Source organism: Streptomyces sp. NPDC043996 (assembly GCF_056435225.1).
The window spans coordinates 114157-171073 of the sequence record NZ_JBWKEY010000016.1 but is presented as its reverse complement, the minus strand read 5'-3'; the positions used below and the strand labels follow the sequence as shown (position 1 = coordinate 171073).

General features: G+C 72.7%; 54 protein-coding genes and 1 riboswitch (2 of these 55 running past the window's edge). Of the genes, 34 read left to right on the top strand and 20 right to left on the bottom strand.

Translation table 11 applies throughout. From position 1 onward, the window contains the following. Together AC07A4_RS34635 and AC07A4_RS34630 are read left to right on the top strand one after the other, a co-directional pair. Positions 1–378, top strand: the end of a protein-coding gene (locus AC07A4_RS34635) for an ROK family glucokinase (protein WP_478606603.1). 576 nt of this gene lie to the left of the window's left edge; only the last 378 of its 954 coding nucleotides appear in the window; its start codon lies beyond the left edge, outside the window; it ends in the stop codon at positions 376–378. 120 nt (positions 379–498) lie between these two features. Further along, positions 499–1260: an endonuclease/exonuclease/phosphatase family protein gene (locus AC07A4_RS34630; protein ID WP_478606600.1), complete on the top strand. Its 762-nt coding sequence runs from the start codon at positions 499–501 to the stop codon at positions 1258–1260. Here the strand turns inward: AC07A4_RS34630 and AC07A4_RS34625 are convergent. Both AC07A4_RS34625 and AC07A4_RS34620 read right to left on the bottom strand, forming a co-directional pair. Next, the gene (locus tag AC07A4_RS34625; RefSeq protein WP_478606598.1) at positions 1257–1916 is read right to left on the bottom strand and encodes a hypothetical protein; all 660 of its coding nucleotides are present in this window, start codon (positions 1914–1916) and stop codon (positions 1257–1259) included. The genes AC07A4_RS34630 and AC07A4_RS34625 overlap by 4 nt on opposite strands. Further along, complete coding sequence (locus AC07A4_RS34620; protein ID WP_478606596.1) at positions 1909–2688, bottom strand: alpha/beta hydrolase; 780 nt, start codon at positions 2686–2688, stop codon at positions 1909–1911. The genes AC07A4_RS34625 and AC07A4_RS34620 overlap by 8 nt, the downstream gene beginning before the upstream one ends. 168 nt (positions 2689–2856) lie before the next feature. On the opposite strand from AC07A4_RS34620, the gene AC07A4_RS34615 reads away from it, so the two are divergent. From AC07A4_RS34615 to AC07A4_RS34595, 5 genes are all read left to right on the top strand, one after another. Then, on the top strand, positions 2857–3603 hold the full coding sequence (locus AC07A4_RS34615; protein WP_478606594.1) for a lysophospholipid acyltransferase family protein: 747 nt from the start codon (positions 2857–2859) through the stop codon (positions 3601–3603). A 157-nt stretch (positions 3604–3760) separates the two neighbouring features. Then, positions 3761–4966, top strand: coding sequence for a MacS family sensor histidine kinase (gene macS, locus AC07A4_RS34610; RefSeq protein ID WP_478606591.1), 1206 nt, complete (start codon positions 3761–3763; stop codon positions 4964–4966). Further along, on the top strand, positions 4963–5685 hold the full coding sequence (locus AC07A4_RS34605; protein ID WP_478606590.1) for a response regulator: 723 nt from the start codon (positions 4963–4965) through the stop codon (positions 5683–5685). Before macS ends, AC07A4_RS34605 begins: the two co-directional genes overlap by 4 nt. 170 nt (positions 5686–5855) lie before the next feature. Next, positions 5856–6884, top strand: coding sequence for a 6-phosphofructokinase (locus AC07A4_RS34600; RefSeq protein ID WP_478606587.1), 1029 nt, complete (start codon positions 5856–5858; stop codon positions 6882–6884). Positions 6885–7056: 172 nt separating this feature from the next. Beyond that, the gene (locus AC07A4_RS34595; protein WP_478606584.1) at positions 7057–8061 is read left to right on the top strand and encodes a 2-hydroxyacid dehydrogenase; all 1005 of its coding nucleotides are present in this window, start codon (positions 7057–7059) and stop codon (positions 8059–8061) included. On the opposite strand, the gene AC07A4_RS34590 is transcribed toward AC07A4_RS34595, so the two are convergent. The 3 genes from AC07A4_RS34590 to AC07A4_RS34580 form a co-directional block, all read right to left on the bottom strand. After that, a complete protein-coding gene (locus tag AC07A4_RS34590) occupies positions 8004–9893 on the bottom strand; it encodes an anthranilate synthase family protein (RefSeq protein WP_478606581.1) in 1890 nt (629 codons plus the stop codon). The genes AC07A4_RS34595 and AC07A4_RS34590 overlap by 58 nt on opposite strands. Before the next feature lie 113 nt (positions 9894–10006). After that, on the bottom strand, positions 10007–10063 hold the full coding sequence (locus tag AC07A4_RS34585) for a trp operon leader peptide (protein WP_138966368.1): 57 nt from the start codon (positions 10061–10063) through the stop codon (positions 10007–10009). A gap of 18 nt (positions 10064–10081) precedes the next feature. Then, the gene (locus AC07A4_RS34580) at positions 10082–10672 is read right to left on the bottom strand and encodes a TetR/AcrR family transcriptional regulator (protein ID WP_478606579.1); all 591 of its coding nucleotides are present in this window, start codon (positions 10670–10672) and stop codon (positions 10082–10084) included. A 51-nt stretch (positions 10673–10723) separates the two neighbouring features. Here AC07A4_RS34580 and AC07A4_RS34575 point away from each other — a divergent pair, with 51 nt between their 5' ends. From AC07A4_RS34575 to AC07A4_RS34565, 3 genes are all read left to right on the top strand, one after another. Continuing rightward, positions 10724–11656, top strand: coding sequence for an SRPBCC family protein (locus AC07A4_RS34575; protein ID WP_478606577.1), 933 nt, complete (start codon positions 10724–10726; stop codon positions 11654–11656). An 84-nt stretch (positions 11657–11740) separates the two neighbouring features. Continuing rightward, positions 11741–13096, top strand: a complete 1356-nt coding sequence (locus tag AC07A4_RS34570; protein ID WP_478606575.1) for a class II 3-deoxy-7-phosphoheptulonate synthase — start codon at positions 11741–11743, stop codon at positions 13094–13096. 134 nt (positions 13097–13230) lie between these two features. After that, complete coding sequence (locus AC07A4_RS34565) at positions 13231–13482, top strand: (2Fe-2S)-binding protein (protein WP_478606574.1); 252 nt, start codon at positions 13231–13233, stop codon at positions 13480–13482. Here AC07A4_RS34565 and bfr read toward each other — a convergent pair. Further along, complete coding sequence (gene bfr / locus AC07A4_RS34560) at positions 13479–13958, bottom strand: bacterioferritin (RefSeq protein ID WP_478606571.1); 480 nt, start codon at positions 13956–13958, stop codon at positions 13479–13481. The two genes, AC07A4_RS34565 and bfr, sit on opposite strands and share 4 nt — an antisense overlap. Before the next feature lie 155 nt (positions 13959–14113). Here bfr and AC07A4_RS34555 point away from each other — a divergent pair, with 155 nt between their 5' ends. Beyond that, on the top strand, positions 14114–14746 hold the full coding sequence (locus tag AC07A4_RS34555) for a sulfite oxidase-like oxidoreductase (protein ID WP_478606569.1): 633 nt from the start codon (positions 14114–14116) through the stop codon (positions 14744–14746). 17 nt (positions 14747–14763) lie between these two features. On the opposite strand, the gene AC07A4_RS34550 is transcribed toward AC07A4_RS34555, so the two are convergent. The 5 genes from AC07A4_RS34550 to thiO all read right to left on the bottom strand — a co-directional run bounded on the left by AC07A4_RS34550 (position 14764) and on the right by thiO (position 20355). After that, the gene (locus tag AC07A4_RS34550; protein WP_478606567.1) at positions 14764–15639 is read right to left on the bottom strand and encodes a deoxyribonuclease IV; all 876 of its coding nucleotides are present in this window, start codon (positions 15637–15639) and stop codon (positions 14764–14766) included. 245 nt (positions 15640–15884) lie between these two features. Next, positions 15885–17933: a Stk1 family PASTA domain-containing Ser/Thr kinase gene (pknB, locus tag AC07A4_RS34545; RefSeq protein WP_478606564.1), complete on the bottom strand. Its 2049-nt coding sequence runs from the start codon at positions 17931–17933 to the stop codon at positions 15885–15887. Between the two features lie 90 nt (positions 17934–18023). Continuing rightward, positions 18024–18818 carry a thiazole synthase gene (locus tag AC07A4_RS34540; RefSeq protein ID WP_478606562.1) on the bottom strand — a complete coding sequence of 265 codons (795 nt, stop codon included), beginning with the start codon at positions 18816–18818 and terminating at the stop codon, positions 18024–18026. A gap of 5 nt (positions 18819–18823) precedes the next feature. After that, positions 18824–19045, bottom strand: coding sequence for a sulfur carrier protein ThiS (thiS, locus tag AC07A4_RS34535; protein WP_478606560.1), 222 nt, complete (start codon positions 19043–19045; stop codon positions 18824–18826). Then, positions 19042–20355, bottom strand: a complete 1314-nt coding sequence (thiO, locus tag AC07A4_RS34530) for a glycine oxidase ThiO (protein WP_478606559.1) — start codon at positions 20353–20355, stop codon at positions 19042–19044. The genes thiS and thiO overlap by 4 nt, the downstream gene beginning before the upstream one ends. Continuing rightward, positions 20353–20464, bottom strand: a riboswitch (TPP riboswitch). Its footprint overlaps the gene before it by 3 nt. A gap of 118 nt (positions 20465–20582) precedes the next feature. On the opposite strand from thiO, the gene AC07A4_RS34525 reads away from it, so the two are divergent. The 5 genes from AC07A4_RS34525 (at position 20583) to AC07A4_RS34505 (ending at position 25011) form a co-directional block, all read left to right on the top strand. After that, positions 20583–21749: an NAD(P)/FAD-dependent oxidoreductase gene (locus tag AC07A4_RS34525; protein WP_478606768.1), complete on the top strand. Its 1167-nt coding sequence runs from the start codon at positions 20583–20585 to the stop codon at positions 21747–21749. A 97-nt stretch (positions 21750–21846) separates the two neighbouring features. Continuing rightward, complete coding sequence (locus tag AC07A4_RS34520) at positions 21847–22212, top strand: Rv2175c family DNA-binding protein (protein WP_478606557.1); 366 nt, start codon at positions 21847–21849, stop codon at positions 22210–22212. Between the two features lie 75 nt (positions 22213–22287). After that, the gene (gene thiE / locus AC07A4_RS34515) at positions 22288–22950 is read left to right on the top strand and encodes a thiamine phosphate synthase (RefSeq protein ID WP_478606554.1); all 663 of its coding nucleotides are present in this window, start codon (positions 22288–22290) and stop codon (positions 22948–22950) included. 146 nt (positions 22951–23096) lie between these two features. Further along, the gene (metF, locus tag AC07A4_RS34510; protein ID WP_478606552.1) at positions 23097–24017 is read left to right on the top strand and encodes a methylenetetrahydrofolate reductase [NAD(P)H]; all 921 of its coding nucleotides are present in this window, start codon (positions 23097–23099) and stop codon (positions 24015–24017) included. 46 nt (positions 24018–24063) lie between these two features. Further along, positions 24064–25011 carry a hypothetical protein gene (locus AC07A4_RS34505; RefSeq protein ID WP_478606550.1) on the top strand — a complete coding sequence of 316 codons (948 nt, stop codon included), beginning with the start codon at positions 24064–24066 and terminating at the stop codon, positions 25009–25011. A 29-nt stretch (positions 25012–25040) separates the two neighbouring features. Here AC07A4_RS34505 and AC07A4_RS34500 read toward each other — a convergent pair whose 3' ends face one another. The 5 genes from AC07A4_RS34500 to AC07A4_RS34480 all read right to left on the bottom strand — a co-directional run bounded on the left by AC07A4_RS34500 (position 25041) and on the right by AC07A4_RS34480 (position 31270). Continuing rightward, complete coding sequence (locus AC07A4_RS34500) at positions 25041–26585, bottom strand: phytoene desaturase family protein (RefSeq protein ID WP_478606548.1); 1545 nt, start codon at positions 26583–26585, stop codon at positions 25041–25043. A 99-nt stretch (positions 26586–26684) separates the two neighbouring features. Further along, positions 26685–27299 carry a DUF4126 domain-containing protein gene (locus tag AC07A4_RS34495; RefSeq protein WP_478606546.1) on the bottom strand — a complete coding sequence of 205 codons (615 nt, stop codon included), beginning with the start codon at positions 27297–27299 and terminating at the stop codon, positions 26685–26687. 389 nt (positions 27300–27688) lie between these two features. After that, on the bottom strand, positions 27689–28315 hold the full coding sequence (locus tag AC07A4_RS34490; protein ID WP_478606543.1) for a TetR/AcrR family transcriptional regulator: 627 nt from the start codon (positions 28313–28315) through the stop codon (positions 27689–27691). 29 nt (positions 28316–28344) lie between these two features. Next, a complete protein-coding gene (locus AC07A4_RS34485; RefSeq protein WP_478606541.1) occupies positions 28345–30429 on the bottom strand; it encodes a YhgE/Pip family protein in 2085 nt (694 codons plus the stop codon). Next, positions 30401–31270, bottom strand: a complete 870-nt coding sequence (locus AC07A4_RS34480; protein ID WP_478606539.1) for an ATP-binding cassette domain-containing protein — start codon at positions 31268–31270, stop codon at positions 30401–30403. The genes AC07A4_RS34485 and AC07A4_RS34480 overlap by 29 nt, the downstream gene beginning before the upstream one ends. 223 nt (positions 31271–31493) lie before the next feature. Between AC07A4_RS34480 and AC07A4_RS34475 the strand changes: the two genes are divergently transcribed. The 3 genes from AC07A4_RS34475 (at position 31494) to AC07A4_RS34465 (ending at position 33740) form a co-directional block, all read left to right on the top strand. Continuing rightward, complete coding sequence (locus AC07A4_RS34475; RefSeq protein WP_478606537.1) at positions 31494–32027, top strand: SAV_6107 family HEPN domain-containing protein; 534 nt, start codon at positions 31494–31496, stop codon at positions 32025–32027. Between the two features lie 139 nt (positions 32028–32166). Further along, positions 32167–33012, top strand: coding sequence for a class I SAM-dependent methyltransferase (locus AC07A4_RS34470; protein WP_478606534.1), 846 nt, complete (start codon positions 32167–32169; stop codon positions 33010–33012). A 308-nt stretch (positions 33013–33320) separates the two neighbouring features. After that, positions 33321–33740 carry a DUF3040 domain-containing protein gene (locus AC07A4_RS34465; protein WP_478606532.1) on the top strand — a complete coding sequence of 140 codons (420 nt, stop codon included), beginning with the start codon at positions 33321–33323 and terminating at the stop codon, positions 33738–33740. 429 nt (positions 33741–34169) lie between these two features. Here AC07A4_RS34465 and AC07A4_RS34460 read toward each other — a convergent pair whose 3' ends face one another. From AC07A4_RS34460 to AC07A4_RS34445, 4 genes are all read right to left on the bottom strand, one after another. Next, positions 34170–36581 carry a transglutaminase TgpA family protein gene (locus tag AC07A4_RS34460; protein WP_478606531.1) on the bottom strand — a complete coding sequence of 804 codons (2412 nt, stop codon included), beginning with the start codon at positions 36579–36581 and terminating at the stop codon, positions 34170–34172. Between the two features lie 46 nt (positions 36582–36627). Beyond that, positions 36628–38016, bottom strand: a complete 1389-nt coding sequence (locus AC07A4_RS34455) for a DUF58 domain-containing protein (RefSeq protein WP_478606530.1) — start codon at positions 38014–38016, stop codon at positions 36628–36630. After that, positions 38016–39035 carry an AAA family ATPase gene (locus AC07A4_RS34450; protein WP_478606528.1) on the bottom strand — a complete coding sequence of 340 codons (1020 nt, stop codon included), beginning with the start codon at positions 39033–39035 and terminating at the stop codon, positions 38016–38018. Before AC07A4_RS34450 ends, AC07A4_RS34455 begins: the two co-directional genes overlap by 1 nt. A 364-nt stretch (positions 39036–39399) precedes the next feature. Then, positions 39400–40023: a beta-class carbonic anhydrase gene (locus AC07A4_RS34445; RefSeq protein WP_478606526.1), complete on the bottom strand. Its 624-nt coding sequence runs from the start codon at positions 40021–40023 to the stop codon at positions 39400–39402. Positions 40024–40376: 353 nt separating this feature from the next. Between AC07A4_RS34445 and rsmH the strand changes: the two genes are divergently transcribed. The 15 genes from rsmH to AC07A4_RS34370 form a co-directional block, all read left to right on the top strand. Further along, on the top strand, positions 40377–41333 hold the full coding sequence (rsmH, locus tag AC07A4_RS34440) for a 16S rRNA (cytosine(1402)-N(4))-methyltransferase RsmH (protein WP_478606524.1): 957 nt from the start codon (positions 40377–40379) through the stop codon (positions 41331–41333). 93 nt (positions 41334–41426) lie between these two features. Next, positions 41427–42014, top strand: a complete 588-nt coding sequence (ftsL, locus tag AC07A4_RS34435; RefSeq protein WP_478606521.1) for a cell division protein FtsL — start codon at positions 41427–41429, stop codon at positions 42012–42014. A 4-nt stretch (positions 42015–42018) separates the two neighbouring features. After that, positions 42019–44022 carry a peptidoglycan D,D-transpeptidase FtsI family protein gene (locus AC07A4_RS34430; protein WP_478606518.1) on the top strand — a complete coding sequence of 668 codons (2004 nt, stop codon included), beginning with the start codon at positions 42019–42021 and terminating at the stop codon, positions 44020–44022. A gap of 32 nt (positions 44023–44054) precedes the next feature. Continuing rightward, positions 44055–45731 carry a UDP-N-acetylmuramoyl-L-alanyl-D-glutamate--2,6-diaminopimelate ligase gene (locus tag AC07A4_RS34425; protein WP_478606516.1) on the top strand — a complete coding sequence of 559 codons (1677 nt, stop codon included), beginning with the start codon at positions 44055–44057 and terminating at the stop codon, positions 45729–45731. A gap of 4 nt (positions 45732–45735) precedes the next feature. Next, positions 45736–47163 (top strand): UDP-N-acetylmuramoyl-tripeptide--D-alanyl-D-alanine ligase, encoded by a 1428-nt coding sequence (locus AC07A4_RS34420; RefSeq protein WP_478606514.1) that lies wholly within the window; start codon positions 45736–45738, stop codon positions 47161–47163. Next, positions 47160–48233, top strand: a complete 1074-nt coding sequence (gene mraY / locus AC07A4_RS34415; protein WP_030679360.1) for a phospho-N-acetylmuramoyl-pentapeptide-transferase — start codon at positions 47160–47162, stop codon at positions 48231–48233. The genes AC07A4_RS34420 and mraY overlap by 4 nt, the downstream gene beginning before the upstream one ends. Next, on the top strand, positions 48215–49654 hold the full coding sequence (gene murD / locus AC07A4_RS34410; RefSeq protein ID WP_478606511.1) for a UDP-N-acetylmuramoyl-L-alanine--D-glutamate ligase: 1440 nt from the start codon (positions 48215–48217) through the stop codon (positions 49652–49654). Before mraY ends, murD begins: the two co-directional genes overlap by 19 nt. A gap of 133 nt (positions 49655–49787) precedes the next feature. After that, complete coding sequence (gene ftsW / locus AC07A4_RS34405) at positions 49788–51119, top strand: putative lipid II flippase FtsW (protein WP_478606766.1); 1332 nt, start codon at positions 49788–49790, stop codon at positions 51117–51119. Positions 51120–51125: 6 nt separating this feature from the next. After that, positions 51126–52220 carry an undecaprenyldiphospho-muramoylpentapeptide beta-N-acetylglucosaminyltransferase gene (murG, locus tag AC07A4_RS34400; RefSeq protein WP_478606508.1) on the top strand — a complete coding sequence of 365 codons (1095 nt, stop codon included), beginning with the start codon at positions 51126–51128 and terminating at the stop codon, positions 52218–52220. 14 nt (positions 52221–52234) lie between these two features. After that, a complete protein-coding gene (locus AC07A4_RS34395) occupies positions 52235–53029 on the top strand; it encodes a cell division protein FtsQ/DivIB (RefSeq protein WP_478606505.1) in 795 nt (264 codons plus the stop codon). A gap of 276 nt (positions 53030–53305) precedes the next feature. After that, the gene (gene ftsZ, locus AC07A4_RS34390; RefSeq protein WP_478606503.1) at positions 53306–54535 is read left to right on the top strand and encodes a cell division protein FtsZ; all 1230 of its coding nucleotides are present in this window, start codon (positions 53306–53308) and stop codon (positions 54533–54535) included. A gap of 26 nt (positions 54536–54561) precedes the next feature. Continuing rightward, positions 54562–55272 carry a peptidoglycan editing factor PgeF gene (pgeF, locus tag AC07A4_RS34385; RefSeq protein WP_478606500.1) on the top strand — a complete coding sequence of 237 codons (711 nt, stop codon included), beginning with the start codon at positions 54562–54564 and terminating at the stop codon, positions 55270–55272. 6 nt (positions 55273–55278) lie between these two features. Further along, positions 55279–55998 carry a YggS family pyridoxal phosphate-dependent enzyme gene (locus AC07A4_RS34380; protein WP_478606497.1) on the top strand — a complete coding sequence of 240 codons (720 nt, stop codon included), beginning with the start codon at positions 55279–55281 and terminating at the stop codon, positions 55996–55998. Between the two features lie 126 nt (positions 55999–56124). After that, on the top strand, positions 56125–56778 hold the full coding sequence (locus AC07A4_RS34375; protein ID WP_478606495.1) for a cell division protein SepF: 654 nt from the start codon (positions 56125–56127) through the stop codon (positions 56776–56778). 81 nt (positions 56779–56859) lie between these two features. Continuing rightward, positions 56860–56917: the beginning of a YggT family protein gene (locus AC07A4_RS34370; RefSeq protein WP_478606492.1), read on the top strand. Its footprint extends 227 nt past the window's final position; only the first 58 of its 285 coding nucleotides appear in the window; its start codon is at positions 56860–56862; the stop codon falls past the right edge of the window.

Sequence of the window (56917 nt, the reverse complement as noted above, 5' to 3'; positions counted from 1 at the left end):
AACGCCGCCCCGGAGAACGCGGAGTACCTCCTCTCGCTCGGCGACGGCACCCCCGAAGGCATCGAGGGCAAGCACATCTCCATGGCCGCGCGCCAGGGCGACCCGGTCGCCGTGGACTCCTACCGCGAGCTGGCCCGCTGGGTCGGCGCGGGCCTCGCCGACCTGGCCTCGCTCTTCGACCCGTCGGCGTTCATCATCGGCGGCGGCCTTTCGGACGAGGGCGAGCTGGTGCTCGACCCGATCCGCAAGTCCTTCAAGCGGTGGCTCGTCGGCGCGCAGTGGCGTCCGCAGGCGGAGGTCATCGCGGCGCGGCTCGGCAACAAGGCCGGGCTCGTCGGCGCGGCCGATCTGGCTCGGGAGCCTGATCCGGTCATGTAGGCGGCTTCCGGCGGCTGCGGGCGCCGTCGATCGCGCTGCGCGCTCGTCCTCAAGCGCCGGACAGGCTGTGAACAGCCTGTCCGGCGCTTTGCCGTGTGCCAGTCCCGTATCTTGATCGCCATGCCCACGAGCCCGACGCGTACGCTCCCCAACTCCCGCACCGAACCGGACGGTTCGGCCGTCATCCGGGTGCTCAGCTACAACATCCGCTCGATGCGCGATGACACGGACGCCCTCGCCCGTGTCATCGCCGCCTGCGCACCCGACCTCGTCCTGGTGCAGGAGGCGCCGCGGTTCTTCCGCTGGCGCAAGAAGCTCGCCCGGCTCGCCCGCGCCAGCGACCTGGTGCTGCTCTCCGGCGGCGGCACCGCCGCCGGGCCCGCGCTGCTGTGCTCGCTCAGGGCCACCGTGGAGCGGACCGAGGACGTGCTGCTTCCGCTGACGCCGGGCCTGCACCGGCGCGGCTTCGCCACGGCCGTCGTGCGCTTCGGCGACGTCCGGCTCGGCGTCCTCAGCTGCCACTTGAGCCTGCAGCGCGACGAGCGGTACGACCAGGGCGGGATGCTGCTCGACCGGCTCGCCGCGATGGGCGTGGACCACGCGGTCGCGGGCGGCGACCTCAACGACCGCCCTGAAGGACGCACCTTCCGCAGGCTCGCGGACGGCCTTCAGGACTGCTGGGCGGCCGCGCCCTGGGGCGGCGAGCAGACCTCGACGCCCGCCGACCCGCACCAGCGCATCGACGCGATCTTCGCCACCCCGGGCGTCCAAGTCCTCGGCTGCGGCGTGCCGTTGGGCCACCCCGGCGTGACGGACCGCGACCTCAAGGCGGCCACGGACCATCTGCCGGTGCTCGCGGCCCTCCGGCTGCCCAGGGGCTAGACCACGGCCCCGCGCCCCGGGTCCTCGTCCTCCTCGTCGTCGCCGCCGCGCATGCGCGCCACCAGCGTGGTGAACCCGCCGAGGAAGCCGCCGAGGCCGAGCGTGGTCAGCCACCACGTCATCTGCCAGCCGAGCAGCACGGCGAGCAGGAGCAGCAGCGGGCCGCCCATCACCGCCAGCCAGGCGAACTTGGCGGTGACGTCGGCCTCCGGCAGCGGCGGCGGCTCGGGCGGCACGAAGTGGCCCTCGTCGCCGTCGTCGAAGTCGTCCTCGGAGGGCTCCGGCGCCTCGTAGTCCCGCGGGCCCGCGCCGCCGACGCCGGGGGCGAAGGAGATGGAGCTGCCGAGCGGCCGCTTCGCCTCGCCGTCGCCGCCCTCGCCGCCGCTCTTGTCGCTGTTCTTGTCGCCGGTGTCCTTGGACAGGTCGGGGCGCTCGCCGTCGCCCGCGGGGCCGTTGGACTCAGCCTCAAGGAGCGCCAGGTCCTCGACCGACTTGAACGGCTTCACGCCGGGCGGGTCCACCGGCTCCTCGCCGTACCCGGCGACGATGGCGCGCCAGGCGGCCTCCTCGTCCAGCGGCGCGGGGGGCTCCCCGCCGGGGGGTCCCGTCCGCTCGTCGGGCTCGCGGCTCTCGTCGCGGTCCTGCTGCTCAGCCACCGGTGGCCGTCCCTTCCTTGCCTGCGCTGGGGGCGAGCCGGCCGATGAACCCGTAACTCTCTTCGAAGATCCGGTCCGCGTCGTGGTCCAACGTCGCGACGTGGTAACTCTGTTCCAGCAGGATCTCCGTGACGTCCGTGGACGAGACGCGGCTGAGCACGCGCGCCGAGTCGGCGGGCGGCACCACGTGGTCGTTCGGACTGTGCAGGAGCAGCAGCGGCTGGGTGACCTGGGGCAGTTCGGAGTCCACGAGCTGGAAGAAGCGCCGCAGCGAGTGCGCGGCGTGCAGCGGCACCCGGTCGTACCCGACCTCGTCCGAGCCCTGCTTGGCGATGTCGCTTGCGATGCCCTTGGTGGTGGGCACCAGGAAGCGGGCCACCGGCAGGGCGTGCGCGGCCAGGCCGTGCACCTTGTTCCCCGGGTTGACGACGACCACGCCGCGCACGGCGTCACCGTGCTTCGCCGCGAGGCGCAGCGCCAGGGCGCCGCCCATGGAGAGCCCGAAGACGAACACCTCCGCGCAGCGCTCCGTCAGCTGGCGCAGCTCGCGGTCCACCTCCGCGTACCAGTCCTGCCAGCCCGTGATCTGGAGGTCCTGCCAGCGCGTGCCGTGGCCCGGCAGCAGCGGCAGCGACACCGTCAGGCCGCGCTCGGCCAGATACTCCGCCCAGGGGCGCAGTGACTGCGGGGATCCGGTGAAGCCGTGACAGAGCAGGACGCCGACCTCGCCGCCCTCGTGGCGGTACGGCTCGGCTCCGGGCAGGACCGGCACCTTCGGTCTCCTTCGTGAGGTGAGGCACAAGGGGGGTACTACGCGTGCGGGGAGTACTTCACCGTACGCGACCGGACTGACACCGACCAGGGCCGTCGGTCCGCTCCAGGGAGAGGGACCGGCCCACTCGGGTTATGGTCTGATCCACAGACACAGGAGGCACTCGGTTTGATCTACGGCGCAATGAAGTTTTCCATCGGAGGGCCCCTGAAGCTCGCCTTCAGGCCCTGGGTGGAAGGCCTCGAGCACATTCCCGCCGAGGGCCCCGCCATCCTGGCGAGCAACCACCTGTCGTTCTCGGACTCCTTCTTCCTGCCCGCGGTTCTCGACCGCAAGGTCACGTTCATCGCGAAGGCCGAGTACTTCACCACCCCCGGAGTCAAGGGCCGGATGACGGCCGCCTTCTTCAAGGGCGTCGGCCAGCTGCCCGTGGACCGCTCCGGCGCGCGCGGCGCGGGCGAGGCCGCCATCAAGAGCGGCATCGAGGTCCTGGAGCGCGGCGAGCTGTTCGGTATCTACCCCGAAGGCACCCGCTCGCCCGACGGCCGCCTCTACCGGGGCAAGCCCGGCGGCCTCGCGCGCGTGGCGCTCGCCACCGGCGCGCCCGTCATCCCCGTGGCGATGATCGACACGGAGAAGATCCAGCCGCCGGGAAAGGTGATGCCGAAGCTGATGCGGCCCGGCATCCGCATCGGCGAGCCGCTCGACTTCAGCCGCTACCAGGGCATGGAGCACGACCGCTTCGTGCTGCGCGCGGTGACCGACGAGGTCATGTACGAGATCATGAAGCTCTCCGGCCAGGAGTACGTGGACATCTACGCGACCGCGGCGAAGCGCCAGCTCACGGAGGCGGCCAAGGCCGCGAAGGAAGCCGTGAAGGCGGAGAAGGCGGAACGGGAACGGTCCGGGGCCTAGCGGCGTCGGCGCGAGGGGGGCGGTGCCTGGGGTGGGGTCATTGAGGTGAAGCCGTTTTCTCTGCGAGGGCGACCGCAACCATCGATGGAGAAACCACGACGGTGAGCAACCCGGTCCGCGAAAGCGGCGCCGGTTGAGGCGCAAAGGGTGGGGCGTCATGAGGATGTCGGTCGAGCTGCCGCTGTGGCGCGCGCTCGCCGCGTACCGCGTTCTGACGATGCTGTACGCCATCGCCCTCTTCGTCGCCGCGCACGGCGACTTCGCCCGCCCCTGGGTGGCCGTCGCCTACTTCGCGGTGCTCGCCGTCTGGACCCTCGCCACCCTGCCGAAGGTCGCCGGCGCCGAGACCTGCACCAGGGCGTTCCTCGCCGTGGACCTCGCGGTCGCGCTCACCGGCATCCTGCTGACCCGGGCCGCCGACGCCCCCGAGCGGATCGCCGACGGCGGCCCGACGCTGCCCTCGATATGGGCCGCGGGCGCCGTGCTCGCCTTCGCGATCAAGGGCGGCTGGCGGTGGGCGGCGCTCGCCTCGCTGCTCGTCGGCGTCGCCAACGTCGTCCAGCGCGGCGCCTTCAGCCGCGACACCGTCCACAACGTCCTGCTGGTGTGCATCGCCTCCATCGCCATCGGCTACGTGGTGGAGGTGGCCCGCGCCTCCGAGCGCACCCTGGCCCGCGCCCTGGAGATCGAGGCCGCGACCCGCGAGCGCGAGCGCCTCGCCCGCGACATCCACGACAGCGTGCTCCAGGTGCTCGCGATGGTGCAGCGCAGGGGCAACGCCATCGGCGGCGAGGCGGCCGAGCTCGGCCGCATGGCGGGCGAGCAGGAGGTCGCCCTGCGCACGCTGGTCGCCGGGGGCCTGGTGCCGCCGAGCCAGGTCTCGGAGGACGCCGCCCTGGGAGCCGTCGTCCGTGGCGCGGCGGAGCCGGACGAGGCGGCACCGGCGGCCGACTGCGATCTGCGGGCGCTGCTCGTGCCGTACGCAGGGTCCCGCGTGACGCTGTCGGAACCGGGCGCCCCGGTGCCGCTTCCGCCGCACGCGGCCCGGGAACTCGCCGCGGCCGTCGGCGCGTCCCTGGACAATGTGCGCAAGCACGCGGGGGAGGCCGCGCGCGCCTGGATCCTGGTCGAGGACGAGACGGACGTCGTCATCGTCACCGTCAGGGACGACGGTCCCGGCATCCCGCGGGGGCGGCTCGCGCAGGCCGAGGGCGAGGGGCGGCTCGGCGTCGCCCTGTCGATCCGCGGCAGGCTGCGGGACATCGGCGGCACGGCCGAGCTGATCTCGGTGCCGGGCCAGGGAACGGAAGTGGAACTACGCGTCCCCAGGGACGCACGGGGGAAGGCGGAAGCGATCCGATGAGCGAGCAGCCTGAGCAGCCTGAGCAGCACCAGCCGGACGCCGCGGAACCGGTGAAGGTGATGGTCGTCGACGACCACCCGATGTGGCGCGACGCCGTCGCCCGGGACCTCGCCGAGTCCGGCTTCGACGTGGTGGCGACCGCGGGCGACGGCGAGCAGGCGGTGCGCCGCGCGGGCGCCGTGGCCCCCGACGTCCTCGTCCTCGATCTGAACCTGCCGCTGAAGCCCGGCGTCCAGGTGTGCAAGGAACTCGTCGGCGCCAACCCCGCCCTGCGCGTCCTCGTCCTGTCCGCGAGCGGTGAGCACGCCGACGTCCTGGAGGCGGTCAAGTCCGGTGCCACCGGCTACCTCCTGAAGTCCGCGTCCACCGCCGAGCTGATCGACGCGGTGCGCCGCACCGCCGTCGGCGACGCGGTCTTCACGCCCGGCCTCGCGGGCCTCGTCCTCGGCGAGTACCGCCGCCTGGCCTCCGAGCCCGCGCCCGCCGCGGCCGACGAGCCCGGCGCCCCGCGCCTGACCGACCGCGAGACGGAGGTCCTGCGCCTGGTCGCCAAGGGCCTGAGCTACAAGCAGATCGCCGAGCGCCTGGTCATCTCGCACCGCACGGTGCAGAACCACGTGCAGAACACCCTCGGCAAGCTCCAGCTGCACAACCGGGTGGAGCTCGTGCGGTACGCCATCGAGCGCGGCCTCGACACGGAGGAGCCCGGCGGGGCGTGACCCCGAGGAGCGCCCCCCGGAAGTGACCACCTTCGGGTGAACCCGATCGATCACCTCACTGGCAACTCCCGTACCACGCAACGGAATTCACCGTTCGCCCCATCCCGGAGTGACGCGGATCACCATTAGCGTGGCTCGCGTCAGCGCAACCGCGGCGAAGGGACATTTCCATGCGGGTAGGAGTTCTGACCGGAGGCGGCGACTGCCCCGGGCTCAATGCCGTGATCCGGGGCGTCGTCCGCAAGGGCGTACAGGAGTACGGGCACGACTTCGTCGGCTTCCGCGACGGCTGGCGCGGGCCGCTGGAGGGCGACACCGTTCAGCTCGACATCCCGGCCGTCCGCGGCATCCTGCCCCGGGGCGGCACCATCCTCGGCTCCTCGCGCACCAACCCCCTCAAGGCCGAGAACGGCATCCGCCGCATCAAGGAGAACCTCGCCAAGCTGGAGGTCGAGGCGCTCATCGCGATCGGCGGCGAGGACACCCTCGGCGTCGCGGCCCGCCTCACCGACGAGTACGGCGTCCCCGTCGTCGGCGTACCGAAGACCATCGACAACGACCTGTCCGCCACGGACTACACCTTCGGCTTCGACACGGCCGTCGGCATCGCCACCGAGGCCATCGACCGCCTCCACACCACCGCCGAGTCGCACATGCGCGTGCTCGTCGTCGAGGTCATGGGGCGCCACGCGGGCTGGATCGCGCTGCACTCGGGCCTCGCGGGCGGCGCCAACGTCATCCTCATCCCCGAGCAGCGCTTCGACGTCGACCAGGTCTGCGCCTGGGTCACCTCGCGGTTCAAGGCCTCGTACGCCCCGATCGTGGTCGTCGCGGAGGGTGCGATGCCCAAGGACGGCGACGTCGTCCTCAAGGACGAGTCGCTCGACTCCTTCGGACATGTGCGCCTGTCCGGCGTGGGGGAGTGGCTGGCCAAGCAGATCGAGAAGCGCACCGGCAAGGAGGCCCGTACGACGGTCCTCGGCCACGTCCAGCGCGGGGGCACCCCGAGCGCCTTCGACCGCTGGCTCGCCACCCGCTTCGGGCTGCACGCGATCGACGCCGTCCAGGACGGCGACTTCGGGAAGATGGTCGCGCTGCGGGGCACGGACATCGTCCGCGTCCCCATCGCCGACGCCACCGCCCACTTGAAGACGGTGGACCCGGCTCGGTACGCCGAGGTGGGCGTCTTCTTCGGCTGACGGTGTGCTCGCGGCTGGCTCCCTCTGTGGGCAGCTGGTCCGCCCAGAGGGCGGAACGGGTGGGCACAGCCCACAGCCGCCGGGGCACCGGTAGTAGAGGGGGCGCCCAGCCGCCGGGAACCGTATATTCACCCTGTACGGCACACCTGGTACCCCAAACGGGAGTGACCCCGTGGAGATTCTCGCCTTCGGCGTCCAGGCAGACGAGCGCCCCCTCATCGAGAAGGCCTTCGCCCCGCACCACGACATCCGCTGTCTGGACGTCTTCCTCAACGAGGACACCGCCCCGATCGCCGCCGGCTACGAGGTCATCTCCACCAGCGTGAACGCGAGTCTCGACAACCGCGTCCTGCAGACGCTCGCCGCCGGCGGCACCCAGATGATCGCCCAGCGCTCGACCGGCTTCAACAACATCGACCTCCAGGTCGCCGAGCGCCTCGGCCTCACCGTCGCCCGCGTCTCGTCCTACTCCCCGTACTCCGTCGCGGAGTTCGCCTGGACCCTGGCGATGGCCGTGAACCGCCGCGTCGTCCGCGCCAGCAACCGCACCCGCGACTTCGACTTCCGCCTCGACGGCCTGATGGGCCGCGATCTGCACGGCCGCACCGCCGGCGTCCTCGGCACCGGCAAGATCGGCGAGGCCTTCACCCGGATCGCGTATGGCTTCGGCATGAACCTGCTCGGCTGGGACGTCGCCGAGAACCCCGAATGCGTACGGCTCGGCATGAAGTACGTCGACAAGGAACAGCTCCTCGCCGAGTCCGACCTGATCAGCCTGCACGTGCCGCTGCTGCCCGCGACCCGGCACCTGATCGACGCCGACGCCCTGCGCGCGATGAAGGACGACGCGATCCTGGTGAACTCCAGCCGCGGCGGCCTCATCGACACCGAGGCCCTGGTCGCGGAGTTGCGCGCGGGCCGCTTCACCGGCGTCGGCCTCGACGTGTACGAGGCCGAGGCCGGTCTCTTCTTCCTCGACAGGTCCCTGGAGGTCGTCGACGACGACACCCTGGCCCGCCTCGTCACCTTCCCGAACGTGGTGGTCACCTCGCACCAGGCGTACTACACCGAGGACGCCGTCGGCCAGATCATCGACGTCACGGTCGCCAACGTCCTGGACTACCTCGCGGGCCGCCGCTCCGAGAACGTGCTGGTGCCCGGGCTCCCGGCCAGCTGACCGAGCAGCTCGCGCACCACCGCGGCGCCGCCCAGCGAAAGCACCGACTCCGGGTGGAACTGGAGCGAGGCGAAGCCGGGGCCGCGCAGCGCGTGCACCTCGCCCGTCGCCCGGTCCCGGCTCACGTCGACGCCGTGCGCGGCCAGCTCCAGCTCCGCGTCGTCGTCGCAGCGCGCCACGTGACTGTTGTAGAAGCCGACCGTCTCCCGCCGCCCGAACAGGTCGATCGTCGTCTGCGCGCCCTGGTACGGGACGTCCTTGCGGACGAGGTCGAGGCCCAGCTCGGCCGCGATCAGCTCATGGCCGAGGCAGAGCCCGAGCACCGGCTGCCGCCGCCCTTGGATCAGCTCGGCGGCGAGCCCCCGAAGGAGCCGCATCTTCGGGTCGGCCGCGTCGGCCGGGTCGCCGGGGCCAGGGCCGAGGACGACCGGGCCCGCGTGCCGCTCCACCGCCTCGCGCAGGCCTGGCTCGTCATAGCGCCGCACGGTCACCGCGAGCCCCGACGAGCGCAGCACGTGCGCCAGCATCGCCGTGAACGTGTCCTCGCCGTCCACCACCAGGGCGTGCCCCGACAGCTCGCGCCCCGCCGGCTGCATCCGCAGCCAGAACGGCGCGAGCGAGGCCCGGCGCCCGTCGAGCGCCGCCCGCACCCGCGGGTCGTCGGCGAGCGCGGGCCGCGCGCCCTCGCCGCGGGGCCGCCCAGGCCGCACCCCGAGCGCCGCGAGCACGCCCGCCGCCTTCGCGTGGGTCTCCGCCACCTCCCCGGCCGGGTCCGAGCCGCGCACCAAGGTGGCGCCGACCGGCACCCGAAGGCGGCCGTCCGCGTCGATGTCGGCGGTGCGGATCAGGATCGGCGAGTCGAGGGTCTGCGCCCCGCCCGCGTCCCTGCCGACGAGCGCCAGGGCACCGGCGTAGTAGCCACGGCCTCCGGTCTCGTGCCGCTCGATCACCCGGCAGGCGTTCTGCACCGGCGAGCCGGTGACCGTCGCCGCGAACATCGTCTCGCGCAGCACGTCCCGCACGTCCAGCGAGGAGCGCCCCCGCAGCTCGTACTCGGTGTGCGCGAGGTGGGCCATCTCCTTCAGCCGCGGCCCGACCACCACGCCGCCCATGTCGCCGACGGTGCACATCATCTTGAGCTCCTCGTCGACGACCATCGACAGCTCCTCGGTCTCCTTCGCGTCGTCGAGGAAGCGAAGCAGCCCCTCGACGCTCGGCCCCTCGGCGGGATAGCGGTACGTGCCGCTGATCGGGTTCATGACCACCGTCCCGCCGGACATCCGCACATGCACCTCCGGGCTCGCCCCGACCAGCGTCCGGTCCCCGGTGTGCACGACGAACGTCCAGTACGCGCCCCGCTCGCCCTCCAGGAGCCTGCGGAACAGCGCGAGCGCGTCCGCGCGCCCGAAGCCGGGGATCTCGCCCTCGTACGTCCGCCGGATCACGAAGTTCGCGCCCTCGCCGCTCCCGATCTCCTCGCGAAGGACCCGGCCGACGATCTCCGCGTACCGCTCGTCGCTCACGTCGAAGCCCCGGCCCTCGACCCGCACGTCGTGCGCGGGCAGCTCCGCGAGGGCCTGCTGGAGCGGGATCTCGTACCTCTCGTCGGGCGTGAGCGCGAGGAGCGGGGTGCCGTCGTCGGTGACGTCGAAGCCGCGCTCCCTGATCTGCCGGAACGGCACGAGCGCGAGGCCATCGGGCAGGTCGGCGAGCCGGTCGTACGCGGCCACGGGGCCGGTCAGGACCTCGACCGTGTCGTGGTCGCGGCCGGGGGCGCGGCGGCGAAGCAGCGCGAAGGGACGGTCGTCGGTCAGGAGGTCGGAGAGGTGCATGGGAGCTGTTCCTTCTCTGGGAGGGAGAGGAACGGCCGGTCCCGGAAGCCGTCCGGGAAACACTGAAGGCCGCCCCTCGGGCGGCCTTCGCGATGTCTGCTGCGTACGCGCAGTCAGTGGGCCGCCGGATGAGCGGGCCACCACCAGGAACGGGTCGACTGCGTGAACATGCCCCGCACCCTAGCGCATCACGGGCGCGCCATCAGGACGTCGAGGGCCTCGTCCAGATAGGCGCCGAACTCGTCCTCGGGCGGCAGCACCGACGGCGCCGCGTGCCCGAGCTGCGCGTGGCCCAGGTAGACCGTGTACGCGAGCAGCCCCCGGCGCCGGGCCTCAGGGGCGGGGAAGCCGAGCGCGGAGAACAGGCCCGCCACATACGCGACGCGGCGCTCGGTGACGCGGCGCAGGGCCGCGGCGACCGCGGGGTGCGAGGCCGTCGCGAGCAGCGAGACCTCCAGGGGGTCGCTGGACGCCGAGCTGATCGCCTCGGCGAAGAGCAGCCGGACGCGGCGCCGGACGTCGGGCTCCGCCTCGACCTCGCTGATGATCCCCTCGGTGTTGATCTCCGTCCAGCGCTCGAGGGCGGCCTCGATGAGGGCGTCACGGTTGGCGAAGTGCCAGTAGAAGCTGCCCTTGGTGGTGCCGAGCCGGGCCGCGAGCGGCTCCACCGCGACGGCCGCGACGCCGCCCTCGCCGATCGCGACGAGCGCGGCGTCGGCCCAGTCCCGCGCGCTCAGCCGGGGCTTCGCCGGGGCTTTCCGCTGCTGCCGTTGCGCCATGACCGTACGGTACCGTACGGTTGACCATACGCCAGCGTATGGAGGTGTGCCGTGCTCGTCCCGGATGTCGTACGCAATGTGCACGAGCGGGAGATCCCGCGCCCCGCCGAGGCCGTGGGGCCGCTGATCGACCGGCTCTCCGCCCCGGACGACCCGCTCTTCCCGACCCCCGCCTGGGAGCCGATGGCCTTCGACCGGCCGCTCGCCGTCGGCGCCGTCGGCGGCCACGGCCCGGTGCGCTACCGGGTGGTGGCGTACGAGCCCGGCCGCCGCGTCCGCTTCGACTTCACCGACGCCTCGGGCGGCTTCCACGAGCTGACCGTCGAGCCGCTGGGGGAGCGCCGCTGCCGCGTGCGGCACGTCCTGGAGATCACGCCCCGGGGCCTGGAGCGGCTCCTGTGGCCCACGGTCATCCGGCCGCTGCACGACACGATCGTCGAGGAGCTCCTGGACAACGTCGAGCGCGCCGCGACCGGCACCTGCGCCCGCCCCACCCGCTGGACGCCCCGCGTCCGACTGCTCAACCGCCTTGACTGGCCCCGCGCGGAAACCGTCGACTGGCCCGAGGGTGCCCGCCTGATCCGCGCCGCCGTCGACCGCCCCGGATACCGCGACGCGTACCGCATGCCCCTGCTCCCCGGCCTGCCCCGCGACCCCGAGGCCTGGACCGGCGTGCTGCGCGGCTTCCCGGTCCTCGACCGCGAGGGCCCGGAAGTGCTCCTGGACGTCCAGGTCAAGGGCCTGACCGCGCGGGCGTCGATCCTGGTCGACGACGCGCACGTCACCCTGAGCACGGCCGTGCGGGCCGACACCGCGCGCGGACGCGCCTACTGGAGCGTGGTGCGCCTAGGGCACCCCCTCCTGGCCCGGATGGCGCTGCGGCGCACGCACCGGGCGCTCGCCCTCGCCGCCCCGAGCGCGGGCGAGCGGGCGCGAGGGGCCGCGACCGCCCAGGGCGGCGCTCCCGCTCGTGTGCTCCCCTGACGGGCGGTGAGCGGTGTCCACCGCCCGTCTCATCAGTTGGGCGGCGGGAAAGAGCACCCGACGCGACCCCGTAAGGTTGTCGAGGTGACCGTGAACGCTGATTCCCAAGCCGTCGCCGCCAAGGCGACCTGGCGCGACCTGCCCGCGGCGCAGCAGCCTGAGTACCCCGATGCCGAGGCTCTGCGCGACGTCATCGCCGAGCTCAGCTCCTATCCCCCCCTCGTCTTCGCGGGGGAGTGCGACCAGCTGCGCGCCCGCATGGGAGCCGTCGCCAGGGGCGAGGCGTTCCTCCTCCAGGGCGGCGACTGCGCCGAGTCCTTCGACGCGGTGAGCGCCGAGCACATCCGGGCCAAGCTCAAGACCCTCCTCCAGATGGGCGCCGTCCTCACCTACGCGGCCTCCGTGCCCGTCGTGAAGGTCGGCCGCATCGCGGGCCAGTACTCCAAGCCGCGCTCCAAGCCGACCGAGACCCGCGACGGCGTGACGCTGCCGACCTACCGCGGCGACTCCGTGAACGGCTTCGACTTCACCGAAGCGGCCCGCGTCCCGGACCCCGAGCGCCTGAAGCGGATGTACAACGCCTCCGCGTCCACGCTCAACCTGGTGCGCGCCTTCACCACCGGCGGCTACGCCGACCTGCGCCAGGTGCACGCCTGGAACCAGGACTTCGTGAAGTCCTCGCCCTCCGGCCAGCGCTACGAGCAGCTCGCCCGCGAGATCGACAACGCGCTCAACTTCATGCGGGCCTGCGGCACGGACCCGGAGGAGTTCAAGACGGTCGAGTTCTTCTCGTCCCACGAGGCGCTGCTCCTGGACTACGAGTCGGCGCTGACCCGCGTCGACTCCCGCACCGGCGAGCTGTACGACGTCTCCGGCCACATGGTGTGGATCGGTGAGCGCACCCGTCAGCTGGACGGCGCGCACATCGAGTTCGCCAGCAAGATCCGCAACCCGATCGGGATCAAGCTCGGCCCGACGACCACGGCCGAGGAGGCGCTCCAGTACATCGAGCGCCTCGACCCCGAGCGCGAGCCCGGGCGCCTGACCTTCATCGCCCGCATGGGCGCCGACAAGGTCCGCGACAAGCTCCCCGAGCTGGTCGAGAAGGTCACCGCGTCCGGCGCCACCGTGGCCTGGATCACCGACCCGATGCACGGCAACACCTACGAGGCGGCCTCCGGCCACAAGACCCGCCGCTTCGACGACGTGCTCGACGAGGTCAAGGGCTTCTTCGAGGTCCACAAGGCGCTCGGCACCCACCCCGGCGGCATCCACGTGGAGCTGACCGGCGACGACGTCACGGAGTGCGTGGGCGGCGGCGACGAGATCTTCGTCGACGACCTGCACCAGCGCTACGAGACGGCCTGCGACCCGCGGCTCAACCGCAGCCAGTCCCTTGACCTGGCGTTCCTGGTCGCGGAGATGTACCGGGACCAGTAGCTCTCGCTCTTACGCACGTGTGGGGCACGGATCCGTGTGATCCGTGCCCCACCGGCACATCCGGGGCTTTTGCGCACCCGATGTCGCGGGTAAGGTTAGGTTAGCCTCACCGATCAATCGGGACGGCGCTACCGATGAGTCCTGTCCGGGAGGTGAACCGCGTGTACGTCTGCAACTGTTTCGGGGTCACCGAGGCGCAGGTGAGGAAGCACGCGGCGGACGGCGCCTGCACCCCCCGCCAGATAGCGTCTGCCTGCAAGGCGGGCACGGACTGCGGTTCGTGCGTACGACGCATCCAGGCACTGCTCGGCCGGAGCGCGTGCCCGCGCCGTGAGCTCGTGGACCAGGGAGAGCCGGTGCTCTCCGGCCTGGACGAGGCGGCCTAGCTCTCCGGCTGCTCGATGAGCTGGGCGATGTACAGCGGCTCGCCGAGCTTCTCCACCAGCTCGAGCTGGGTGTCGAGATAGTCGATGTGATGCTCCTCGTCCGCGAGGATCGACTCGAAGATATTCGCGGACGTGATGTCGCCCTTGGCGCGCATCACCTCGATCCCGCGCTTGAGGCGGTCGATCGCCTCCGCCTCGATCTGGCGGTCCGCCTGGAACATCTCGGTGACGGACTGGCCGATGCGCACATGGAACAGCCGCTGGTAGTTGGGCAGGCCGTCGAGGAACAGGATCCGGTCGGTGAGCACCTCGGCGTGCTTCATCTCGTCGATCGACTCGGACCGCGTGAACTTCGCGAGCTTCGTCCAGCCGTTGTTCTCCTGCATCTTCGCGTGCAGGAAGTACTGGTTGATCGCGGTGAGCTCGGCCGTCAGCTGCTCGTTGAGGAATTCAATGACCTCGGGGTCGCCCTGCATCGCAGAGGCTCCTTCCAAGCGGGGGGACTGGCAGGTAGCGCGCATCCTTGCACTGGCGTCCGAGGGGCGTCCAGTAAGTGCAGGCTTAGTAGGAGTTGCCCGAATCCGCGTATACCTGGTCACGTCCACCGCTTCCGGTCTGTCAGGATGGAGTCATGGGTCAGCCGGTGGGTCGCACATCTCGAGACGTGGCGGGGCCGGAGCTTCCGCCGGGGCAGCGACTGCAGCGCGGCTGGCCGGTCACGCACTACGGCCCCGTGCCCAAGTTCCGCCCGGAGCGCTGGGACTTCAGGGTCTTCGGCGCCACCGCCGACGGCGAGAAGCACTCCTGGACGCACGAGGAGTTCTCGGCGCTGCCGTACGCGACGGTGGTGGCCGATCTGCACTGCGTCACGAAGTTCAGCATGGTGGGCGCCGAATGGGGCGGCGTGCTCGCCCGCGAGGTGCTCGCACTCGCCCCGCCCGCGCCGAACGCCACCCATGTGATGGTCTGGGCCGAGTACGGCTTCAGCTCGAACCTGCGGATGGCCGACTTCCGCTCCGAGCGCACGATTTTCGCCACGCACAAGGGCGGTGAACTGCTCACCGCCGAGCACGGTTTCCCGCTGCGGCTCGTGGTGCCCCACCTGTACGCGTGGAAGGGCCCGAAGTGGGTCAGGGGCATCGAGTACATGACCGCCGACCGCCGCGGCTTCTGGGAGGAGCGCGGCTACCACAACCTCGGCGACCCCTGGCGCGAGCAGCGCTACTCCTACCAGGAGGAGCCCGGGGACGGCCCCGAGCTCTGACTCGTCCCGCTGCCCCGCTAGCCCCTGAGCTCCTTCAGGCGCGCCACGTCCGCCGCGTGGCCCTCTTTCCCGCCGGGCGTCTCGATGACCAGGGGCACGCCGTCGAGGGCGGGGTGGGAGATCAGCTCCCGGAACGCCTCCTCGCCGATGTGACCCGCGCCGATGTTCTCGTGCCGGTCCTTGTGGGCGCCGACGACGTCCTTGGAGTCATTGGCGTGCACCAGTTTAAGGCGCCCCTCGCCGACGGTGTCGACCAGCAGGTCAAGGGTCTGCTTGGCGCCGCCGGGCCCGGCCAGGTCGTGCCCGGCCGCGAAGATGTGGCAGGTGTCCAGGCAGACGCCGAGCTTCGGATGGGCGTCCAGGGCCTCGAAGTACGGGCCGAAGTCCCAGGTGCGCGAGCACAGCGAGGAGCCCTGGCCCGCGGTCGACTCCAGGAGCAGATACGGGTCGTCGTCGTGCGTCAGCTCCTCGAGCAGCGGCAGCATGCGCTCGCGGACCTGGCGAAGGGCCACGTCGCGGTGCCTGCCGCCGGTCGCCGAACCGGTGTGCACGACGACGCCGAGGGCCCCGATCTCGCGCCCGCGGCGCAGGGAGTGCCGCAGCGACGCCACCGACTTCTCGACGGTCGCCTCGGTGTGCGAGCCGAAGTTGATCAGGTACGGCGCGTGCACGTACACCGGGATGTCCTCGGCCGCGCAGGCCGCGCGGAACTCCTCGTCCTGCTGGGGGTTGCCCGGCGGGGTCGCCCAGCCGCGGGGGTTGGCGACGAAGACCTGGACGGTTTCCGCGGCGAGGTCGCGGGCGTAGGCGAGGCCGGTACGGGCCAGGCCTCCGGCCACGGGGACGTGGCTGCCGACGGGGTTGCGGGGGGTGCGGGGGGACTGCCTGCTCATGCCCCCATTGTGCGGGCCCTCGCGGGGCGCCCCAGACCCGCCCCTTCCCGAACCATGGGGCTCCGCCCCCTGCCACCCCCGAAAGGCATTGGCGCTTCGCGCCTCGTCCTCAAACGCCGGACGGGCTGGATCTCCCGGCCGTGGCTGCGAAGTTTCAGCCCCTCCGGCGTTTGAGGAGCGGGGTCTGGGGCGGAGCCCCAGTTCGGGAAGGGGCGGGTCTGGGGCGTCCCACGCGGGCGCTGGGCCTAGCGGATCGTGATGGTGATCCGGGACCCCTTGGGGGCCTCGTCGCCCGCGTCCACCGACTGGTCCTTCACCGTGTCACCGAAGAGCCCGAGCAGCCCCCGGTCCACCTTGACCGCGAACCCCGCCCCCTCCAGAGCCTCCCGCGCCTCGTCGACGCTCATGCCCTCGACATCGGGGACCTCGACCATCGGCGGCCCCTTGGACAGCACCAGCGTCACCGTGTCCCCCACGGCGATCCGCTCCTCCGCCTTCGGCGACTGCCGGGCGACCGTGCCCTTGTCCTCGTCGGAGGTGACCCGCTCGGGCGCGATCTTCACCTTCAGGCCCTCGTCCTCGAGCGCCTCGCGCGCGTCGCTCTCCGAGTCACTGACGACGTCCGGGACGTCGACGGGCGTGCCCTTGCTCACGACGAGCGCCACGGCCGTGCCCGTCCTGCGGACCGTCCCGGCCTTCGGGTCGCTGCTGATGACGGCGCCCTTCGGGACGTCCTCGCTGAAGGCCTTGGTGACCATGCCCGCGCCGAGCCCCGCGTCGTCCAGCCGCTTCTTGGCCTTGGCCAGCGGCGTGCCCTCCAGGTCCGGGACCTTCACGGTCTCGGGGCCCAGCGAGACGGTCAGCGTGACCTTGCCGTTCTGGCGGATGCGCTCGCCCACGCCGGGGTCGGTGGCCATGACCGTGCCGCGCTTGTCGGTGTCGCTGTGGGCGCTCTTGACCTTGCGGACGTCGAGCCCGGCGGCGTCCAGGCGCTCGCGGGCCTCCGCCTCCGTCTTGGCGAGCAGCGGCGGCACCTCCGTGAACTGGCCGGAGTTGATGTACCAGACGCCCACGCCGATGCCCAGCGCCAGCAGGACGGCGGCTATGGCCGCCGTCACCCCGCGGCGCCGGGTCAGCCGCTGCCGGATCCGGTCGCGCACGGAGGCGGGCCTGCGGGGCGGCTGCGCGGGCGGCTGGGGCGTGGGCAGCACGCTGGTGCGGTTCAGCGGGTCCCCGCCGACACCCTCCGGCGCGGTGGGCAGCGGCAGTTGCGTCGCGTGCCCTCCGCGCGGGAGGACGCTCGTACGGTCCTCCGCGCTGCTGGCGGCGTCGGAGCCGCCGGAGCCGTTGGCGGCGCGGGTCCTGTGGGCGCCGCCGATGTGCAGGGTGTGGTCGCTGCTGGCCCGCTCGGCCGTGCGGGCCCCGGGCGGCACCGTGTCCAGCTGCTCGGCGGTGAGCGCGAAGCGCGCCTCCCGCAGCTGTGCGAGGAGCGCCACCGCGTCGTGCGGGCGCAGGTCGGGACGGCGTGCCGTGGCGGAGGCGACCAGCGCGTCCAGCTCGTAGGCGAGGCCGGGCACGGCGGCGGACGGCGGCGGCACGTCCTCGTTCAGGTGCTGGTAGAGGACCTGGGCGGGGGAGTCGCCGGAGTGCGGTTTGGCGCCGGTCAGCATCTCGTACAGGACGACCCCCGACGCGTACACGTCCACGCGGGTGTCCGCCGTGCCGTGCTCGATCTGCTCGGGGGCGAGGTACGACACCGTGCCGAGGACGGTGCCCGTGGTGTTCGTGACCGAGTCCACCGCGCGGACGAGGCCGAAGTCGGCGACCTTGACCCGGCCGTCGTCCCCTATCAGGACGTTCTCGGGCTTCATGTCCCGGTGCACGAATCCCGCGCGGTGCGCGGCGCCGAGGGCGGCGAGGACCGGCTCCAGGATGTCGAGGGCGGCCCGGGGCCGCAGCGCGCCGCGCTCGCGCAGCACGTCGCGCAGGGTGCAGCCCGCGATGTACTCCATCGCCAGATACACGTACGGGCCGTCGGTGCCCTGGTCGAAGACCCCGACCACGTTCGGGTGGGCGAGGCGGGCGACCGACTTGGCCTCCCGGATGAAGCGCTCGACGAACGAGGCGTCGGCCGCCAGCGTCGGGTGCATCACCTTCAGCGCGAGCACGCGGTCGAGGCGGGTGTCCACGGCCCGGTAGACCGTGGCCATCCCGCCGACCGCGATCCGCCCGTCCACGCGATACCGCCCGTCGAGCACCTGCCCGACGAGGGGGTCCTTAAGGGTCGTGTCCACGGAGGGAGTCTACGAGCCGCCACTGACGCCGAGGCCGCCCCGGGCCCCGCCCGGGGCAGACTGCAGCGGAGCTGTGACCGAGCCCGGGCTTCAGAAGGCGGGCCGCTCCGGATCCAGCGCCGCCAGGCCGTCCGCGGGGGACGACGCCTCGGCGAAGTGCCGCCGGGGGATGCGCCCGGCCCGGTGCGCGAGGCGGCCCGCCTCCACGCCGTGCCGCATGGCCTCCGCCATGAGCACCGGCTCCCGCGCCCGCGTCACCGCCGAGGCGAGCATCACCCCGGCACACCCCAGCTCCATGGCGAGCGCCACGTCCGACGCGGTCCCCGCGCCCGCGTCCAGGACCACCGGCACGCGCGCGTGCTCCACGATGAGCTGGAAGTTGTGCGGGTTGCGGATGCCGAGCCCGGAGCCGATGGGGGAGCCGAGCGGCATGACGGCCGCACAGCCGACGTCCTCCAGCTTCCGGGCGAGCACGGGGTCGTCGTTGGTGTACGGAAGGACGGTGAAGCCGTCGTCGACGAGGGTCTCCGCGGCGTCGAGCAGTTCCACGGGGTCGGGCAGGAGCGTGCGCTCGTCGGCGATCACCTCCAGCTTCACCAGGTCCGTGCCGAGCGCCTCGCGGGCCAGGCGGGCGGTGAGGACGGCCTCGCCCGCGGTGAAGCAGCCCGCCGTGTTGGGCAGGACGCGGATGCCGAGCCGCTCAAGGACGGAGAGGACCGAGCCGTGCGTGCCCGGGTCGACGCGCCGCATCGCGACGGTGGTGAGCTCCGTCCCCGAGGCCACCAGGGAGCGCTCGAGGACGTCGAGGCTCGGCGCTCCGCCCGTGCCCATGATCAGCCGGGACGACAGGGTGAGGCCGCCGATGACGAGAGGGTCGTCCGCCATGGTCGTCAGCCTCCCTGGACGGCGGTGAGGACTTCGACGCGGTCGCCGTCCCGGAGCGCGGTGGTGGCCCACTGCGCGCGTGGGACGACGGTTTCGTTGAGCGCGGCGGCGACGCCGGACGGCGCGGCGGTCAGCTCGGCGACGACGGCGTCGAGCGTGGTGCCCGCGGCGACGTCACGTGCCGCGCCGTTGACCGAGATGGCGGAGACGGCGGGGGGCGTGGTCATACGGAAAGCTCCGAGAGGTTCCTGGGCGTCGGGTGCGCCGAAGCCGAAGGGGTGGGGTGTGCCGAAGAGGCGGGGTGCGCGGCGAAGCGCAGCGGCGTGAAGGGCCGGGCCTCGGCGGGCAGTTCGCCGGTGGTCAGGGCGTGGGCCATGACGTCGCCCGTGACGGGGGTCAGGAGCACGCCGTTGCGGTAGTGGCCGGTGGCCAGGTGCAGGCCGGGCAGCGCGGTCGGCCCGAGCAGCGGCGCGTTGTCGGGCGAGCCGGGACGCAGCCCGGCCCTGGTCTCGGTGAGCGGCAGCTCCGTGATGCCGGGCACCAGCTCGTGGGCGTCGCGCAGGAGTTCGTACACGCCGCCCGCCGTGACCGTCGTGTCCCAGCCGAGCTCCTCGCTGGTCGCGCCGACGACGAGCTCGCCGTTGACGCGCGGCACCAGGTAGACGTGGCTGCCGCGGACGACGGCCCGCACGGTGCGGCTGAGGAACGGCGCGTACCGCGGGGGCACGGTGAGCCGCAGGACCTGTCCCTTCACGGGCCGCACCGGCGGCACGACGTCCTCGGGGACCCCGGCGAGGCGGCCGCTGACGCTGCCCCCGGCGAGGACGGTCTGCCCGGCGTCGAGCGCGCCGCCGTCGGCGAGGACGACACCGGTGGCCCGGTCCCCTGCGACCGTCAGACGCTCGGCCCACGCGCGCGTGAAGGTCACTCCGGCGCGCTCGCACGCCACCAGGAGCGCCGCCGAGAGCCTGCGCGGGTCCACCTGGTGGTCGCCGTCGACGCGCAGCCCGCCGCGCACTCCAGGGGCGAGCATCGGCTCGAGGCGGCGGCACTCGCGGCCGTTCAGCCACTGCGAATCGAGGCCCGACCGCCGCTGGAGGGCGTGCAGTTCGCGCAGGTGGGCGCGGTCGTCGGCGTCGAGCGCGACGGCGAGCGTGCCGCAGGCGCGATAGCCGATGTCCGCGCCGGAGGCCTCCGTCAGCTCGGCCGCGAACTCCGGATAGCGGCGCGCGGAGGCCAGGTTCAGGCCCAGCAGCGTCTCCTCGCCGTAGTGCAGCTCGGTGACGGCGGCCAGCATGCCCGCCGCGACCTGCGCGGCGCCGCCGCCCGGCGCGGGGTCGACGACGGTGACGGAAAGGCCGCGCCGCGCGGCCCGCCAGGCCGTGACGAGGCCGATGACACCACCGCCGACGACGAGGACGTCGGCGGTGCGGGCAGCTGGTGCCTGGACAGCTGGTGCTTGGACCGCTGGTGTCCCGACGGATGGTGACGGGGTACGAGAATGCGGCGCGTCCGATGGTTTCGTATGGGAACGCATGGGCGTCCAGCCCCTCCCTTCGCCGGCATGACCCGGATCAGGTTCGTACGGTCGGAGGCCGTCCAGCCTCCCTCTCAGCCCGGTCGTCCGGGCTCCCGCGAGTGCTCTGCACCGGCCACCCTAGCCCGTCGTGTCCGGGTGCGGGGGGCCGTCCTACAGTTGACCGGGTGAGCGATCAGCGGAAGCAGGGGCAGGCGGAGCGGCGCGTCGTCATCGTCGGCGCGGGGATGGCCGGGGTGCAGACGGCCGTGGCGCTGCGGGAGCGGGGGTTCACCGGACCGGTGACGCTGATCGGCGCGGAGCCGCACCAGCCGTACGACAGGCCGCCGTTGTCCAAGGCCGTGCTGCTCGGCAAGGCGGAGGGCTCCGCCTTCGACATCGACTTCGAGGCGCTCGGCATCGAGCTCAGGCTGGGCGTCGAGGTCACCGGTGTGCGGCCCGCCGACCACGAACTTGACACGGCGGCGGGCCCGGTCGCGTACGAGAGCCTGGTCCTCGCGACCGGCGCCGAGCCGATGCGCCTGCCCGGCTCCGAGGGCGTTCCCGGGGTGCATCTGCTGCGCACGCTCGACGACGCCGAACGGCTGCGGCCCGTGCTCGCCGAGCAGCGTGACGTGGTCGTCGTCGGCGCGGGCTGGATCGGCGCCGAGTTCGCCACGGCCGCGCGGGACGCGGGCTGTGCCGTGACGGTCGTGGAGGCCGCCGGGGGCCCGCTGGCGGGGGCGCTGCCCGCGGAGGTCGCGGCTCCGATGGCGGCCTGGTACGCGGACGCGGGCGCCGTACTGCGCACCCACGCGCGCGTGGCGCGCGTCGAGCCCGGCGCGGTGTTCCTCGACGACGGCACGCGGCTGCCCGCGGGCGCCGTGGTCGTCGGCATCGGCGCGCGGCCCGCGACGTCCTGGCTCGCGGGCTCCGGCATCGAGCTCGGAGTCCACCGCGAGGTCGTGGCCGACGCGCGTCTGCGCGCCTCGGTGCCCGACGTGTACGCGGTCGGCGACTGCGCCTCCTTCCCGTCCGGGCGGTACGGCGAGCGCCTCCTCGTCCACCACTGGGACAACGCCGTCCAGGGGCCGCGCACGGTGGCCGCCGACATCGTCGGCGACGCGCCGGCCGCGTACGACCCCGTGCCGTACTTCTGGTCGGAGCAGTTCGGCCGCTTCGTCCAGTACGCGGGCCAGCACGCGGCCGCCGACGAGCTGGTCTGGCGCGGCGATCCCGCGACCCCCTCGTGGTCGGTGTGCTGGCTCCGTGACGGCGCCCTGGTCGCCCTGTTGGCGGTAGGCCGCCCCCGCGACCTGGCACAGGCCCGCAAGCTGATCGAATCGGCCACCGCCATGGACGCCGCCCTGCTGGCCGACCCCGCGACCCCGGTCAAGAAGGCGACCCGCGCCTAGGGGCCCGCTGGCGGATCCCCGCGGCGCCCGCCCGGTCCCCAGGCGGAAGCACCACCCCCGGCTACCGGCCCCCGGCCGGAAATGGCACGCTTGATCTGTGACCGAGATTGACGCAAAGACCGATGCTCTCGTCCCCGCCTGGCTGCACCTCCCCGACATCGCAGAGATGCTCGACATCGAGGTGACACGCGTGCGGCAGCTGGTCAAGGAGGGCCAGCTGATCGCCGTGCGCCGAGGCGAGAACAGGACGCTTCAGGTTCCGGCGGCCTTCATCGACGGCGACAAAGTCGTCAAGGGCCTGGCCGGAACGCTGACGCTCCTGCGGGACGACGGTTTCACCGACGAAGAGGCCCTTGAGTGGCTCTTCACCCCCGACCCGAGCCTGCCCGGGACTCCCGCGCAGGCCCTGAGCGAGAATCGCGGCACGGAGGTGAAGCGGCGCGCTCAGGCGCTCGCCGTCTGACCTGACCACCACTTGGCGTACGGGCCCGGGCACCCGCCCGGCCCGTACGCCACCGACACCCGGGGGGAACGTTCCATGGCCACCGAAACGGCGGGCGGCTCCGCACGCGCTCGGCTCGCGGACGCGCGGCTCTATCTGTGCGTGGACGCGCGCAAGCGCCAGGGCGACCTGCCGGAGTTCCTGGACGCCGTCCTCGCGGGCGGCGTCGACATCGTGCAGCTGCGCGACAAGGGCATGGAGGCGGCCGAGGAGCTGGAGCACCTCCAGGTCTTCGCCGACGCCTGCCGCCGCCACGACAAGCTCCTCGCCGTGAACGACCGCGCGGACGTCGCCCACGCCATCGGCTCGGACGTGCTGCACCTGGGCCAGGGCGACCTGCCGGTGCCCGCGGCCCGCGCTGTCCTGGGCCAGGACGTCCTCGTCGGCCGCTCCACCCACTCCGAGGCGGAGGCCGCCGCGGCGGCTGCGCAGGAGGGCGTGGACTACTTCTGCACGGGCCCGTGCTGGCCCACCCCCACCAAGCCGGGCAGGCACGCCCCGGGCCTTGACCTGGTCCGGTACACCGCCGCGCTCGGCACGGACCGCCCCTGGTTCGCCATCGGCGGCATCGACGCGGGCAACCTGGACGAGGTGCTCGCGGCGGGCGCCCGCCGGGTGGTCGTCGTCCGCGCGATCACGGCGGCGGACGACCCCGGCGCCGCCGCGGCGGCCTTCGCGAAGCGGCTGCGCGCGGCCTGAGCACACCCGTCCGTCGCGCCGGGATGTACGTACATCTGTCTGATCAACAGCCCGGAAGTGTCCGAGGGGTGGACAGCGGGCTGACTAAATGGACATATTGCCTACGTCTGGTTGGGCGACCGGCCAGGCCTGGCTAACCTGCCGGTATGGCCCTAGGCACTGCTTCGACCAGGACGGATCGCGCACGCACGGTGCGTGACATGCTCGCGACCGGTAAGACCACGTATTCGTTCGAGTTCTCGGCGCCGAAGACCCCGAAGGGCGAGCGGAGCCTGTGGAAATCGCTCCGCAGGGTCGAGGCCGTCGCCCCGAGCTTCGTCTCCGTGACGTACGGGGCGGGCGGCTCCACGCGCGCGGGCACGGTGAAGGAGACCCAGCAGATCGTCGCCGACTCGACGCTGACGCCGGTCGCCCACCTCACCGCCGTCGACCACTCGGTGGCCCAGCTGCGCAACATCATCGGGCAGTACGCCGACGCCGGGATCCGGAACATGCTCGCGCTGCGCGGCGACCCGCCCGGCGACCCGATGGGTGAGTGGATCAAGCACCCCGAGGGGCTCACGTACGCCGCCGAGCTGGTCCAGCTCATCAAGGAGTCGGGCGACTTCTGCGTGGGCGTCGCCGCCTTCCCCGCGATGCACCCGCGCTCCCGCGACTGGGACACGGACGTACGGCACTTCGTCGACAAGTGCCGCGCGGGCGCCGACTACGCGATCACGCAGATGTTCTTCCACCCCGAGGAATACCTGCGGCTGCGCGACCGGGTCGGCGCCGCGGGCTGCGAGACGCCGATCATCCCCGAGATCATGCCGGTCACCAACGTGCGCCAGCTGGAGCGGCTGCCGCAGCTCAGCAACGCCGACTTCCCGCCCGCCCTCAAAGAGCGGATCCTCGCGGCGCGGGAGGATCCGGCCGCTGTACGCTCCATTGGGATCGAGTTCGCGACGGAGTTCTGCGCGCGGCTCCTCGCCGAGGGCGTGCCGGGGCTGCACTTCATCACGCTGAACAACTCCACGGCGACGCTGGAGATCTACGAGAATCTGGGCCTGCACCACCCGCAGGCCTGACCGGTCGTACCCCGCACGGCTGCGACCGTTGGGGAGAGGGGCGTACATGGGCTTGACGGTCCTCTACTTCGCGTTCGGCGTGGTCGCTCTGTGGCTGCTCGGCGAGGTGCTGCTGCAGTACAAGGCGCGGCTCCGCTGGCGGCTGCTCGCGTTCGGGGGCTTCCTGGGCGTGGTCGTCGGCGTGATGCTTTCGGCGGTGTGGGTGATCGCGGCGGGCGCCATCGCCTTCGCGGTCGGACAGACGTATGTGACGCTGTCGTTCCGCCGCGGCTTCTCCACGGGCTGGTCGATCGGCGGCAAGCCCGGCGCGAGCAAGCGCCGCAAGGCGGGCGCCGCCGCCCCGCGCCCGACGCTCGAGGTCTCTGGCCTGGAGTACGACGATGGGGCCGGGGCCGCGCCGGGCGCGTCCGCGCCCGACGACCTGGACGCCACGGCCATGATGGAGGTCCAGTCCTCCGAGCCGTTCCCGGGCGACCAGGACGCTTCGGAGGGCCGGGGGGTCTACGCACCGGAGCCCATGCCCGACGACACCGGGCAGTACGGCGTGTACGCCGACGCCCCCCAGGCCCCGCCCGCCACGAGCGACGGCTATGCCTTCGACACCTACGCCGCGCAGGCCCCGCAGGGCCAGCAGGACCCCCTGCACTTCGCGTACGGCGAGACGGGCGAGCAGCGGTACGCGGCCTACTCCGACCCGTACATCGGCCCGCAGACGTACGGCGCCCAGCCGAGCTACGACGCCTACGGCGACCAGCCCGCGTACGCCCCCTACGGCACCGACGGCTACGGCGGGGGCTACCAGGACACCCCGCCCGGCGGCGTGTGGGTCCCGCACCAGCGCACCGGCGAGTCCGCGCCCGGCGCCTACGGCGCGGAGCCGCTGCCCGAGCAGCCCCCCTATCCGCCGTTCCCGGACGCCGGGCCCGAGCGGGAGCCGGGGAACGCGTTCGGCTACGAGCCCGGGTACAACGGCGAGCAGCAGTACCGGTACTGATCCCTCGCCTAGAGGCGGCGGGCCGCGGCTCACTGGGAGCCGCGGAACTCCGGCCCCTCGACGATCAGCCCGGCGACCATCGTCCCGGACATGCCCGCGTGCGGCAGGCCGCCGCCCGGGTGCGACCAGCCGCCGACCGCGAACAGGCCGCTGACCGCCGTGCTGTTCGCCGCGTGCAGCCAGCGTCCGGCCGCCGCCGCGAGGGCGGGTGCGGGGACCGCGCCGCCGTCGGCGCCGGTGGCCTCCGCGATGTCGGCGGGCGTGCGGGCCTCGTGCCAGAGGAGGCGGTCGCGCAGACCGGGGAGCACGGCCTCGGCACGGTCGATCAGCCGCCGCACGTCCGCGTCCGTGACGGCGGCGGTGCCTGTGTTGTCTGTGCTGGTCGCGGTGCCCGTGCCGCTGGTCGTCGCCGGGACCGTGGCGGTCAGCGTCACCGCCTCGTGGTCCGCGTCCGGTGTGGCCGTCGGGTCGTCCGGGCGCAGGATCGTGAGCGTCGGGGCGGCGGGCACGCCGGGGTGGGGGCCGAAGACCCGGCCGAGCTCGTCCGCGCGGTCGGGCGTGTGCAGCACCGTGCGGTGCGGTGTGCCCTCCGGGCGGGCGCCGCGCAGGGCGAGCAGCACGGTGAGGCGGCTGGGCATGACGGCCTGGGCGGGGACCTCGCCCGGGGCCCGCACGTCCTCGCCGGGCAGCAGGCGGTCGAGCGCGCCGGGCGCGACCCCCGCCACCACGAAGTCGGCGTCCACCACGGTCCCGTCCGCCAGCTCCACGCCCGCCGCGTGACCGTCCTTGACCACCACGCGCGTGACCGCGGAACCGAAGACGAACTCGACCCGGCGGGCCAGGCACCGTTCGTACACCGCCGTCGCGAGCGCGCGCAGGCCGCCGCGCACGGACCAGGTGCCGAAGGTCTGCTCCAGATACGGCAGGACGGCCGCGCTGGCCGGGGCCGTCCTCGGGTCCAGGCCGTGGGCGAGGGCGTGGTGCTCCAGGAGCGCGCACAGCCGGGGCTCGCCGTCCAGCTCGAAGGCGCCGATCTCGGCGAGCGTGGCCGCGCGCCGCTCCCGGCGCAGCAGGCGGCGCTGGGCGACCGAGGGATAGGGCTCGCGCTCGGCGAGCACCTGCCAGTTGGGCCACAGCGGCTCTTCGAGGAGGGGGCGGCGGGTGCGGTCCCAGGCCTCCCGCGCGCGGTTCATGAACGCCGCCCAGCGTCCGCCCGCACCGGCGCCGAGCGCCTCGTCCAGCGCCTCGCCGACGCCCGCGCGCGAGGCGTTCGGCAGGTCGACGGACGTGCCGTCGGCGAAGACGTGGCGGACGGCGGGCTCGACCTGGGACAGCTCGACGCAGTCCTCCAGGGGCTGCTTGCCGGTCTTCACGAACAGGTCGCGGTAGACCGCGGGCAGGTGCAGCAGGGCCGGGCCCGTGTCGAAGGCGAAGCCGTCGCGCTCCACGCGGCCGAGCGCACCGCCGAACGTCCGCGCGCGCTCGTGCACCACCACCCGGTGGCCCGCCACGGCCAGCCGGGCGGCGGCCGTCATGGCGCCCATCCCGGCGCCGATCACCACAATCCGTGCCATGCCAGGGACTTTATCCGCCGCCACTGACAACGCCGACGGCCACCCTCGGCGCCCGCCGGGCCGGTGGCCTCAGGCGGCCTCAGGCGGCCTCTGGCGGCCTCAGTCCGGTGGCCGCCCGGCCGCCGCGGCGAGGCGCCGCTCCTCGCGGCGCTGCGCCCTGCGCCGCAGGAACCGGCGGATCCGGGACGCGAGGAACAGCAGCAGCACGAGGCCGATCAGCAGCAGCACGCCCGCGATGACGGCCGCGGCCTCCGGGTGGAACATCGCGAAGCTGACCACGCCGCCGACGCCGAGGTCCTCGGCGAGGCTCACGAGGGCGTTGCTGAACGGCTCCGGCGAGGTGTTGACCGCCATCCGCGTCCCGGCCTTGACGGCGTGGCTGGCCAGGGCCGTGGAGCCGCCGATGGCGCCCGCCGCGACATCGGAGAGGGATCCGCTCTGCCCGGCGAGCAGCGCCCCCACCCAGGCCCCGGAGAGGGGCCGTACGACGGTGTGCACGGTGTCCCACAGCGAGTCGACGTACGGGATCTTGTCGGCGACGGCCTCGCAGGCGAAGAGCACCCCGGCGGCGATCAGCACCCCCGGGCTCTGCAGCGACTCGGGCACGTCGTCGGAGACCCCCGTGGCGCCGAACACGCCGAGCAGCAGGACCACCGCGTAGGCGTTGATCCCGCTGGCCCAGCCGCTGGTGAAGACCAGGGGAAGTACGGACACGGACGTGATCGTAACCAGTAGGCCGCGTTCCGGCCCGCGCGTGAGTGCCCTGGTCTGAGTATCCGTACCTAGTGTCGGAGATGAGTACGCGCGCGGATGGGGCCAGGACCGCGTGGACGGGAGAGTGATGACACGGAGAAGGGCGCGGCACCGGCACCGCCGACACGGGGCGGCGGAACGGGCGGCGTCCTTGGCCGCTGCTCCCGCCCCGGCGGGAGTGCACAACGGGGGCGACCGGGGGAAGGACCACGGGGGTCGCACGGGGGAACAGGGAGCGCCGGTCCGGTGCGTCCGTCCAAGCGGGCGCGCCGGACCGGCGCTGTCGCGTCGTGGCGCCGCGGGCGAACGCGAGCCGGGGAAGCGTACGAACGGGTGACGCGCCGGGCTGGTCAGCCTCCTCCGCTCACCCGCCCCTGGAGCAGCCGGGACAGCGCCGAGTGCACGTCGTCCAGGGAGCGCTCCGGCTGGAAGGACTGCCAGTCGAGCGCGGCCACCAGGACCATGCCGACGAGCGCGGCGGCCGTCAGGGGGACGTCGATCTCCTCGCTCAGCTCGCCGTTGTCGACGCCCGCGCGCAGGACGTCCTCGACGACGGCGACGGCCTGCTGCCGGACGACCATCAACGTGGACTGCCAGGCGCGGTTCGTGCGCCACAGCTCGGCGACGTACAACTGGGTGAAGGCCGGATAGCGGTCGATGAACACGAGGCCCGCGCGGATCATCGCGTCCAGCGCGTCCACCTTTCTGCCGCCCTGGAGGGCGGCCTCCTCGGCCGCGGTCTTCAGGGAGGCGGTGAGCAGCCCGACGCCGTGCCGCAGCAGCTCTTCGAAGAGGACGGATTTGCTGGCGAAGTTGTAGTAGACCGTGCCTTTCGCGACTCCCGCCCGTTCGGCGATCTCGTCAACTGTCGTGGCGGAGAAACCCTGTTCCGCGATGAGGGTGACGGCTGCCTCGTAGAGCTTCTGCCGGGTGGCCTCGCGGCGCGTGCTGCTCGCGCTGCTTGCGCTTCGTTCCATGGGAGTGATTTTCACAGGTTTCGATCCGTTCACAGGCTCAGCTCCGGATGCAGCCGGTCCAGAGTCCACACCTGCTTGCGGCGCGCGGAGACAGCGGTCAGCGCGAGGGCGCCCGCGGTGAAGCACGCCAGGACCGCGCACGCCTGCCAGACGGGCCCGAGCCCCCCGCCCGTGATGAGCCTCCTGAGGGCGTCGACGACGTAACTCATCGGCAAGTAGGGGTGGATCGCGCGGAAGAAGCCGGGGCTCGTCTGCACGGGGTACGTGCCGCCCGCCGACGTCAGCTGGAGCATCAGGACGGCGAGGACGAGGATGCGCCCGGCCGCTCCGAAGCGCGCGTTCAGCCACTGCACGATGGCCGCGAAGCAGGCCGTGACCAGGGTCAGGAAGCCGACGGTCCCGGCCGCCCGCGTCATCTGGAGGCCAAGGCCCCAGTGCAGCACGGACATCAGGGCCGCGACTTGCAGCACCCCCAGGGCGGCGACCGGCAGCCAGCCCGCGAGCGCGACGCGCCAGGCGGAGGCGCCCGCGGCGAGCGCGCGCCGGTTGAGCGGCTGGATCAGCATGTACGCCACCATCGCGCCGACCCACAGGGACAGCGGGATGAAGTACGGGGCGAAGCCGGTGCCGTAGTTGGGCGCCTTGTGCAGCGCCTGGGAGGCGAGCTGCACCGGGTCAGCCATGACGTCGGTGCGCTGGTCGCGGTCCTTCTTGCCGTAGTCGGGGATCTTCTTCACGCCGTCGTGCAGTCCGCCCGCCAACTCCTGGGAGCCGTCGGCCAGTGTGAACATGCCGCCGTTGAGGTCGGTGGCGCCCGTCTTCAGCCTGCCGACGCCCGTGTCCAGGTCCGCGGCGCCGGTCTTGGCCGTGCCGAGGCCCGTGCGCAGCTTCTTGGCGCCCTTGGCGACGTCTGAGGCGCCCTTGTCGAGCGCGTTGACGTCCCTGACGGTCTTCTCCAGGTTCTCGTCCAGGCGCGGGGCGCGGTCGGCGAGGCCCTGTGCCTTCTTCTGGAGGGTGGCGAGGCTGGTGTCGAGGCTCTTCAGGTCGCTGTTCTGGTCCTTGACGAGGGTGTCCACGTCCGTGGCGATGGCCGAGACGTCAGCCGCGACCTCCTTGGCCTTCCTCAGCTTCGGGCACCAGGAGGCGGTGTCCGGGAGCCCCTGGCACTGCTCTTCGTAGAGGCCGTTCAGGGCGGCCGACGCCTCCTTGGCGTCCGTGGCCGCCTTGGGGGACTTCTCGACGAGGGTCTTCAGGTTGTGCCGTACGGCCCGCGAGGAGTCGGCGACGAGCTGCGCGCTGTCGCCGAGGACCTTGCCGTTGTCCTTCAGGTACGGCCGCACCTTGGCGGCGTCGCCGTTGACGCGGTCGGCCAGCGTCCGCGTGCCGTTTGCGACGCGGCGCGAGCCGTCCTCCAGGTCGCCCGCGCCGGTGTGCAGCTTCTTGACGCCGGAGGCGAGGTCCCCGCTGCCGTCCTTGGCGCTCTTCAGGCCGTCGAGGAGGTCCTTGGAGCCCTTCTTCGCCTTCCCGATGCCGCCTTCGAGCCGGTCGGCGCCCTTGGCGGCCTTCGCGGTCGCCCCGTGGATGTCGGAGAACGAGATGAAGATCTTGTCGAGGAAGCCGCGCGAGGCCTTCGTGGACGCCGCCGTGCGCACCTCGGAGAAGACCGTGCGCGAGATCTGCCCGACGATGTAGTTGTTCGCGTCGTTCGTGCGGACCTGGAGGGCACCGGTCTCCGGGGAGTCGCCCGAGCTCGACGCGACGCGCTCGCTGAAGTCGGACGGCATCGTCAGCGACAGGTAGTACGTGCCGTCCTCGACGCCCTCGCGGGCCTTCGCTGCGCTCACCTCGCGCCAGTCGAAGGTCTTGCTGTCCCGCAGCTTCTCGACGATGCCGTCACCGGCCGCGAGCTTCTCGCCGCCGACCGTGGCGCCCTTGTCGTCGTTCACGAGGGCCACGGGAATCCGGTCGAGGCGGCCGTAGGGGTCCCAGAACGAGCACAGGTACAGCGCGCCGTACAGCAGCGGCAGCAGCAGGAGCGCGACGAGCGCCGCGCGCGGGAGCCTGCCCCTGCCGAAGCGCTTCAGCTCAAGCGCGGCGAGCTTCGGGGAACGCATCCGCCGTCTCCTTGTCGTTGATGGAGCCCGTGGAGCCCGTGGAGCCTGTGGAGCCCGTGGAGTCGGTTGTGCCGGTGGACCCGGTGGACCCGGTGGACCCGGTGGACCCGGTGGGTCCGGTGGGTCCGGTGGGTCCGGTGGGTCCGGTGGGTCCGGTGGAGACGACGACCGCGCCCTCGGGGGCCTCGCTGCACACGGCCACGACGGTCGTGCCGCTCGCGGCGACGGACCGCAGCAGGTCCCAGACGGCCCCTCGCTCCGCGTCCGAGAGCTTGAGGTCGGTGTCGTCGACGCCGAGCAGCCGCGGCCGCCCGATCAGGGCGAGGGCCACCGAAAGGCGCAGCGCGTCGAGGCGCTCCAGGTCGCGCACGGCGGTCCGCGAGCCCTTGGGCAGCGCGCCGACGTCGAGCCCCGCCGCCCGCAGCGCCACGTCGATCCGCAGCCGGGACGCGGCCGCCCGCTCGGCCCGCGGCCGCAGCAGCGCGCGCAGCGAGCCCTCGAAGCGCCGCTCCAGGAGCGCCCGTTCCCGCAGGTGCTCGGCGACGGTCAGCGCGGGGTCGAGGTCGTTGACGCCGGGCACGGGGCCGAGCGCGCTGATCCGGCGGACCGCGGCGAGCCGCTCGGGCAGCCGGTGGCCGCCCACCGACGCCGTGCCCGCCGTGGGCCGCATGCGCCCGGTGAGCGCGAGCAGCAGGCTGGTGCGGCCGGACCCCGACGGGCCCTCGACGGCGATGAGCGCACCGGGCTCCGCCGTGACGCCGACGCCGCGGAACGCCCAGCCGCGCGGTCCCTTGAGCCCGAAGTCCGCCGCGCTGACGGCGGCGCCGTGCGGACCGTCCACGGTCCCCCTCGCCTTCCACTCGTCCACTCGCCCACTCCGTCCACTCCGGCTCCGTGGCCACGCGTGCCCGTGTCCGAAGTTTTTGAACTGACTGGTCAGTTCAAAAGGTAGCCCGAACCCCTCACCGAGGCAAAGGAGCTGGTCAGGGCCGATTGTCAGTGGCGTACCCCACGATGGGCACATACGGCCACAGTGCCGTCACACAGACGACAGGAGGTTCGTCATGGCCCGTTCTCACGCGGCGGCCGCCGCATCCCGGCGCCGTGCCGCAGGCCCTGCCCCCTCACTGACCGGCCCCGCGAGCGACGTGCACCCCGTCCTGCGCCGGGCCACGGCCCCGCCCGCCGCCCTCGAACTCCTCGCCCAGGCCCGCGCCGGACTCGACGAGGCCGCCCGCCTGGACCCTCCGAACGAGCGCTACGCCACGGCCCACCTGGCCGCCCTGCGCACCGCGGCCGCCGTCCTCGCCGCCCGCGGCCGCCCCGACCCCGCTCCCCGGCGCAGGCAGCGCATCCGCAGCGCCTGGGAGGTCCTGCCCGAGATAGCCCCCGAGCTGACCGAGTGGAGCGCCCTGTTCGCCTCCGGGGCCGCCCGCAGGGCCCGCGCCGAGGCGGGCATCCAGGGCGCGGCCAGCGCCCGTGACGCCGACGACCTGCTGCGTGCCGCGGCCATGTTCCTGCGCCTGGTCGAGCGCATGCTCGCCCTCCAGCCGGTGCTGCCGCAGGCCAGAAGGGAGTCGCCGGACGCGGCGGGCTGACGCGAGCGGCGCCCGGGGCGTCCGGGGCGCCCGCGAGAAGGGGTGCCGGGGCACGGCGCCGGAGGCAATAGGGTGGGGATCGCCCGCACCGAACAGCCCGCCGTCACCCAGGCGGAGCCGCGCCGAGGAGTCAACTGCCGTGTCGGACCCGATGCGCCCGCCCGCCTCCCCCCACCAGCCTCACCCGGCGTCGCTGCGCTCCGACCCCCCGCGCCCGCGCGCTTCGCTGCGTACCGCCGTGGTCTGGGAGGTCCTCAAGGACGCCCTCGACCGCCGGGTCAAGGCCACGGGGCAGGAGCAGGGCGCCGCGCGCACCTCCCTCGACGTGCTCGACACCGGCGGCGGCAGCGGGAACTTCGCGGTCCCCGTGGCCCGCCTCGGCCACCGCGTCACGGTCGTCGACCCCAGCCCGAACGCGCTGTTCGCGCTGGAGCGCCGCGCCGCCGAAGCGGGCGTGGCCGACCGTGTGCACGGCGTCCAGGGCGATGTGCACGGCCTCTTCGACGTCGTCGAGCGCGGCGGCTACGACGCCGTGCTGTGCCACGGCGTCCTGGAGTACGTGGACGACCCAGCCGAAGGCGTCCGCAACGCCGTCGGCGCGCTGCGCCCCTCCGGCGTCCTGAGCGTGCTCGCGGCGGGCCTCGGCGGCGCCGTCCTCGCCAGGGCCCTCGCCGGGCACTTCACCGAGGCCCGCCGGGCGCTCGGCGACCCGGCGGGGCGCTGGGGCGAGGGCGACCCCGTGCCGCGCCGCTTCACCGCGGAGCAGCTCGCCGATCTTGTCCAGGGCGCGGGCCTGAGCGTCGGCGCCGTGCACGGCGTGCGGGTCTTCGCCGACCTCGTCCCCGGCGTCCTGGTCGACACCGAGCCGGGCGCCCTGGAGGCGCTCCTGAAGCTGGAGGCCGCGGCCGCGGAGCTGCCCGCCTTCCACTCGGTCGCCACCCAGCTGCACGTGCTCGGCGAGACGCCCGGGAGCGGCGAGTCCTGAGCGGCCCGAGCGCCCAGCCGTCCTGGGACTCCTGTGACGCCTGGGGCCATGCCGCTGATCAGCGACGCAGCGGCACATGGAGTACGCCACAGGCCCCCCGAACGGGCTACGGGCGCCGTATGATCGAGGGACACCGTCCGGCATGACGGACCGGCCGCTGGGGAATGCAGGCTTCAGCGAGCCGGAGCGACCTGACGGTCCGGTTTGGCGAAGTTGGCGCAGAGGGGCGGGTTTCACGGGGGCGATTCCCTGCCTATCCTGAAGGGGACCCCCGGTCGCCCCGGCGACTGCACGATGAGGAGGACTCCGTGCCGCTCTCGGAGCACGAGCAGCGCATGCTCGAGCAAATGGAGCGAGCGCTGTACGCCGAAGATCCCAAGTTCGCGACAGCGCTTGAGGGAAGCGGGCTGCGTACGTACACCCGGAAGCGGGTCTACCAAGCGGTCGCGGGCTTCCTGGTGGGCATCGCCCTCCTCATGGCCGGAATGGTCGCCCAGCTGATCTGGGTGAGCGTGGTGGGATTCCTCGTCATGCTGGGGTGTGCCGTGCTCGCCGTCACTGGTTGGCGCAAGGCGCCCAAGCCGGGCGAACAGGCCCCCAGCGCGGCCCCCGCACCCGGCGCCCCGCAGGGCCGACGGCATCATCAGCCCAGGCAGCGACGTTCCATGATGGACCGCATCGAGCAGCGCTGGCAGCGCCGCAGGGACGAGCAGCAAGGCGGCCAGTAGCTCCCTTCGGGGACCTCGCGTCACGCCGCTGACTTCTCTCGTCCTGCCCTCTGCCGTGTTCTCAGCGGTCTCAGTTTTCTAGGCTTTCTAGGCGTTACAGGCGTTCTCGGCCCGGCCGCGCACCGCGCGGCCGGGCCGTTGTCATGCCGCCACCGCCACCGCCACCGCCGCACCGGAGCCGGGGCCGGGCTGAAACCGGCAGGTTCTAGCCTGTCCGGCGCTTGAGGACGAGGCGCGAAGCGCCACTATCGGGGGCGGCCGCTCCCGCCAGCCGCCAGCGGCCCCCGTACCACCCACGACGTTTGCTCACTCGTATGCATCCGCACATGATCCAGCGCCAGGGCGAGCCCGGAAACGCCCGGAGGGGTGGCCGCCCACCGGCGGTCACCCCTCCTCACGGCACCCGCGGAACCCGCGGAACGCCGGGCCTCAGCCCTCCTGCCGCGCCGCCGGACGCGTCGGCCAGCGCCTGGCCACCCGCTCCCGCACGCGCGAGCGCAGCGCCGCCCACCGGTCCGACGCCGCCCACATCACCCGGGCGGCCGAACGCGGAGCGAGCGTCGCCCGCAGCCGGGCCCCGCGGCTCGCGGAGGCGCGCAGCCCCTGCCGCACCCGGCGCACCTCGTCGGGCAGTCCCGCGTCGGGCCGGGGCCGTGGCGCGTACAGCACCTGCTCCACCGCCGCCGCCAGTCGGTGCACGGCCTCCGCGGAGCCCCGGTCGAGCTTGCCGACGCGCACGATGCGGGCCGCGGCCTTCCGGGGCGTCTGGGACTCGTCCGGCGGGATGCCGTGGTCCCAGGCGGTGTCCGTGACCTCGAGCCACGCGGCCAGCGTCCGCGTCGCCGCGTCCGCCTCCGTGCGGCCGCCGACGCCGAGGCGCACCGCCCGCGCACGGCTCCGCCACAGCAGCGGCAGCAACGGCAGCGCCAGGACGGCGAGGCCCGCCAGGGATCCGCCGACGATCATCCCGACCGGCGGCCCCCCGTCGTCGGAACCGGTCGCGAGCGGCGGCAGCGCGCTGCCGCAGCCGCCCTGCTGGACCTGGTCGCGCGGGCACTCCGAGGACTGCGAGGGCGCCGCGGACGGCTCCGAGGACGTGGAAGGAGCGGGCGCCGCCGGGTCCTCCGCGTCGTCGGTCGGGCTCTGGTCCCGCGCGTAGTCCGGCACCGTGCCACGACTGGGTGTCGGCTCGAAGCGGGTCCAGCCCACGCCCTCGAAGTACAGCTCCGGCCAGGCGTGCGCGTCCCGCAGGCCCACCGACATCGTGCCGTTGGCCTGCGCGGAGCCCGGAGTGAAGCCCACCGCGACCCGCGCCGGAATGCCAAGGGTGCGCGCCATCGACGCCATCGCGAAGGAGAAGTGGACGCAGAAGCCCTCCTTCTGGTCCAGGAAGCGCGCGATCGCCGACGGGCCGCTGCCCGCGCGGACCTGCGTGTTGTACGTGAAGCCGCCGTCGGACGCGAACCAGTCCTGGATCTTCACCGCCCGCTCGTAGTCGTTCGCCGCGCCTGCGGTGACCTTGCGGGCCGTCTCCGCCACCACCGACGGCAGCTCGTCCGGCACCTTGGTGAACTCCCGGGCGAGATCGGGCGGCGGCGGGGGAGCCGCGGCCAGCTGCTCGGCCGTGGGCTCCACGATCAGGCTGCCCACGGAGTACTGCACGCCGCGCGTGGTCTGCCCGCGGTCGCCGACGACGGCGCGCCCCACGGGCTCGTACCGCCAGCGGCCCTCGATGCGCACCTGGCTCACCGGATACGGCATCGGCAGCCAGTTCTGCGCGTAGCCGTCCGCCGCCGAGATGTTCGTCTGGACCTCCGTCCTGCGGACGGTGGGGGACAGGCCCTGCGGATTCGGCAGCCGCGCGGGCACGTCCTCGATGTCCCGGACGGTCGTCTTCCAGGTCGTCCCGTCGAACTTGTCGAGCGACACGATCCGCAGATACATGCCCTGGACGTTCTTCGCGTTCGTGCGGTACGAGATGACCTCGCGGTCCTCCGGCTGGTTCAGGCTGTCCTGGAGCGCGACCAGCGGATTCACCGCGGAGATCGTGCCCCCGCCGCCCCGGCCGCCGCCCCCCGGACCGTTCGTGCCGTCCAGCAGGCCGCCGTCAAGGGCGGGCAGGCCGAGCGGCACCACGAGCGCGACCCCCAGGGCGACGGCGCCGATGCGGCGGCCCGTGCGCACGGGCGCGGTCACGCCGCCCTCGCCGTCCAGGCCGCTGGAGATCCGCGCGGGCGGCCGGGCCGCCCCGCCGAAGACCCGCCCCCACTGCGAGAGCCGGTCCCGGCCCTCCGCGAGGAGCAGCAGCAGATAGCCGGCGGCCGCGAGGAGGAACCACAGCCACCCGGCGCCGTCCTCGGACAGGCCCGCCGCGACCGAGTACAGGGCGAGCAGCGGCAGCCCCGCGGGCGCCGCCGTGCGGAACGTCACCGCGAGCGCGTCCACCGCGAGCCCCACCACCAGGACGCCGCCGACCAGCATCAGGCGGATGCCGTCGGTGAGCGGCGCCGGAATCGCGTACCGCCCCACGTCGTCGCCGCCCGTCTCCAGGAGCAGGCTGAAGTGCCGGAACACCTCAGGCCCCGGGATCACCCCGGCGAGCGCCTGCTCCCGGGCGAACACCAGCGTCAGGAGCAGCAGGGTGACCAGGGCCTGCGCGGCCACGGTCAGCGGCCGGGCGAGCGGCACCCGCCGGGCCAGGGCGCCCACGCCGCTCTGCAGCGCCAGCAGGACCGCCGCCTGCACCAGCCAGGCCGACTTGTCGACCAGCGGCAGCATCGAGCCCGACGCCATCAGCGTCGCGGCGGCCGCGCACAGCGCCAGCCTCGTACGCCCACTCATGTCCGACCCCCCGTGCCCCGCTCGTCCCGCACGCCCCCCATGCCCCTCATGCCCAACCCTCTGATCCCCCGGAGCCCCCGGCTGTCACTCCCGACACCGCTCCCACGCCCGTGCGCAGGTGGTCCGCCTGCCGCCACAGGTCGACGAGCGGCACCCCGGGAGGCACCCCGACCGCCGTCCAGCCCGCCTCGTTCAGCAGCCGCAGACACCGCTCGGCCGGTGGCGACGGCGGTGTGCCGGGACCCTGCCGCCAGGAGTGGCTGTCCAGGACGAAGGCGACCGCCGCGCCGCCGCGCTGCCGCATCTTGGCGACCACGGTGGCCTGCTCCTCGTCCAGATCGCCGAGGAACGCCACCAGCAGCCCCTCGTTGCCGCCGCGCAGCACGTCGTACGCGTGCGAGAGACCCGCGCCCTCCGAGTGGTCGATCACGGCGAGTGTGTCCATGAGGAGCCCGGCCGAGTCCGCCGACTCCTGGCTCACACCCGCGAACCCGTCGCCGCCCTCGCCGGGCAGCGAGCTGCCCGTGTCCGTCAACAGGCGTACGGAGAAGCCCCGCTCGAGCATGTGCACCAGCGCGGACGCCGTGCCCGACACCGCCCACTCGAAGGGCGAGTCCGGGCCCGTGCCCTGATAGGCCACCGCCCGGGTGTCGAGCAGGACCGTGCAGCGCGAGCGCTGCGGCTGCTCCTCGCGGCGCACCATCAGCTCGCCGTAGCGCGCGGTGGAGCGCCAGTGGACGCGGCGCAGGTCGTCGCCGTAGCGGTACCCGCGCGGGATCACGTCGTCCTCGCCCGCGAGCGCGAGCGACCGGTGCCGCCCGTCGCCGTACCCCTTGGCCTCCCCGGTGAGCCGCACCGGCGGCAGCGCCTCCACGCGCGGGATCACCGTCAGCGTGTCGTACGTGGAGAAGGAGCGGGTCAGCTCGCACATCCCGAACGGGTCGGTCAGGCGCAGCTGGAGCGGGCCGAGCGGATAGCGGCCGCGCAGGTCGGAGCGGACGCGGTAGGAGACCTCGCGGCGGCCGCCCGCCTCCACCCGGTCGAGCACGAACCGCGGCCGCGGCCCGAGCACGTACGGCACCCGGTCCTGGAGCATCAGCAGGCCCGTGGGCAGCCGTGAGACGTTCTCCATCCGCAGGTGCACGCGCGCCTCCGCCCCCGCGGGCACGCGCGCGGGGGACAGCCTGCGGCTGCCCGCCACCCGGTAGCGCGTGCGGTAGAGGACGAAGGAGCACACCAGCGGAAGCACCGCGAGCAGCAGCCCGACCCGCAGCAGATCGCCCTGGCCGAGCACATAGGCGCAGATGGCGGCGGCGATGCCGGCGGCGAAGAAGGAGCGCCCCCGGGTGGTGAGACCGGCGAGCGCGGTGCGCAGGCCGCCCCCGGGGGTCCCGTTGTCGTCCGCCCGCGACGACGGCAAGACCCCGGCGGCCATCACAGCCTCCGGGCGCCGGGCGGCTGCTGGCCGAAGAACCCTCCGCCGGGCTGCTGGGCCGCGGGGACCGGCGTGCGCTGCAGGATCTCCAGGACGACCGACTCGGCCGTGCGGCGGTTCAACTGGGCCTGGGCGGTGGGCAGCAGCCGGTGCGCGAGGACGGCGACAGCCAGCGCCTGCACGTCGTCCGGAAGGGCGAAGTCACGGCCGCTGAGGGCCGCCGACGCCTTCGCGGCGCGCAGCAGGTGCAGCGTCGCGCGCGGGGACGCGCCGAGTCTCAGGTCCGGGTGGTTGCGGGTGGCGCCGACCAGGTCGACCGCGTACCTGCGGACGGCTTCGGAGACGTGCACCGTGCGGACCGCGTCGATCAGCTTCACGATGTCGTGCGCGTGCGCCACCGGCTGGAGGTCGTCGAGCGGGGACGCCCCGCCGTGCACGTCCAGCATCTGCAGCTCGGCCTCCGGGCCCGGATAGCCGATGGACACGCGCGCCATGAAGCGGTCGCGCTGCGCCTCGGGCAGCGGGTAGGTGCCCTCCATCTCGACCGGGTTCTGGGTGGCCACCACCATGAACGGGCTGGGCAGTTCGTACGTCTGCCCGTCGATGGTGACCTGGCGCTCCTCCATGGACTCCAGGAGCGCGGACTGCGTCTTCGGGGACGCGCGGTTGATCTCGTCGCCGATCACGATCTGCGCGAAGATCGCCCCCGGCTTGAACTCGAAGTCACGGCGCTGCTGGTCCCAGATGGACACGCCGGTGATGTCCGACGGCAGCAGGTCGGGCGTGAACTGGATACGCCGCACCGAGCAGTCGATGGACCGCGCCAGCGCCTTGGCGAGCATGGTCTTGCCCACGCCCGGAACATCCTCGATGAGCAGGTGCCCCTCCGCGAGGAGCACGGTCAGCGAAAGCCGTACGACCTCCGGCTTGCCCTCGATCACACCCTCGACCGACTGGCGGACACGCTCCGCAGTCGTGGTCAGATCCGTGAGGCTCGCTCGATCGTCATAGGTCGTCACCCGGCCCTCCTCGGCCCTTCCCCCCGCGCTCGCCAAGGAGCAGGGGATACCTCTGTCCCGGTTCCCCGGGTTCCCTAGGTTTCCCCGGCCCGACGCTCGCACGCGGACCGGCCCACCCCGAAACACGGACACCACGCGTGAAAGGTTCAGCGTGATGCCACACACGCATTCTTGTTGGGCTTACCGGTTCGTGTCACTCGCCTGTGGATAACTGGCGGTGTTATGTCGGATCTTGCGGTATTTCGGGTACCGGAAATTGTCCGGTACCCGGTACCCAGCGGTCACACACTGTCGATTCGGTCACGCGCTGCCGCCGCGTACCCGCGCGATGGCGGTGACAGCGGCGACAGCGGTGGCATCGGCCTCAGGCCGGGTCGATCTCGCGCAGCAGGCCCGTCTGTACGTCGAACACGAAGCCGCGCACGTCGTCGGCGTGCAGCAGGAACGGGGAGGTCCGCACCCGCTGCATGGACTGCCGCACGTCCTGGTCGACGTCGCGGAAGGACTCCACCGCCCACGTCGGGCGCTGCCCGACCTCGTTCTCCAGGTCCTGCCGGAACTCCTCGGTGAGGGACTCCAGGCCGCAGCCGGTGTGGTGGATGAGGACCACGCTGCGGGTGCCGAGCGCCCGCTGGCTGATGGTCAGCGAGCGGATCACGTCGTCGGTCACCACGCCGCCCGCGTTGCGGATCGTGTGGCAGTCGCCGAGCTGGAGGCCGAGCGCGGCGTGCAGGTCGAGACGGGCGTCCATGCAGGCGACGACGGCGACGCGCAGCACCGGGCGGGCGTCCATGCCGGGGTCGGTGAACCCGGCCGCGTATCCGGCGTTCGCGTCGACCAGGCGGTCGGTGACCGTACCGCCCTCACGGACACCGCCGGGTATGGCGCCTTCGGACTCGGCGGGAAGGGATGCGGAAGTCGTCATGACTATGACGGTAGTGGTGACAGGGGGTGAAGGCCCGTTGTGAGAGGGGACAAAGAACGTCATTGGGCTTTGTTGTGAGGTAACCCACAGGGGTGCGCGCGACGCCGCCGAACGGGTGAGAGCGCGCCGGATCACGGACCCCCTTCCGGCCGGGCCGCGCCGCGCAGGCCGGTTGATTGACCGCGAGACACGGTGGACTAAAGTGACGCGAAGCGGGAGAGGAGAGCTGCTCCCTGCTGTATATCCAACGATCCGGACCCGTCCCGGATCCCCCACGCGCACGGCGCGTACGTACGGCTCGGCCTCCTCCCGCTCCCGGTCGGCTGCGCCGCCTCCCCGGCGCCGGCACCCGGTCCCCTTCACCGAGCGGGCGGGGACCCGGCGGTGCGTACCGCCCGTCGACCTGAGAGGGCCCCTTGAGCAACAGTCGACACGTCCCGGTGATGCTCCAGCGGTGCCTGGACCTGTTGGCACCGGCGCTGGCACGGCCGGGGGCCGTCGTCGTCGACTGCACCCTCGGCCTCGGCGGCCACAGCGAGGCCCTCCTCGCCGCCTTCCCCGAGGCCCGCCTGATCGCCCTCGACCGGGACAAGGAGGCGCTGCGCCTGTCCGGCGAGCGGCTCGCGCCCTACGGCGAGCGGGCGACCCTCGTGCACGCGGTCTACGACGAGCTGCCCGACGTCCTCGACCGCCTCGGCGTCCCGCGCGTCCAGGGCGTCCTGTTCGACCTCGGCGTCTCCTCCATGCAACTCGACGAGGCCGACCGCGGCTTCGCCTACGCGCAGGACGCGCCCCTCGACATGCGCATGGACCAGACGACGGGCATGAGCGCCGCCGAGGTCCTGAACACCTATCCCCCCGGGGAACTGGTGCGCATCCTGCGGGCGTACGGCGAGGAGAAGCAGGCCAAGCGGATCGTGTCCGCCGTCGTGCGCGAGCGCGACAAGGAGCCCTTCAGCAACAGCGCCCGCCTCGTCGAGCTCATCCGCGACGCGCTGCCCCAGGCCGCCAAGCGCACCGGCGGCAACCCCGCCAAGCGCACCTTCCAGGCCCTGCGCATCGAGGTCAACGGCGAGCTGAGCGTCCTGGAGCGGGCCATCCCCGCGGCCGTCAAGGCGCTCGCCGTGGACGGCCGAATCGCCGTCCTCTCGTACCACTCCCTTGAGGACCGCCTGGTCAAGCAGGTGTTCGCGGCCGGTGCCGCGAACACCGCGCCGCCCGGCCTGCCCGTCGTGCCCGAGGAGTACCAGCCCCGGCTCAAGCTCCTCACGCGCGGCGCCGAACTGCCCACCGACGAGGAGATCGCCGAGAACCGCAGGGCCGCACCGGCGCGGCTGCGCGGGGCGCAGCGCATCCGCGAGGACGTCGCGTGAGCGCCGCGCCCGCGCGCCGACGCCGCCCGCCAGCGGGCCCGGTGGGCCCGGTGGTCCAGGAAGCCCCGTGAGACGCGTCCGCGAGGAGGCTCCATGAGCAAGAGACCGCAGCTGCGGGGGAGGGCGGCACGGCTCGCGCGGCTGCTGCCCGCGGGCCCGAGCCAGGCCGCCCGCACCCCCTTCACGCTCCTGGTGGTGCTGCTGCTCGGCGGCGGCCTGATCGGGCTGCTCGTGCTCAACTCCTCCCTGAACGAAGGCTCCTTCCAGCTCAGCAAGTTGAAGAAGGAGACCCAGGAGCTCACCGACGACGAGCAGCAGCTCCAGCGCGAGGTCGACGCCTACGCCGCGCCGGAGGCGCTCCAGCGCCGCGCCCGTGAGCTCGGCATGGTCCCCGGCGGCGACCCGGCCTTCCTGAGCCCCGACGGCACCGTCCGCGGCGTGCCGGGACCCGCCGCGGGACCGTCCGCCCTGCGCGAGTCCGCGGCCCGCCCGCCCGCGCTGCTGCCCCCGGCGCCCCGGCCCCCCGAGACCCGCCCGGCGGCCCCGCCCGCGACGCCCCCCACGACGCCCCCTACGGCACCACCCGCACCGGACCCCACCGCTTCGCGGCCCCCCGCGGCCGGGCCCGCCACGCCGCCGGACCCCGCCGCGAAGCCCGCCCCCACGACCTCCGGCAGGTGAGCAAGTGACGGACCGCCAACCGACACCGCCGCGGCGCAGGGTCCCCGGCCCCGCCCGGCCCGGCGCCCGGCGCGGTCCGGCACCCGGCGCCCGCCCCGCCGGGCGCGGCGGCGCGCGCCCGCTCGCGGCCGGGCCCAAGCCGCTGCGGCTCGGCAGCCCCCGGCCCCGCCTGCGCCTGGTCAGCCTCGCCCTGACCCTGGTGATGCTGGCGTTCGTGGTGCGCCTCCTCCAGGTGCAGGCCGTCGACGCCGACGCGTACGCGGCCAAGGCGGAGAAGAACCGGTACTCCACCCACAAGATCGCCGCCGAGCGCGGGGCCATCACCGACCGCCGGGGCGTGGAGCTCGCCACCAGCGTGGACGCGTACGACATCACGGCCGACCCCTCGCTGTTCACGGCGAAGGAGACCAAGGTCAAGGACGCGCCCGAGCAGGCCGCCGCCCTGCTCGCGCCGATCCTCGGCGAGGACGCCGACGCGATCACCGCCAAGCTGCGCACGCCCGACACCCGCTTCACGCTGCTCGCCCGCCGCGAGACCCCGCAGGTGTGGAAGCAGATCAAGGACCTGCGGTCCACGCTCGCCGACAAGGCGGGCACCGACGCCTCGGCGGTGAACGTCCTCGCGGGCGTGTTCGCCGTGCCCACCAGCAAGCGCGTCTATCCGAACGACGGCCTGGCCGCCGGGATACTGGGCTGGGTCAACGCCGACGGCAAGGGCGGCGGCGGCGTCGAGCAGCAGCTCGACAAGCAGCTCGCGGGCAAGCGCGGCGAGATCCGCTACGCCCAGTCCGGCGGCCGTCAGGTGCCGACCGCGGGCACCACCGAGAAGCCCGCCGTGCCCGGCTCGGACGTCGAGCTGACCATCGACCGCGACATCCAGTGGGCCGCGCAGGACGCCATCACCGAGCAGGTCAGGAAGTCCAAGGCGGACCGGGGCTACGTGGTCGTGCAGGACACCCGCACCGGCGAGGTCCTCGCCATGGCCAACGCCCCCGGCTTCGACCCCAACGACCTGTCCCAGGCCGCGAGCGCGAGCCTCGGCAACGCGGCCGTGCAGGACGCCTACGAACCGGGCTCCACCGCCAAGGTCATGTCGATGGCCGCCGTCCTGGAGGAGAACGCGGCGACGCCCCACACCCGGGTGACCGTCCCCAACCGCCTGCACCGCGGCGACCGCCTCTTCCAGGACGACATCGACCACCCCACCTGGTACCTCACGCTCAACGGCGTGCTCGCCAAGTCCAGCAACATCGGCACCATCCTCGCCACCGGGGAACTCGGCGAGACCCAGCGCGAGGTCAACCGGTCCCTCCACGCGTACCTGCGGAAGTTCGGGATCGGCAAGCCCACCGGGCTGCGCTTCCCCGGCGAGACCCGGGGCATCCTCGCGCCGCCCGACAAGTGGTCGACCTCGCAGCAGTTCACCATCCCCTTCGGGCAGGGCGTCTCCATCAACGCCATGCAGGCGGCCTCCGTGTACTCCACGATCGCCAACGACGGCGTACGGATCGAGCCCACCCTCGTGCGCGGCACCAAGGGCCCCGACGGCCGCTTCACGCCCGCCCCCGCGCCGAGGAAGAACCGCGTCGTCAGCGACAAGACCGCGAAGACCGTCGCGCGCATGCTGGAGTCCGTCGTCGACGACGAGGAGGGCACCGGAACGAAGGCCCGCATCCCCGGCTACCGCGTCGCGGGCAAGACCGGCACCGCCAACCGCGTCGACCCCCAGACCGGCCGCTACCGCGGCTACACCTCCTCCTTCGCCGGATTCGCGCCCGCCGACAAGCCGCGCGTCACCGTCTACTGCGTCATCCAGAACGCCAAGAAGGGCAGCTACTTCGGCGGCCAGATCTGCGGGCCCATCTACAAGAAGGTCATGCAGTTCTCCCTGAAGACGCTCCAGGTGCCGCCGACCGGAAGCCGCCCGGCCCCCCTCCCGGTCACGTTCACACCCGGCAAGCCGGACACGCCCGGCCGTCCCGCGGCGTCCGGCGAGCCCCGCGACTGACCGGAACCACCCGTGACTGACCGGAAGCATCCGTGACGACGATCACCCCGCATCCGGGGAACCGCACGCCGGGGCCCCTCCCTTTTGGCCCCACCGGGGGTGCGCCCGGTACGCTCACCGCCGTGCCACACGCTGATCAGTACCAAACCACCCAGAAGGGCGCTCCCGTGACCTATCCGGGACCGCCGCGGCCGGCCGAGGTCTCCGCCACCCCGCTCGCGGAGCTCGCCGATCAGCTGGGGGCCCCGGCCCCGGGCACCGCACCGGGCGCCGCGCCAGGAGATCCCGGCGTCACCGGCATCACGCACGACTCGCGCGCGGTGCGCCCCGGCGACCTGTACGTCGCGCTGCCCGGCGCCCGCATGCACGGCGCCGACTTCGTCGCGCAGGCCGCCGACCACGGCGCCGCCGCCATCCTCACCGACCCGACGGGCGCCGACCGCGCCGCCGTCACGGGCCTGCCGGTGCTCGTCGTGGACGACCCGCGCGCCCGCATGGGTGAGCTGGCCGCCACGGTGTACGGCCACCCGGGGCGCGAGCTGCTCCAGATCGGCATCACCGGCACGTCCGGCAAGACCACCACCGCGTATCTGATGGAGGGCGGCCTTCGGCGGGTCCGTGCCACCGGACTCATCGGCACGGTGGAGACGCGCATCGGCGACGAGCGCATCAAGTCCGAGCGCACCACGCCCGAAGCCACCGACCTGCAGGCGCTGTTCGCGGTGATGCGCGAGCGCGGCGTCCAGGCCGTCGCCATGGAGGTCTCCAGCCACGCCCTGGTGCTCGGCCGCGTGGACGGCTGCGTCTTCGATGTCGCCGTGTTCAACAACCTCAGCCCGGAGCACATGGAGTTCCACTCCGGCATGGAGGACTACTTCCGGGCCAAGGCGCAGCTGTTCACCAAGCGGCGCGCCCGCCTCGGCGTCGTCAACCACGACGACGAGTACGGGCGCAGGCTCGCGGCCGAGTCCGAGATCCCGGTCACCACCTTCTCCGCCGAGGGGCACCCGGACGCCGACTGGCGCGCCGAGGACGTCGAGGTCGGGCCGCTGGACTCGACGTTCACCGCCGTCGGCCCCAAGGGCGAGCGGATCGCCGCGAAGTCGCCGCTCGCGGGCCCGTTCAACGTCGCCAACACGCTGGCCGCGATCGTCGCGCTGGCCGTCGCCGGGATCGACCCGCAGACCGCGGCCGACGGCGTCGCCGCGGTGCCCGGCGTCCCCGGCCGCCTGGAGCGGATCGACGCGGGCCAGGACTACCTCGCGGTCGTCGACTACGCCCACAAGACGGACGCCGTCGAATCGGTCCTGCGCGCGCTGCGCAAGGTCACCGAGGGCAAGCTGCACATCGTCCTCGGCTGCGGCGGCGACCGCGACCAGACGAAGCGGATGCCGATGGGCGCGGCCGCGGCCCGGCTCGCCGACACCGCCGTACTGACCTCCGACAACCCCCGCGGCGAGGACCCCCTCGCGATCCTCGCCGCCATGCTCGCGGGCGCCGCCGAGGTGCCCGCGCACGAGCGCGGCGAGGTCGCCGTCTTCGAGGACCGGGCCGCCGCGATCGCCGCGGCCGTCGCCCGCGCCGAGCCCGGCGACACCGTCCTCGTCGCGGGCAAGGGCCATGAGCAGGGCCAGGACATCGCCGGGGTGGTGCGTCCCTTCGACGACCGCCAGGTGCTTCGCGAAGCTATCCAGCAAACCCAGGGATGAAGTTGTGATCGCCCTCTCCCTCGCCGAGATCGCCACCGTCGTCGGCGGGCAGACGTACGACATACCGGATCCGTCGGTCCAGGTCACCGCGCCGGTCGTCAGGGACTCCCGTGAGGTGGAGCCCGGCGGCCTGTTCGTCGCCTTCGCCGGTGAGCGGGTCGACGGCCACGACTACGCGGCGCAGGTCGTCGCGGCCGGTGCCGTGGCCGTCCTCGCGCAGCGGCCCGTCGGCGTGCCCGCCATCGTCGTCGACGACGTGCAGGCGGCGCTCGGCGCGCTCGCCCGGCACGTCGTCGCCCGGCTCGGCGCCACCCTCGTCGCCCTCACCGGCTCCGCGGGCAAGACCAGCACCAAGGACCTGATCGCCCAGGTGCTGCAGCGCGCGGCGCCGACGGTGTGGACGCCGGGATCGCTCAACAACGAGATCGGCCTGCCGCTGACCGCCCTGTCCGCCACCGAGGAGACCAAGTTCCTCGTCCTGGAGATGGGCGCCCGCGGCACGGGCCACATCCGGTACCTGACCGGTCTTACCCCGCCCCGCGTCGGCCTCGTCCTGAACGTCGGCACCGCCCATATCGGCGAGTTCGGCGGCCGCGAGCAGATCGCGGAAGCAAAGGGCGAGCTGGTCGAGGCGCTGCCCGCCGACGGCACCGCGATCCTCAACGCCGACGACCCGCTGGTGCGCGCGATGGCCTCCCGTACGCGGGCCCGCGTGCTCCTCTTCGGCGAGGCGGCCGAGGCCGACGTGCGCGCCGAGAATGTCCGGCTCACGGAGAACGGACAACCGGCCTTCACGCTGCACACACCCTCCGGGTGCAGCGACGTGCGGCTGCGCCTGTACGGTGAGCACCACGTGTCGAACGCGCTCGCCGCGGCCGCCGTCGCCCATGACCTTGGCATGTCCGTGAACGAGATCGCCCTCGCGCTCTCCGAGGCGGGCACGCTGTCCCGCTGGCGTATGGAGGTCACCGAGCGCCCGGACGGCGTGACGGTCGTCAACGACGCCTACAACGCGAACCCCGAGTCCATGCGAGCCGCCCTGCGCGCGCTGGCAGCCATGGGCAGGACCGCACAGGCGCGGGGGGGACGCACGTGGGCGGTGCTCGGCCACATGGCCGAGCTCGGTGACGAAGGGCTCGCCGAGCACGACGCGGTCGGACGCCTTGCCGTCCGGCTGAACGTGAACAAGCTCGTGGCAGTCGGGGGCAGGGAAGCGTCCTGGCTCCAACTGGGCGCATACAACGAGGGTTCGTGGGGTGAGGAGTCGGTGCACGTGTCCGACGCACAGGCGGCGATCGACCTGCTGCGCAGCGAGCTGCGCCCAGGAGACGTCGTGCTGGTGAAGGCGTCCAGATCGGTGGGCCTCGAGCGTGTCGCGCAGGCGCTCGTGGCCGACGCCGGCGCCGCGACGGGCGGAGTTGATGCCCGATGATGAAGCAAGTCCTCTTCGCGGGCGTGATCGGGCTCTTCCTGACGCTGGTCGGGACGCCCCTGCTGATCAAGCTCCTCGCCCGCAAGGGCTATGGCCAGTACATCCGCGACGACGGCCCGCGCGAGCACCACAGCAAGCGCGGCACGCCGACCATGGGTGGCATCGCCTTCATCCTGGCGACGCTCATCGCGTACTTCCTGAGCAAGATCATCACCGGTGCCGAGCCGACCATCTCCGGTCTGCTGGTGCTCGGCCTGATGGCGGGCATGGGCCTCGTCGGCTTCCTCGACGACTACATCAAGATCGTCAAGCGGCGTTCGCTCGGTCTGCGGGCCAAGGCCAAGATGGCGGGCCAGCTGATCGTCGGCATCGCCTTCGCGGTGATCTCGCTCCAGTTCGCCGACGGCCGCGGCCAGACCCCCGCCTCCACGAAGCTGTCGTTCGTGGAGGACTTCGGCTGGTCGATCGGCCCGGTCCTGTTCGTCGTCTGGGCACTGTTCATGATCCTCGCGATGTCGAACGGCGTGAACCTCACCGACGGCCTCGACGGCCTCGCCACCGGCGCCTCCGTGATGGTCTTCGGCGCGTACACGTTCATCGGCGTCTGGCAGTTCCAGGAGTCCTGCGCCAACGCCCAGGATCTCACCAACCCGGCCGCCTGTTTCGAGGTCAGGGATCCGCTCGACCTCGCCGTCGTGGCCTCGGCCCTGATGGGCGCCTGCTTCGGCTTCCTGTGGTGGAACACCTCGCCCGCCAAGATCTTCATGGGTGACACCGGCTCGCTCGCCCTCGGCGGCGCCCTGGCCGGACTCGCGATCTGCTCCCGCACGGAGATGCTGCTCGCGCTCCTCGGCGGCCTCTTCGTCCTCATCACCATGTCGGTGGTCATCCAGGTCGGCTCCTTCCGACTGACCGGGAAGCGCGTCTTCCGGATGGCACCGCTCCAGCATCACTTCGAACTCAAGGGCTGGTCCGAGGTCCTGGTCGTGGTCCGCTTCTGGATCATCCAGGGCATGTGCGTGATCGTCGGTCTCGGCCTCTTCTACGCGGGATGGGCAGCCAAGAAGTGAGCGACCCCCAGGACTCCTGGCAGGGCCTGCGCGTCACCGTCGCCGGGCTCGGCGTCAGCGGCGTCAGCGCCGCGCGCGCCCTCGCCGGCCTCGGCGCCGTGGTGACCGTCGTGGACGGCGGCTCGGGCCCGGCGCTCGACGCCCGCGCGGCCGAGCTGTCCGGCGCGGGCGTCTCCGTACGCCTCGGGGACGCCGAGAACCTGCCCGAGGGCACCGACCTCGTGGTCACCTCGCCGGGCTGGAAGCCCGAGAGCCCGCTGTTCGCCGCCGCCGCGGCGGCGGGCGTCGACGTCGTCGGCGACGTGGAGATCGCCTGGCGCCTGCGCGGCCCGGACGCCGCGCCCTGGCTCGCGATCACCGGCACCAACGGCAAGACCACGACGACCCAGATGCTGGCGTCGATCCTGCGCGCCGAGGGCCTGCGCACCGCCGCCGTCGGCAACATCGGCACGCCCATCGTCGACGTCGTGCTCGAGGGCGACGACGCCTACGACGTCCTGGCCGTCGAGCTCTCCAGCTACCAGCTCCACTGGGCGCCCTCCCTGCGCGCCCACTCCGCCGCCGTGCTCAACCTGGCGCCCGACCACCTCGACTGGCACGGCTCCATGGAGGCGTACGCCGCCGACAAGGGCCGGATCTACGAGGGCAACCGGGTGGCCTGCGTCTACAACGCGGCGGACCCGGCCACCGAGGACCTGGTCCGGGAGGCCGACGTCGAGGAGGGCTGCCGCGCCATCGGCTTCACGCTTGCCGCGCCCGCCCCCTCGCAACTCGGCGTCGTCGACGGCATCCTGGTCGACCGTGCCTTCGTACCGGACCGCCAGAAGCAGGCCCAGGAGCTCGCGGAGGTCTCCGACGTCAGCCCCGCGGCCCCGCACAACATCGCCAACGCCCTGGCCGCGGCCGCGCTCGCGCGCGCCTTCGGCGTGCGCCCGGGAGCCGTCAGGGACGGCCTGCGGGCCTTCCAGCCGGACGCCCACCGCATCGAGCACGTGGCCGACGTCGACGGCGTGGCCTACGTCGACGACTCCAAGGCCACCAACACGCACGCCGCCGAGGCCTCGTTGGCCGCGTACGAGTCCATCGTGTGGATCGCGGGCGGGCTCGCCAAGGGCGCGACCTTCGACGAGCTGGTCGCCGGGGCGGCGAAGCGGCTGCGGGGCGCCGTCCTCATCGGCGCCGACCGCGCCCTGATCCGGGAAGCCCTCGCGCGACACGCGCCAGAAGTACCCGTGGTCGACCTCGACCGGACCGACACTGGGGCGATGTCCGAGGCGGTACGGCAGGCGGCACGGCTCGCCGGTCCTGGGGACACCGTCCTGATGGCGCCGGCCTGTGCGTCGATGGACATGTTCACCAACTACAACAAGCGTGGTGACGCGTTCGCGGCAGCCGTCCGCGAACTCGGCGCGAGCGACTGACACGGCCCCGCAGGGGTGCCGGTGTCCGGCTCCCGGCACCGTGAGGAGGGCACGTGACAGCGTCGATGCCGTGGGCGTGGCGGGCGTGGGGGTGGCCGCGGGAGGACCCGCACGCCCCTTGGGGGTGCCGCTGATGGCCGGGCGCGCCCCGGCCAGGGCACCCCGAGCACCCCGCACGCCGCGTGCGCCCAAGCGCCCCGCGCGCCCGCGCAAGCCGCCGGTCGTGCGGGAGAGCCCGGTGCGGCGCCTCTACGTCAGGGCCCGCCGCGCCTGGGACCGGCCGCTGACCGCGTACTACCTGATCTTCGGGTCCAGCCTGCTGATCACCGGGCTCGGCCTGGTGATGGTGTACTCGGCGTCGATGATCCAGGCGCTGCAGCTGAACCTGCCCGCCTCGTACTTCTTCCGCAAGCAGTTCGTGGCCGCCGTGCTCGGCGCCGCGCTGCTCGTGATCGCCATGCGGGTGCCCATCAAGCTGCACCGGGCCCTGTCGTACCCGATCCTCGCGGGCTCCGTCTTCCTGATGGTCCTGGTGCAGATCCCGGGGATAGGGCGCAGCGTCAACGGCAATCAGAACTGGATCTATTTGGGGGGTCCGTTCCAGCTCCAGCCGAGCGAGTTCGGCAAGCTGGCGCTCGTCCTGTGGGGCGCTGACCTGCTCGCCCGCAAACAGGACAAGCGGCTGCTCACGCAGTGGAAGCACATGCTGGTCCCGCTCGTCCCCGTCACCTTCATGCTGCTCGGCCTGATCATGCTCGGCGGCGACATGGGCACGGCGATCATCCTCACGGCGATCCTGTTCGGCCTGCTGTGGCTGGCCGGGGCGCCGACGCGGCTCTTCGCGGGCGTGCTGAGCATCGCGGGCCTCCTCGGTGTGATCCTTATCAAGACGAGCCCCAACCGCATGGCCCGGCTCGAGTGCATCGGCGCGACCGAGCCGGGACCCGGCGACTCCTGCTGGCAGGCCGTGCACGGCATCTATGCCCTGGCCTCGGGCGGATTCTTCGGTTCCGGTCTGGGCGCGAGTGTGGAAAAATGGGGTCAACTACCCGAACCGCACACGGACTTCATCTTCGCCATCACCGGCGAGGAACTCGGTCTCGCGGGGACACTGTCGGTGCTCGCCCTCTTCGCGGCTCTAGGCTATGCGGGTATCCGCGTGGCCGGACGCACGGAGGACCCCTTCGTGAGGTATGCCGCGGGAGGCGTGACCACCTGGATCACGGCCCAGGCCGTGGTCAACATCGGTGCGGTGCTCGGCCTGCTGCCGATCGCCGGTGTCCCCCTCCCGCTGTTCTCCTACGGAGGCTCAGCCCTGCTGCCGACCATGTTCGCCGTGGGACTCCTCATCGCCTTCGCGCGACAGGACCCCGCGGCGAAGGCGGCCCTGGCCATGCGGCAACCTCGGGTGAGATGGAACACGATGCGACGGCGCGTCAAGGCGCGTTCGTCCGGAGAGCGGTGAATTTCGGTGCATGTCGTACTCGCCGGTGGGGGGACCGCCGGCCACATCGAGCCCGCGCTTGCCCTCGCAGACGCCCTGCGCAGGCAGGACCCGACCGTGGGGATCACGGCCCTCGGCACGGAGCGCGGCCTTGAGACCCGACTCGTCCCCGAGCGCGGTTACGAACTCGCCCTGATCCCCGCCGTGCCCCTGCCGCGCAAGCCGACCCCGGAGCTCATCACCGTGCCCGGGCGCCTTCGCGGCACCATCAAGGCGGCCGAGCAGATCCTGGAGCGCACCAAGGCGGACTGCGTCGTCGGCTTCGGCGGCTATGTCGCGCTGCCCGGCTACCTCGCGGCCAAGCGCGCCCGGGTGCCGATCGTGGTGCACGAGGCGAACGCGCGCCCGGGCCTCGCCAACAAGATCGGCTCCCGGTACGCGGCGGCCGTCGCGGTCTCCACGCCCGACAGCAAGCTGCGCGGCTCGCGCTACATCGGCATCCCGCTGCGCCGCGCCATCGCCATGCTGGACCGCGCGAAGGTGCGCCCGGAGGCCCGTGACGCCTTCGGCCTCGACCCGAACCTGCCGACCCTCCTGGTCTCCGGCGGCTCCCAGGGCGCACGCCGCCTGAACGAGGTCGTCCAGCAGGCCGCCCCGGTCCTGCAGCGCGCGGGCATCCAGATCCTGCACGCCGTCGGCCCGAAGAACGAATTGCCGTACGTCGAGAACATGCCCGGAATGCCGCCCTACATCCCGGTACCGTACGTGGACCGGATGGACCTCGCGTACGCGGCGGCCGACATGATGCTCTGCCGCGCGGGCGCGATGACCGTCGCCGAGCTCTCCGCCGTCGGACTCCCGGCCGCCTACGTCCCGCTGCCCATCGGCAACGGCGAACAGCGGCTGAACGCCCAGCCGGTGGTCAAGGCGGGCGGCGGACTGCTGGTCGACGACGCGGAGCTGACGCCCGAATGGGTCCAGTCCCAGGTGCTGCCCGTGCTCGCCGACCCGCACCGGCTGTACGAGATGTCCCGTGCCGCCTCGGAGTTCGGCCGCAGGGACGCCGACGACCTCCTCGTCAGCATGGTGTACGAGGCGATTGCGTCACGCCGCAGCGCGTGAGAAGGCAGGCGAGCGTGGCCGGACCGAAGACCGCCGAACGGCCGAGGCCCAAGTCCGGCCCGGCCCGCCCGCGCTCGCGCCGCGGCCCGCGCCTGCCGCGGCCGCGCACCCTGATCCTGGTGGCGGCCCTGCTGGCCATGTGCGGCGGGGCCGCCGTCTGGGTGCTCTACGGCTCGTCCCTGCTGCGTCTGGAGCGGGTCACGACGTCGGGCACCGACGTGCTCACGCCACATCAGGTGCGGGAGGCGGCCGGAATCGAACTCGGCGGACCGCTCGTTTCGGTCGACTCCGACGCCGTCGAGGAACGGCTGCTGAGGAAATTGCCCCGAATTGACTCGGTTGACGTCATCCGCTCCTGGCCCCACGGAATCACACTGAAAGTGACGGAGCGCACTCCGGTCCTGCTCATCGAAAAGGGCGGAAAGTTCGTCGAAGTGGACGCGAAGGGTGTGCGCTTCGCCACCGTCGACAAGGCCCCGAAGGGTGCGCCCCTGCTGGAATTGACGACGGCTCAGCCCGGGGCGCCCGCGGCCAGCCTGCGCCGCTTCGGCCCCGAACGGCTGCGCCGGGAGGCGGTTCGGGTGGTCGCGGACCTGCCAGGGTCGGTGGTGGCGGACACCGTCAGGGTCAAGGTCCGTTCGTACGACTCCATCTCGCTGGAGTTGGCGGACGGGCGCACGGTCGCCTGGGGGAGCGGGGAGAACGGCCGTATGAAGGCCGAAGCCCTGACCGGTCTGATGAAAGCCGTCCCCAAGGCACGGCACTTCGACGTGACGGTTCCCACCGCGCCCGCGTCATCGCTGAGTTGACGTACATCAGCGCAGGCCAGCACCCTGGATGGGCAGCGCTATGGCTGATCACATAGGGTGAAAAGAAAAACGGGAGGTTCGGCGTGTTCGTTGAACGCGCGCCACTTGTCGACTTAGTGTCCTGTTCGGAAGAGTCCAGGGAACAGACACACTGGTAACCCTAAACTTCAGCGTTAGGGTTCGGGTCGGCGATTCGGACCGTCCCATTCGGCATCAGTCGGCGTATCGCGGCAGCGTGATACGGCGACACGTAACTCGAGGCGAGAGGCCTTCGACGTGGCAGCACCGCAGAACTACCTCGCAGTCATCAAAGTCATCGGTGTCGGCGGCGGTGGTGTCAATGCCATCAACCGGATGATCGAGGTCGGTCTCAAGGGCGTCGAGTTCATCGCCATCAACACCGACGCGCAAGCCCTGTTGATGAGCGACGCCGACGTCAAGCTCGACGTCGGCCGTGAACTCACCCGCGGACTCGGCGCCGGAGCCAACCCGGCCGTCGGCCGCAAGGCGGCCGAGGACCACCGCGAGGAGATCGAGGAGGTCCTCAAGGGGGCCGACATGGTCTTCGTGACGGCTGGTGAGGGCGGCGGCACCGGCACGGGCGGCGCGCCCGTGGTCGCCAACATCGCGCGTTCCCTCGGCGCCCTGACGATCGGTGTGGTCACGCGACCGTTCACCTTCGAGGGCCGGCGCCGCGCGAACCAGGCGGAGGACGGCATCGCCGAGCTCCGCGAAGAGGTCGACACCCTCATCGTCATCCCCAACGACCGGCTCCTGTCCATCTCGGACCGCCAGGTCAGCGTGCTCGACGCGTTCAAGTCGGCCGACCAGGTGCTCCTCTCCGGTGTGCAGGGCATCACCGATCTCATCACCACCCCCGGCCTGATCAACCTGGACTTCGCCGACGTCAAGTCGGTCATGTCCGAGGCGGGTTCGGCCCTCATGGGCATCGGCTCGGCCCGCGGCGACGACCGCGCGGTGGCCGCCGCCGAGATGGCGATCTCCTCGCCGCTCCTGGAGGCGTCCATCGACGGCGCCCGCGGCGTCCTGCTCTCCATCTCCGGCGGCTCCGACCTCGGCCTCTTCGAGATCAATGAAGCGGCCCAGCTGGTCAGCGAGGCCGCCCACCCGGAGGCGAACATCATCTTCGGCGCGGTCATCGACGACGCGCTCGGGGACGAGGTCCGGGTCACCGTCATCGCCGCCGGGTTCGACGGCGGACAGCCGCCGGCCAAGCGGGACAACGTCCTCGGCTCGGCCTCGGCCAAGCGCGAGGAACCCGCTCCGACCAGCCGTCCCGCTGAATCGTCCCGCCCGGGACCGGCCTTCGGCGGCCTCGGCAGCGTCACTCCGCGCGAGGAGCCCCCGGCCCCGGAACCGGTCGAGCCGGCCCCCGCGGTCAACGAGGCCCCCGCGAGCCCGGCGGCGCCCCCGCAGGTCCCGCCGACCCGTCTGCACCAGGACAGCCAGGCCGAAGAGCTGGACGTGCCGGACTTCCTGAAGTGATAGGCAAGCGCTCAGGAACGAGCACCGTGAGCGGCGCCCACTTCGCCTTCACCGACCGGTGGGGCGGGGTGAGCGCCGTTCCGTACGAAGAGCTCAACCTCGGCGGAGCGGTCGGCGACGACCCCGAAGCCGTCCGGCACAACCGCGAACTCGCGGCCAAGTCCCTCGGCGTCGACGCCGCCCGCGTGGTCTGGATGAACCAGGTGCACGGCCGGGACGTCGCCGTGGCCGACGGGCCCTGGGCCCCGGGCCAGGAGGTCCCGGCGGTCGACGCCGTCGTCACCGCCGAGCGGGGCCTGGCCCTCGCCGTTCTCACCGCCGACTGCACCCCCGTACTCCTCGCCGACCCGGTGGCCGGCGTCGTCGCCGCCGCGCACGCGGGCCGTCCCGGCCTGGTCGCCGGGGTGGTGCCCGCGGCCGTCGAGGCCATGCTGCGTCTCGGCGCCGAGGCCGGGCGGATCGTGGCCCGCACCGGACCCGCCGTCTGCGGCCGCTGCTACGAAGTGCCCGCGGACATGCGCGCCGACGTCGCCGCCGTGGAACCCGCGGCGTACTCCGAGACGAGCTGGGGCACCCCCGCGGTCGACGTGACCGCCGGGGTGCACGCGCAGCTCGACCGGCTCGGGGTGCGCGACCGGGAGCAGTCGCCGGTGTGCACGCTGGAGTCGGACGACCACTTCTCTTACCGCCGCGACCGCACCACCGGTCGGCTCGCGGGCTATGTCTGGCTGGACTGATGGGGCATGACGGACCGTAAGTCGGAACTCGCCACGAACCTGGCGAACGTGGAAGAACGCATCGCGGCGGCCTGCGCGGCCGCCGGGCGCAAGCGTGAAGAAGTGACCCTGATCGTGGTCACCAAGACCTACCCCGCGAGCGATGTGCTCCTGCTCGCGGAGCTCGGCGTGCGCCATGTCGCCGAGAACCGCGACCAGGACGCCGCCCCGAAGGCGGAAGCCTGCGCGGACGCGTCCCTGAGCTGGCACTTCGTGGGCCAGTTGCAGACCAACAAGGTGCGCTCCGTGGTCGGTTACGCGGATGTGGTGCAGTCGGTGGACCGGCCCAGGCTGGTCACCGCGCTCTCGGCCGCGGCCGTGCGCGCCGAGCGCGAGGTGGGCTGCCTGCTCCAGGTCGCCCTCGACGCGGGCGAGAGCGGACGTGGGGAGCGCGGCGGCGTGGGGCCTGGCGGAATCGAAGAGTTGGCCGGTCTGGTGGCCGACGCTCCCGGGCTCCGGCTCGACGGTCTGATGACGGTCGCGCCGCTCACCGGCGAGTACGCGGGCCGGCAACAGGCGGCGTTCGAGCGGCTGATGGATTTGTCGACTGCCCTGCGCGTGGCCCATCCGGCTGCGAACATGGTGTCGGCAGGGATGAGTGCGGACCTCGAACAGGCCGTGGCGGCTGGGGCGACACATGTGCGCGTCGGCACAGCGGTACTCGGAGTCCGACGCGGGCTCGGGTAACGTCGCCAGGAAGTCGGACCACAGCAGAAAATATGGTCATTCCCACCCCAAGGCGGGGATACCTCGTGGATCGCGGGCAGTTGGTGACGGCCTTTCCGATCCACCACAGAGCGGAGGACTCAGAGCATGGCCGGCGCGATGCGCAAGATGGCGGTCTACCTCGGCCTCGTGGAGGACGACGGTTACGACGGTCGGGGCTTCGACCCCGATGACGATTTCGAGCCCGAGCCGGAGCCCGAGCGCGACCGCCGGCGGCACGAGCCGCCGCACCAGTCCCACCAGTCCCACCTCTCGGACCGGGACCGGGACTTGGATCGGGACGAATCGGTACGAGTTGTACAGCCACCGGCACCGCGTGAGCCGGCGCCGCGCGCGGCTTCGCTTGCCGCTGAATCGGGACGACCGGCACGAATCGCCCCCGTGGCATCTATCACACCCGAACGCCAGAGCCTGGAGAAGAACGCACCGGTGATCATGCCCAAGGTCGTGTCCGAGCGGGAGCCCTACCGCATCACCACGCTTCACCCCCGGACCTACAACGAAGCCCGTACCATCGGGGAACACTTCCGCGAAGGCACCCCGGTGATCATGAACTTGACGGAGATGGACGACACCGACGCGAAGCGACTTGTCGACTTTGCGGCCGGTCTCGTCTTCGGGCTGCATGGCAGTATCGAACGTGTGACGCAGAAGGTGTTCCTGTTGTCGCCTGCTAACGTCGATGTCACGGCGGAGGACAAGGCCCGTATCGCAGAGGGCGGGTTCTTCAACCAGAGCTGAGACGCAGTGCAGTAGACAGCAGCAGTACCGGATAGATACAGCGCGGATGCGACCAGATGCAGGGGAGAGGGAAACGCGGACATGGGCGTGGTCTTGCAAGTGATCTACATCGCGCTGATGTGCTTCCTCATCGTGCTGA

Bases quoted from the DNA above. Each gene is read 5' to 3' on its own strand.
- AC07A4_RS34590 (WP_478606581.1), bottom strand. From the start codon at position 9,893: ATGCACCTCTCCGACCTCCTGACCGACGACCGTCCCTTCGCGCTGCTT.
- mraY (WP_030679360.1), top strand. From the start codon at position 47,160: ATGATGAAGCAAGTCCTCTTCGCGGGCGTGATCGGGCTCTTCCTGACG.
- thiE (WP_478606554.1), top strand. From the start codon at position 22,288: ATGGCCACCGAAACGGCGGGCGGCTCCGCACGCGCTCGGCTCGCGGAC.
- thiO (WP_478606559.1), bottom strand. From the start codon at position 20,355: ATGCGTTCCCATACGAAACCATCGGACGCGCCGCATTCTCGTACCCCG.
- metF (WP_478606552.1), top strand. From the start codon at position 23,097: ATGGCCCTAGGCACTGCTTCGACCAGGACGGATCGCGCACGCACGGTG.
- AC07A4_RS34485 (WP_478606541.1), bottom strand. From the start codon at position 30,429: ATGCGTTCCCCGAAGCTCGCCGCGCTTGAGCTGAAGCGCTTCGGCAGG.
- ftsW (WP_478606766.1), top strand. From the start codon at position 49,788: ATGGCCGGGCGCGCCCCGGCCAGGGCACCCCGAGCACCCCGCACGCCG.
- AC07A4_RS34600 (WP_478606587.1), top strand. From the start codon at position 5,856: ATGCGGGTAGGAGTTCTGACCGGAGGCGGCGACTGCCCCGGGCTCAAT.
- AC07A4_RS34475 (WP_478606537.1), top strand. From the start codon at position 31,494: ATGGCCCGTTCTCACGCGGCGGCCGCCGCATCCCGGCGCCGTGCCGCA.
- AC07A4_RS34580 (WP_478606579.1), bottom strand. From the start codon at position 10,672: ATGGCGCAACGGCAGCAGCGGAAAGCCCCGGCGAAGCCCCGGCTGAGC.
- AC07A4_RS34540 (WP_478606562.1), bottom strand. From the start codon at position 18,818: ATGGCGGACGACCCTCTCGTCATCGGCGGCCTCACCCTGTCGTCCCGG.
- AC07A4_RS34630 (WP_478606600.1), top strand. From the start codon at position 499: ATGCCCACGAGCCCGACGCGTACGCTCCCCAACTCCCGCACCGAACCG.
- bfr (WP_478606571.1), bottom strand. From the start codon at position 13,958: ATGCAGGGCGACCCCGAGGTCATTGAATTCCTCAACGAGCAGCTGACG.
- murD (WP_478606511.1), top strand. From the start codon at position 48,215: ATGGGCAGCCAAGAAGTGAGCGACCCCCAGGACTCCTGGCAGGGCCTG.
- AC07A4_RS34505 (WP_478606550.1), top strand. From the start codon at position 24,064: ATGGGCTTGACGGTCCTCTACTTCGCGTTCGGCGTGGTCGCTCTGTGG.
- AC07A4_RS34555 (WP_478606569.1), top strand. From the start codon at position 14,114: ATGGGTCAGCCGGTGGGTCGCACATCTCGAGACGTGGCGGGGCCGGAG.
- AC07A4_RS34525 (WP_478606768.1), top strand. From the start codon at position 20,583: ATGGCCGGGGTGCAGACGGCCGTGGCGCTGCGGGAGCGGGGGTTCACC.
- AC07A4_RS34490 (WP_478606543.1), bottom strand. From the start codon at position 28,315: ATGGAACGAAGCGCAAGCAGCGCGAGCAGCACGCGCCGCGAGGCCACC.
- AC07A4_RS34455 (WP_478606530.1), bottom strand. From the start codon at position 38,016: ATGGCCGCCGGGGTCTTGCCGTCGTCGCGGGCGGACGACAACGGGACC.
- AC07A4_RS34445 (WP_478606526.1), bottom strand. From the start codon at position 40,023: ATGACGTTCTTTGTCCCCTCTCACAACGGGCCTTCACCCCCTGTCACC.
- thiS (WP_478606560.1), bottom strand. From the start codon at position 19,045: ATGACCACGCCCCCCGCCGTCTCCGCCATCTCGGTCAACGGCGCGGCA.
- AC07A4_RS34500 (WP_478606548.1), bottom strand. From the start codon at position 26,585: ATGGCACGGATTGTGGTGATCGGCGCCGGGATGGGCGCCATGACGGCC.
- AC07A4_RS34550 (WP_478606567.1), bottom strand. From the start codon at position 15,639: ATGAGCAGGCAGTCCCCCCGCACCCCCCGCAACCCCGTCGGCAGCCAC.
- AC07A4_RS34380 (WP_478606497.1), top strand. From the start codon at position 55,279: ATGACGGACCGTAAGTCGGAACTCGCCACGAACCTGGCGAACGTGGAA.
- AC07A4_RS34375 (WP_478606495.1), top strand. From the start codon at position 56,125: ATGGCCGGCGCGATGCGCAAGATGGCGGTCTACCTCGGCCTCGTGGAG.
- ftsL (WP_478606521.1), top strand. From the start codon at position 41,427: ATGAGCAAGAGACCGCAGCTGCGGGGGAGGGCGGCACGGCTCGCGCGG.
- AC07A4_RS34460 (WP_478606531.1), bottom strand. From the start codon at position 36,581: ATGAGTGGGCGTACGAGGCTGGCGCTGTGCGCGGCCGCCGCGACGCTG.
- macS (WP_478606591.1), top strand. From the start codon at position 3,761: ATGAGGATGTCGGTCGAGCTGCCGCTGTGGCGCGCGCTCGCCGCGTAC.
- AC07A4_RS34605 (WP_478606590.1), top strand. From the start codon at position 4,963: ATGAGCGAGCAGCCTGAGCAGCCTGAGCAGCACCAGCCGGACGCCGCG.
- AC07A4_RS34565 (WP_478606574.1), top strand. From the start codon at position 13,231: ATGAGTCCTGTCCGGGAGGTGAACCGCGTGTACGTCTGCAACTGTTTC.